A 56,701-nucleotide genomic window follows, 5' to 3' on the forward strand; every position below is an offset into this window, starting at 1 on the left:
GTCGGGTGGTTGCCGCGGCCCGGGGCTGTGGCGGCGGGGGGGGGGGGGGGGGGGGGGGGGGGGGGGGGCCGCCCCCCCCCGCCCCCCCCCGCCACCGACGACGGCCGCGGCGCGCCCTCCGCGGGCAGCCCCCAGACCACCACCCCGGCCGGTCTCGCCACGGGCTTCGCGGTCCGTAAGGACCCTGCGGGTTTCCAGATCGCGGTACGCGAGGACTGGCAGCGCCGGGGGCGGGACGGGCACGACCGGATCCGCTACGTCGGCGGTGACTACGAGCTGATCGTCGTGCCGGGCCGGGACACCGTCGCCGCGTTCGGCGCCGACCCGATGGCCTACCAGCAGGACAAGGAGCCGGAGTTGGCGGCGTACCGCACCGCCTCCTGGGCGTCGGCGTCCGGGCTGCGGCGGATGGACGTCGGGCAGACCGCGATGGCCGAGGGCGGCTTCAGCTGGAAGGACGCCAGCGGCCGCGAGGTGTACGTACGCAACCTCGCGATGATCCACCAGGCCCGTTACCACCTCGTCCAGGTCATCGGCCCGAAGTCCGGCAGCGGCACCGTCGACCGCCTCTACGACCAGGCCACGGGCTCGTACCGGCCCAACTGACCTTCTGGAAAGCCCTCTTCCGCGGCGGCCCTTGATCTCCGGGGGCTGGGCCGCCGGGCCCGCACGCCGTCGCCCAAGCCTTGTCGCCCCCTGTCACCCACGGCTAGCCTTCTTATCTGACGGAGTATCAGATAAGAGAGAAGCAGATACGGCGACGGCATTGGATCCGGCTGGTTCGGGTGAAGGGATTCCGGTGGAACTACCGCGCATCATCAGCGTCGACGACCATGTGATCGAACCCGCGCACCTCTTCGAGACCTGGCTGCCGCGCCGCTACCGCGAGCGTGGCCCCCGGCCGCACACCGCCGGGATCGGTGAGCTGGCGTACGTCGGCGGCAAGTACGTCATCACCATGGACCCCGAAGGACCGCCGACCGACTGGTGGCTCTACGAGGACCTGAAGTTCCCGTACAAGCGGAACATCGCCGCCGTCGGCTTCGACCGCGACGAGATGACGCTGGAGGGCATCACCCGCGAGGAGATGCGGCGCGGCTGCTGGGACCCGAAGGCGCGGCTCGCGGACATGGACCTCAATCACGTCGAGGCGTCGCTCTGCTTCCCGACCTTCCCGCGCTTCTGCGGCCAGACCTTCGCCGAGGCGCGGGACAAGGAGGTCGCGCTCGCCTGCGTCCGCGCGTACAACGACTGGATGGTCGAGGAGTGGTGCGGCGACAGCGGCGGGCGGCTGATCCCGCTCTGTCTGATCCCGCTGTGGGACATCGGCCTCGCCGTCGCCGAGATCCGCCGGAACGCGGCGCGCGGCGTGCGGGCCGTGACGTTCTCCGAGATCCCCACCCATCTGGGGCTGCCGTCGATCCACACCGGCTACTGGGACCCGTTCTTCGCGGTGTGCGAGGAGACCGGGACGGTCGTCTGCATGCACATCGGGTCCAGCTCGCAGATGCCCGCCGCCTCCCCGGACGCGCCGCCCGCCGTGCAGGCGTCGCTCTCCTTCAACAACGCCATGGCGTCGATGACGGACTTCCTGTTCTCCGGCGTCCTGGTGAAGTTCCCGACGCTCAAACTGGCCTACAGCGAGGGCCAGATGGGGTGGATCCCGTACGCCCTGGAGCGCGCCGACGACGTCTGGGAGGAGCACCGCGCCTGGGGCGGCGTCCGCGATCTGATCCCCGAGCCGCCGTCCACGTACTACTACCGGCAGATCTTCTGCTGCTTCTTCCGCGACAAGCACGGCGTCGCGTCGATCGAGACCGTCGGCGTGGACAACGCGACCTTCGAGACCGACTACCCGCACGTCGACTCGACCTTCCCGCACACCAAGGAGGTCGCCCTCGATCATGTGAAGGGCCTCGACGACGCGACGGTGTACAAGTTGATGCGCGGCAACGCCCTCCGCATGCTCGGCCTGGACCTGGACAGGTAGGCCCGGACCGTGGACCTCACGTACACGGACGAGGAGGAGGAGTTCCGGGCCGGGCTGCGCCGCTGGCTCGCCACGGCGCTCCCGGCGCTCCCGCCGCCCCCGGACCCGCACGACTGGCCGGGCCGTCGTGCGCATGACACCGCCTGGCAGCGGATGCTGTACGACGCCGGGTACGCGGGGCTGCACTGGCCCGCCGACGCGGGCGGGCGGGGCGCCACCCCGACCCAGCATCTGATCTTCCTGGAGGAGACCGAGCTGGCCGGCGCGCCGTATGTCGGGGCGAACTTCGTCGGCCTGCTGCACGCCGGGCCGACGCTCGCCGCCGAGGGGACCGCGGAGCAGCGCGCCCGCTGGCTGCCGCCGATCCTGCGCGGCGACGAGATCTGGTGCCAGGGCTTCAGCGAACCGGACGCCGGATCGGACCTCGCGGCCCTACGGACCCGGGCGGTCCGCGACGGCGACGACTACGTCGTGACCGGCAGCAAGATCTGGACCTCGCACGCCGAGGTCGCCGACTGGTGCGAACTCCTGGTCCGCACCGACCCGGATGTGCCACGCCACCGCGGCATCACCTGGCTCGCCATGCCGATGGACGCGCCCGGCGTGACCGTACGGCCGCTGCGCACCCTCGCCGGGTCCACCGAGTTCGCCGAGATGTTCCTCGACGGCGTCCGCATCCCGGCGGCGCACCGGGTCGGGGCGGAGAACGACGGCTGGCGGGTCACGATGGTGACGCTCTCCTTCGAGCGCGGTACCGCCTTCGTCGGCGAGGTCGTCGCCTGCCGCCGGGTGCTGGGCGCGGTGGCCCGCACCGCGCGGGAGAACGGCCGCTGGGATGATGCGGTGCTCCGCCGCCGACTGGGGCGGCTCGCCGCCGAGTTCACCGCGCTGTGGCGGCTCACCCAGTGGAACGTCGGCGCGGCCGAGCGCGGCGGCGGGGTGCCCGGCACCGGCGCCTCCGTCTTCAAGCTCCGCTATTCCCATGCCCGTCAGGAGCTGTACGACGCGGCGGCCGAGGTGCTGGGCGCCGGGGCGCTCGACGCGGACCACGAATGGGTCGCCGCCCGCCTCTCGTCCCTCTCGTACACCATCGCGGCCGGGACCTCGCAGATTCAGCGGAACATCGTCGCCGAGCGGATCCTCGGCCTGCCGAAGGGGCGGTGAGCGCGGCCGTGGACTTCCAGCTCACCAGGGAACAAGGGGAGTTGCGCGACGGTATGCGGGCGCTGCTGGCCGGGCGGTTCGGCCCGGAGCGGCTGCGTGCGGCGGTCGCGGCACCGGCCCCGGACCGCGCGCTGTGGCGGGAGCTGGGCGCCGCCGGACTCTTCGCGCTGCGGCTGCCGGAGGCGGACGGCGGCGTCGGCCTCGGGCTGCCCGAGGCGGTACTCCTCTTCGAGGAGACCGGCCGGGCGCTGCTCCCCGGCCCGCTGATCGCCTGCCATCTGCTGGCCGGACGCCTCGACGGTGTCGCCACCGGGGAGCGGATCGTGGGCCTGACGGAGGTGCCGGGCGGGCCGGGGGTGTGGGAACACCCGGACGCATGCACGGAGTTGGTGGTGCTGCCGGGTGGCGAGGACCGGCCCGTACGGGTGCTCCGCCCGGACGCCGCCGCGGACGCCCCGCGCCCCTCCTCCGTCGATCCGCTGACGCCGCTGGCGCCCGTACCCGCGGGAGCCGGGGAGGCGCTGCCGGGGCCCGCGCCGGACGTGCGCCGGATGCGCCGGGAGGCGGCGCTGCTCACCGCCGCGCAACAGCTCGGCAGTGCGGTACGCACGGTGGAGAAGGCCGTGGCGTACGCCCGCGTCCGCGAGCAGTTCGGGGTGCCCATCGGCGCGTTCCAGGCGGTGAAGCATCTGTGCGCCGGGATGCTGGTACGGGCCGAGACGGCGCGCGCTGCCGTGTACGCGGCGGCGGTCACCGAGAGCGAGGACGAGGCGTACGCGGCGAAGCTGCTCGCCGACGACGCGGCGGTGCGCAACGCCCGTGACTGTCTGCAAGTGCACGGCGGCATGGGATTCACCTGGGAGGCGGAGATCCATCTCCATCTCAAGCGCGCGTGGTGGCGCGCGGAGTGCTGGGGGAGCGCGCGCGAGACGGAGGAACGACTGGCGGCCGGTCTGCTGACCGGATGATGTCCGGAGCAGGCGCAAGGCATGTCAGCTTCTTGCAGCCGATGCGCGAAATATCGGTTCCGGTACGCAGATTCGGTCACGGAGCGTCGATATCGGGTGGCGTCCTGAGCGTGACTCGTCACACGGGGGAGTCGGTGGCCTGCTCGGGTACGCTCGCTCGGGTGCGAGTGGTTCTGTGGCGCAATGATCACGGTGCCGTCGGTGAGACGGCTCCGGGAGACGGAGTGCGCCGCCCTCGCGCTGGTCGCGGAGGTCGGTTTCCGCGTGTTCGACTCCCCGAAAAAGTGCGTCGCACAGTATGCGACACGCATACTCCCTTGCGCTGGAATATGCCCGAAGCGCTTGTTGGGGTGACGGAACGTCAACCATGCTGGGCGTCGATGGGGTCACGCACCGTGACCTCGTGGAGGCGCAAGGCGAAGTTTCCGCCGGTTCGGATGGTGTGAGCGGTGCAGGTGCTTCAGGTGCAGTTGGAGGTACGGCCGGACCCCGCTGAGGTGGGGCGGGCCCGGCGGTGGGCCCGGTCGCGGCTGGCCGGGTCCGGGATAGGCGTCGACGAACCGCTGTCCGAGACGCTGATCCTGTTGATCTCGGAGCTGGTCACCAACGCCGTGGTCCACACGGGCACCGGTGCCGTGCTGCGGATGTGCTTCTCCGGTTCCGGCGCCGTGGTGGGGACGGTACGGGTGGAGGTCGCCGATTCCAGCGCCCGGCCGCCGCGTCCCCGGCACGCCGACGGCGACGACACCCACGGCCGGGGCCTGGAGTTGGTCGACGGGCTCGCCGACCGCTGGGGCTGGCAGCCCGAAGGCGCCGGCAAGCGCATCTGGTGCGAGGTGGACCGCGGCCAGCCGCTGCCGTTCGCTCCGGAGCGGGAGGGCGGGGCGTACGAGCCCGGGTCCCCCGCGGCGTCCGGCGCGTACGAGGCGCGCCGCGTCACGCACCACGCCGTCTGACACCGGGCCGCCCACGGGCCGTGGCCCGGAGGGGCGGCGGTCCGCGTCGTGCGGGGCCGGGAGCCGCGCCGCGTACGGGCACGCCCAGGGGCCGGTCAGAGCAGCGCCACGGGGGCCACGGGGGCGCCCGCGCCGCCCGTGAAGGGTTCGGCGACGGCGGACAGCAGGAAGGCGTGGCGGCCGAGGTCCGCGCAGGTCGCGGAGAGCTCCTCCAGATTCCAGTTCTGGCCCTGGAGCATGCCCATCTCGACGAGGTGCAGCGCGTGCACCGGCATCCACAGCCCCTCGATCTCCGGCGGGAAGATCTCGAACGTCAGGGTGTCGTTGGCGACCGCCGCGACGTCCCGGTCGTGGAACCACCGCGGGGTACGCACCGACAGCCCGGGCGACGGGAACGCGTACGCCGCCCGCTCGCCCGCCAGATAGCGCCGCATCTGCCCGGTGCGGACCAGCACCACATCGCCCGCCCGCACCCGGGTACCCGCCAACTCCTCGGCCGCGTCGAGGTCTTCGGGCGTCACGGCGTGGCCGCCGGGCAGCCGGTCGGTGCCGTGCGCGCGGGCCACGTCCAGCAGGACGCCGCGGGAGACGACCGGCGGGATCTTCTCGATGCCGAGGACGGTGGCCCCGGCGTGGGCGGTGACGGCGTCGGCGGGGCGCCCGTTGTAGAGCCGCCCGGAGTGCGAGACATGGGTCAGGCCGTCCCAGTGGGTGCCCGCCTGGAGCCCCATGGTGACCGCGTCGTCCGAGGTGGCGACGGTGCCGGGGCCGAACAGCTCCTGGTTGACGGCGGTCATGGTGTGCAGCGGGTTGATCCGGCCGGGGATGGCGCCGGTCTGGACGCCGTCGTGGCGCAGCGGCAGCGCGAGCGGGACGCGGTGGCCGCTGCGGACGCAGTCGGCGGCGGCCCGGACCGTCTCCTCGGTGATCAGGTTGAGGGTGCCGATCTCGTCGTCCGGTCCCCAGCGGCCCCAGTTGTTCACCTGGCGGGCGAGGTCGTGGAATTCCTGCGGCAGCGGCACGGGCCCTCCTGGGGCGGGTTCGGCCCGGGGTCTTGTGTTCGTACCGGGACTGCTCAAAAATCTAACGATCCGTCAGAAACTTTGGGAGGGTCGCGGCATGGGCAACTTCTTGGCCGGCAAGGTGATCGCCGTCACGGGGGCGGGGCGCGGCATCGGCCGGGCGGTCGCCCTCGCCTGTGCCGCCCACGGCGCGCGCGTCGTCGTCAACGACTACGGCGTCTCCATCGAGGGCGGCGAGCCGAGCAGCGAGATCGCGGCGGCGGTCGTCGAGGAGATCGCCGCGGCGGGCGGCGAGGCGGTCGCGGTCGCCGACGACGTCGCGACGATGGCCGGCGGGCAGCGGATCGTCGACACCGCGCTGGAGCGCTACGGGCGGCTCGACGGGGTGGTCTGCGTCGCGGGGATCCTGCGGGAGCGGATGCTCTTCAACATGACCGAGGAGGAGTGGGACCCGGTGGTCGCCACCCATCTCAAGGGCACCTTCACCCTCTTCCGCGCCGCCTCCGCCGTCATGCGCAAGCAGGGGTACGGCACACTCGTCGGCTTCACCAGCGGCAACCACCAGGGCAGCGTGGCGCAGGCCAACTACGCCTCGGCGAAGGGCGGCATCATCTCGCTGGTGCGCAGCGCCGCGCTGGGGCTGCACAAGTACGGCGTGACGGCCAACGCGGTCGCGCCCGTCGCGCGCACCCGGATGTCGGCCAACGTGCCCATGGAGCTGACGGAGATCGGCGAGCCCGAGGACGTCGCCGCGTTCGTCGTCTACCTGCTCAGCGACCGGGCCCGGGAACAGAAGATCACCGGGCAGGTCTACACCGTCGCCGGGCCGAAGATCGCCGTCTGGGCCCAGCCCCGCGAGGTGCGCGCCGCCTACAGCGCCGACGGCTGGACCCCGGAGAAACTGGCCGAGTCCCTGCCGGTGACGGTCGGCACGGACCCGATGCCGATGCTGGCGCAACTGGAGGCGATGGCGGCCGCGGCGGCCAAGGGGGAGCGGCCCAACCGCTGAGGCCGGTACGTGGGCGTGGGCGCCCCTCGCGCGCCGTCCCGCCCGTCTCCCGCCCGGGTCCGGGCGGCCGATCCACGGAGGTTGTGATGAGAGGCGTCATCTTCGACGGTGAGAAGCCCCGGGTCGTGGACGACCTGGAGGTGCGTGACCCCGGGCCCGGCGAGGTGCTGGTCGCCGTCCGGGCGGCCGGGCTGTGCCACAGCGACCTCTCGGTCATCGACGGCACGATCCCCTTCCCGGCGCCGGTGGTGCTCGGGCACGAGGGCGCCGGGGTGGTCGAGGCGGTCGGCGCGGGCGTCGGCCATGTCGAGCCGGGGGACCAGGTGGCGCTGTCCACGCTGGCCAACTGCGGGGCCTGCGCGGAGTGCGACCGGGGGCGGCCGACGATGTGCCGGAAGGCGATCGGGATGCCCGGCACGCCGTTCCGGTGGCGGGGCGCGCCGCTGTACCAGTTCGCGTCGAACTCGGCGTTCGCCGAGCGGACCGTCGTCAAGGCGGTCCAGGCGGTGAAGATCTCGCCGCGCATCCCGGCGGCGTCGGCGGCGCTCATCGGCTGCTCCGTGCTGACCGGCGTCGGCGCGGTGCTCAACCGCGCGAAGGTGGACCGCGGCGACTCGGTGGTGGTCATCGGCGCGGGCGGCATCGGCCTGAACGTCCTCCAGGGCGCCCGGCTCGCCGGTGCCTCGGTGATCGTCGCGGTGGACGCCAACCCGGCGAAGGAGGAGAGGGCCCGGCAGTTCGGCGCCACGCACTTCATCGACGCCTCCGCCGTCCCCGACAGCGTCAAGGCGGTGAAGGCGGTGCTGCCGACCGGCGCCGATCACGCCTTCGAGTGCGTGGGCTCCACCCGGCTCATCCGGCAGGCGGTGGACCTGCTCGACCGGCACGGCCAGGCGGTGCTGCTCGGTGTCCCGCCCGCCACCGCCGAGGCGTCGTTCCTGGTGTCGTCGATGTACCTCGACAAGGCGATCCTGGGCTGCCGCTACGGCTCCGCCCGCCCGCAGCGCGACATCGCCCTCTACGCCCGCCTCTACCGCGAGGGGCGGCTGCTCCTCGACGAGCTGGTCAGCGCGGAGTACCCGGTGGAGGACTTCGCCCGGGCGGCGGACGACGCCCACCACGGGCGGGTGGCGCGCGGGGTGCTGGTCTTCCCGGAGTGAGGGGCGCGGCGGGGGCGCGGGCCCGCCCGGTCCGCGCCCCCGGCTCACGCCTCCCGGAGGGTCCCGAAGGCCCCGCAGTGGAAGAGGAGCGGGCCGTCGGCCGCCGCCGTCGCGTCCGTCCCCAGGGCCGCGACCCGGCCGACGACGATGAGGTGGTCGCCGCCGGTGTGCACCGCGTGGACGGTGCAGTCGATCCAGGCCGGCACGCCGTCGAGACGGGGTGCGCCGGTCACCGGCGCGGGCGTGTGCCGCACCCCGGCGAACTTGTCGGCCCCGCTGACCGCGAACGCCCGGCACAGCGCGCCCTGCCCGGCGCCCAGCACATTGACGCAGAAGACCCCGGCGCGCGCGATCCGTGGCCAGGTCGTCGACGTACGGGCGACCATGAACGTCACCAGCGGCGGGTCCAGGGAGAGCGACGCGAAGGACTGGCAGGCGAAACCGGCCGGTCCGGTGGTGCCGTCCGCAGGGGCGGGCGCGGTGATGACCGTGACGCCGCTGGCGAAGTGCCCCAGGGCGGCGCGGAACGCGGCCGGATCGCATGGTGCGCGCTCGCCGTCGCGGACCGCCCGCAGCGGCCGGCGGGGCGCCGTGGCCGGGGCGTCCGCCGCGGTCGTGGCGCCGGTCGAACGCAGATAGCGGACGGCCGCCGCCGCCATTCCCGCATGTCCCATCATGGCTTCATTGAAACTGACGCTACGTCAGATGTGAAGTGTTGCGGGGCACCATGAGGTGTTGAGGAAAAGGGAGTTGACCCTCACGGGTGGTTTACGGGCCGGGGTTGTTGAACGCTGGGCTTTTTCGGACGGCGCCCGACAACGGCCTGATTTGCTGCCCATCGTGCGGGTAGCGTCCACCCCGGCCGCGACCGTCACCGATGAACGGGGGAGGGTTCCGGTACATGGCCGATGTGATGCCGTCGTCTTCCGCGTCCGCCGCGTCACCGACCTTCGACGAAGTCTTCTGCGGGCTGCTGCCGCGCCTCTACCGGCGCGCGGTGATGCTGGCGGGCTCGCGCTACTCCGCCGAGGACGTGGTGCACGAGACCTACCTCAAGCTCGCGCAACGCCCACAGCGCCTCCTCGCCCATCCGGAGCCGTACGCCTATGCGTTCACCACCGCCCTCAACATCGCCCGCGACGCGTACCGCAGAAATGGCCGACAGGTGCTGGTCGACGCCGTCGAGGGCTTCGAGGGGGAAGCCGCCCCGGAGGATCCCGCGGCGTGGGACGGCGGGCTGGAGCGCCGCCACGCCGAGCTGGAGGCGGTACGCATGCTGGGCATGCTCACCCACCGGCAGGCGGGCGTCGTCATCCTCGTCGACCTCGACGGCTACACCCTCGACCAGGCCGCCAAGATCTTGAAGGTGCACCGCGGCACGGCGGCCCGGCACCGGGCCCGCGCCCTGGACAGGCTCCGCGCCCACCTCATTGAATCGGCGCAGGGACGGACGGGGAGGTGAACGGCACGGTGGGCGCGGGACGCCAACACGACAACACGGATGCCGCGGCCGCCCACGGGGGCGGTCCGGGCGGCGCCGGGCCGGGCCACACGGGCGGGCCGGGCGGCGGCGGTGAGGACGCCGTGGCGCTGCTGCGGGAGCGGTTGCGCCGCGCCGACGAGGCGATCGAGACGCCCCCGGGGCTGTGGGCGCGCGTCCGGGAGGCACCGCCCGAGCGCCGCGCCGTCCCCCTCGTGGCGCGCCGTCGCACGGCGTACGCCACGGCGTTCGTGGTCGCCGCGGCGGTGGCGGCGGTCGCGCTGGGCGTGTGGTGGGCGGTGCGCCCCGGTGTCGCGCCGCGTCCGGCCGCGCCCCCGACCGTCCCGGTCGCCGTCTACAACACCGAGTCGGTCTGCCGCGACAGCCACACCCTGGAGTGCGCGCTGCGGCTGGCCAAGGACCCGTACCGGCGCTACGCCGACCGCTCCAACGCCGCCGGGCGGGTCTGGCACGGCGACGTCCTGGCGGCCCGCTGCGTGGTCACCGACGGCGTCATGGTCCGCGACGAGCAGGGCGTGACCTCCACCCGCTGGTACCGCGTCAGCACCGCGCGGGGTGTGGAGGGCTGGCTGCCTGGGGTGCGGACCCGCAACACCCGCGAGGTGCCGGTGTGCACCCCACGCGAGAGCAAGCTGTGACACGGCTCGCCCAGGGCGGTGTCCTACGGATCGGGAGGCCCGGCCGTATCAGGGATGCCGGGTCCGCACTGCACGGGAGAGCAACGATGAAGGTACGCGCCCTGTTCAACGGAGCCGTCGGCGCCGGGGTCCTCACCGTCGGGCTGCTGGGGGCGGCGGGTGCCGTCACGGCGTCGTCGGCGGACGGCGACGGGGCGCCGGCCGGGGTGGACCGGGTCGTACCGGCCCAGCCGGGGCCGCCGGGGGAGGGACCACCGGGTCCCGCAGCGCCGCGGGTCCCGGCCCAGCGCACCCGGTAGGGCGTGTCCGTGAAGTCCCGCCTGGCGTGCGACGCCCGGCCGCTTCAGCGCCCCCGGTAGACGGGGGTGCGGCGGGCCACGAACGCGGCGACGCCCTCCTGGGCGTCCGCCGTGGTCATCGTCAGCTCCTGGGCGGTGGCCTCCGCCGCGAACGCCGCGCTGCGGTCGCCGTCCAGGGAGGCGTTGACCAGCTGTTTGGTGAAGGCGAGCGCCCTGGTGGGGGCGGCGGCCAGCCGGTCGGCCCACTCCCGGGCCCGGTGCGGCAGCTCGTCGTCGGGCACCACACGGTTGACCAGGCCCAGCCGTGCGGCGTCGGCGGCGGGCAGCGCGTCGCCGAAGAACATCAGCTCCTTCGCCCGCTGCGGGCCGATCAGCCTCGGCAGCAGATAGGCGCCGCCGCCGTCCGGCACCAGCCCGCGGCGGACGAACACCTCGATGAACCGCGCCGATTCGGCGGCGAGCACCAGATCGCAGGCGAACGCCAGATGCGCGCCGAGCCCGGCGGCGGTGCCGTTGACGGCCGCGAGCACGGGCTTCTCGCAGTCCAGCACTGCGCCGATGAGCCGCTGCGCACCGCCCCGGATCAGCCGCGCCACGTCCCCGGCCACCCGCTCCCCGGACCCGGCCGCGCGGGGGGCCCGCAGGTCCGCCCCGGCGCAGAATCCCTTGCCCCGCGCGGTGATCAGCACGGCGCGCACCGCCGGGTCGGCGGAGGCTTCGGCGAGCCGGTCGATGAGGCGTTCGCGCTGGTCAGGGGTGAGGGCGTTATGGGCCTCGGGCCGGTTGAGGGTGAGCGTGGCGACGCCGTTGTCAGTGGTGTGCAGTATCAAGGAATCGGACGCGTCGGCTGCCGGCCCCGGGGTGTCTTTCGCCGCCTGGGCGTGGGGCGAACGGGACTTTGGTGTACGGGGGTTGGGGGCACCCGAAGGGGCGGGAGTCCCGGGCGCGGGCGGGCCGGGCGCGTCGGAGGTGCCGGAGGTGTCGGGGGAGAAGGGGGTGGAGGTCATGGGGGCGTGGCTCCTGGTGGGGTGGGTCCGGTGGGTGCTGGGGCTGCTCCGGTGGCGGCCGGGCCCGGCCCCGGGCCGGTACGAGGCAGGTCAGCGGCACACGGCGAGCGCGTCCAAGGCCACCGCCCCCTGCCCCCGGGGCAGCACCACGAGCGGGTTGATGTCCAGCTCCGCGAGGTCGCCGTCGAGTTCGAGGGCCATCCGCTGGACCCGCAGCACCACCTCCACCAGCGCGTCGACGTCCGCCGGTGGCGCTCCCCGGACGCCCTCCAGCAGGGCGTGGCCGCGCAGTGCGCCGAGCATCGCGCGGGCCTGTTCCTCCCCGAAGGGCGGCACCCCCACCGCCACGTCCCGCAAAACCTCCACGAGCACACCGCCGAGCCCGACCGTCACCGTCGGCCCGAAGAGGCTGTCGCGGATGACGCCCACGACCATCTCGACGCCCCGCTCGATCATCTGGCAGACGAGCACCCCGTCCAGCGGCACGTCCTCACAGCGGGCGATCTCGGTCAGCTCGCGATAGGCGTCGCGGACCTGGCTGGCGGAGGTCAACCCCACCTTGACCAGGCCGAGTTCGCTCTTGTGCGCCAGCTGCGGCCCGGACGCCTTCATGACGACGGGGTAGCCGACCAGGCTCGCCGCGCGCACCGCCGCCGCCGCGCTGGTCACCAGCTGCTCGCGCGGTACGCGGATGCCGTAGGCGCGCAGCAGTTGCTTCGCCGCGTGCTCGCTGAGCTGCGCGCCCGGGCGCAGCAGGGCGCGGGCCTTGCGGGCGGACGGCGAGAGGATGCGCGGGGCGTCGTCGAAGGGGGAGCGGTAGCCGTCCGTGAAGCGGTGGTGGCCGAGGTAGGCGCGGACGGCCGTGACGCAGTTGCCGAAGGTGCGGAAGGTCGCCACCCGCGAGGAGCCCAGCAGCGTGCTCCGGTACGCCTCCTCGGTGCCGACGGGCGAGCCCCACACCACGCACACCAGCTTGTCGGTGCGTTCCGCGGCGGCCACGAGGTCCCGGGCGAGCTTGTCGCTCATCGGCGGGAACGGCCCGGTGATCGGGCAGATCAGCACGCCGATGGACGGGTCGTCCAGGATCGCGTCGATGATCTTCGGGCCGCGCCGGTCGCCGACGGGATGGCCGCCGTTGTCGATCGGGTTGGCGACGTTCAGATCGCCGGGTATCCACTGGTGGAGTTCGGCCTGCTTGGCGTCGGAGAGGACGGGCAGCCGCAGCCCGGCGGCGGTCGCCAGGTCCGCGAAGTGGGCGCCGGTGCCCCCGGAGATCGAATAGACCGCGACGCCCTCGGCGAGCGGCTTACGGGCCCGGGCCAGCAGCGCCGCGGTGTCCTGCAGCTCGTCCAGGCCGTCCACCCGGATGACGCCGAATTGTCGCATCGCCGCGTCGATGACGCCGTCCGCGCCGGTGAGCTTGCCGGTGTGGGAGGCGGCGGTGCGGGCGCCGGTCTCCGTACGGCCGACCTTCACGGCGACGACCGGCACGCCCCGGCGGGCGGCGTGGTCGGCGGCGAGGAGGAAGCTGCGGCCGTCCTTGAGCCCTTCCACATACGCGGCGATGGCGCCGACCTCGGGACAGGAGGCGAAGTACGAGAGGAAGTCGGCGGTCTCCAGATCGGCCTCGTTGCCGGTCGGGGCCCAGTGCGAGAGGCGGATGCCCAGTTCCTGGAGGGCGAAGACCGGGCGGCCCTGGTGGCCTGACTGGGTGATCAGGGCGATGGCCGGTCCGTCGAGGTCGTCGCGGAACGTCTCGAAGGCGTTGAGGTTGGTGTTCGGCCCGAGCAGCCGGACGCCGGAGCGCCGGACGGCGTCCGCGAGCCGTTCCTGCGCGGCGGCGCCGTCCGCGCCGGTCTCGGCGAAGCCGGAGGCGAACGCCACCGCGAATCGCACCCCGGCCGCGGGCAGTTGCTCGATGACCGGCACTGGGTCGGCGATCAGCAGCACCGCGAGGTCGACCGGCTCCGGGAGGTCGGCGACGGCCGGGTGGCAGATGCGGCCGAAGACGGTCCGCCGTCCGGGGTTCACCGGGTGCAGCCGGGCGCCGACGCGGTCGGCCCAGGCGATCAGCTGCCGGGTGATACCGGTATGGGGGCGGCCCTCGCTGTCGGACGCGCCGACGACCGCCACCGACGCGGGCCGGAAGAAGCGGTCCAGGTCGGGCACGGCCGCGGACAGCGGACGGCCGCTGACGTCGCGGTCGGCCGCGGGGCCGGGGCGCCCGCCGTCGGCAGGGGCGACCGTGCCGTGTGTGGTGGGGGGTGGTTGCTCCCCGCAGGCCACGACGCGGGCCGGGCGGGAATGAGTGCTGAGGGTGCCGTGAGTCGATCCAAGCATCGCAGTCGCCCGCTCCTCTGTGACGGCGGCTCTCCTTGCTGACGCGCGGTCAGATTACTGGAACTGACGGTCTGTCAGGAATGGGGCTGCACGGGAAAGGTTCCGGAGGAATCTCCATCTCGGCCCGGCCTCTTGCGCGCCCCCTCCTGGATCGGCTGAACTGGCCGGGCCCGTAACTGACGTAGCGTCAGAAGTGCATACGGAGGCAACGCCCGGCAACGCCCGGCAGCGACCGGCGACGGGTGACCGGCGACCGGTGACCGGCGCCGGCCCGGTGCCGGCCGTCAGGCGAAGGGCTCTTCGAAGGAGGACGCGCGCGATGCAGACGATCTGGCTCGGCGGGGCCGAATGGCTCGCCGTGCTCCGTATCGGCCTCGGCCTGTGGTGGCTGGAGAGCTGGCGGCACAAGGACAGGAAGGCGTGGTTCGCGCGCGGCACCGGCATCGCCTGGGCCGCGGACGTCGCGGCCCAGCACCGCTGGCGCGTGGTGCGCCGCGGGTTCGACGCGGTCGTGAGGCCGTACCCGAAGACGATGGCGTACGTCGTCGTGTACGCGGAACTGGCCCTCGGGCTCGGGCTGGTGCTCGGCTTCCTCACCCCGGTCGCCCTGGCCTGCGGGGCGCTGCTGAACCTGCTCTACCTGGCCTTGATGATCCACGACTGGGCGGAGCAGGGGCAGAACGGGATGATGGCGCTGATCTCGCTGGTCGGCCTCTTCGGGATGTGCGGTCAGGTCTGGTCGGTGGACGCGGCGCTGGGACTGTTCCGGTGACGGGCGGGACGGGCGCGGTCCGCTTCGATCTGCCGGAGACCGACACGTTCACCCGCCCGTACTGGGAGGCGGCCGCGGCCGGACGGTTGCTGCTGCGCCGGTGCCGGGCCGAGGGGTGCGGCGCGGCGCATCACTATCCGCGCGAGTTCTGCCCGTACTGCTGGAGCGAGGACGTGGTGTGGGAGCGGGCCGACGGCCGCGCCACGCTCTACACCTGGTCGGTCGTGCACCGTAACGACCTGCCGCCGTTCGGTGAGCACGTCCCGTACGTCGCCGCCGTGGTGGACCTCGCCGAGGGGCCCCGGATGATGACCCGGATCGTCGACTGCCCCGCATCCGCGCTGCGCATCGGGATGCCGCTACGGGTCACGTTCCGGAACATCGGGGCCGGTGCGGGCGAGGACGTGGTGATTCCGGTGTTCGGGCCGGAGGGGGAAGCCGAGAGCTGAGGGGGGCGGGCTCGGCGCGGTGGCGGGCACCCCGGGCCGCCGCTCGCCCCGGTCCGCGGCTCGCCGCGGCCCGCCGCCCGGCCTGCCGCTCGCCGCGGCCAGCCTCGCCGGACGCGCACGCCCACGGGCCGGGGCATGGGGGTGGACAAAGGGGATGCGCTCCGGTTACCCGTTCCGGCAGACTGCCGATATGCCGACCATCGACGTATCGCCCGGAGTCTCCCTCGCCCACGAGTGCTTCGGCGACCCCGGTGACACCCCGGTGCTGCTGGTGATGGGGCTCGGCGCGCAGATGATCGCCTGGCCCGAGGGGTTCTGCCGGGCGCTCGCGGACCGGGGCCGCTATGTGATCCGGTACGACAACCGCGACTGCGGGCGGTCGACCACGTTCGACGAGCACCCCGTCGACACGGCCCGGTTCCTCGCCGCCGTCAAAGCGGGTGACCTCCCCGCCGCCCTCGCGATGGTGCCGTACCGGCTCACCGACATGGCCGACGACGGGTTCGCGCTGCTCACCGCGCTGGGCATCGAACGCGCCCATGTCGTCGGCGCCTCCATGGGCGGCATGATCGCTCAGCGGATGGCGCTGACCCGGCCGGAGCGGGTGCTGAGCCTGACGTCGATGATGTCCACGACCGGCGAACCGGAATACGGCCGTTCCACCCCCGAGGCCCGGGCGGTGCTGTTCGGCCCGCGGCCCGCCGACCGTGACGGGTACATCGCGGCGGCCGAGCGCGAGCTGGTGTGGGCCTCGAAGCGGTACGCCGACGCCGCGGAGCTGCGGCAGCTGGCCGCCGAGAGCTACGACCGCGGCCACCACCCCGGCGGGATCGGGCGGCAGCTCGGCGCGATGGTCCTCGACGGCTCCCGCGCGGACGCGCTCCGCGACCTCCGGGTGCCGACGCTGGTGATCCACGGCCTGGACGACACGCTGATCGACCCCAGCGGCGGACGCCGCACCGCGGAGCTGGTGCCCGGCGCCGAGCTGCTGCTCCTGCCCGACATGGGCCACGACCGGCCGCGCCCCCTCTGGCCCGATCTCATCGACGCGATGGTGCGCCACACCGTCTGAGCGGGGGCGCGGCGCAGGCCGACGCCTTCGCCGGTCAGGCCGGTGACGGCCCCGAGCCCTCGCGCACGGCACCGCGTTGGCCGGCTCGATCGGCGCGCCCCGTGCAGGGTCGGGCAGTCGGGAGGCCGTCCCGGAAGGGTGACGCCACGCGCACGCTTCCGGCTGGACGCCGGGGTGCGGCAGCCCCCTTCCCCCACGGCCTTCGTGCTGGTCATGTGCCTCTTCGGCCGGAGCGCAGGATCAGACGAAGGCCGTGTTCCTCTCCGCGGAATCATCGGGCGAGCGCCCAGGCGCGGGGATCGTCCGAGACCGGCCCGGAAACTACAGGCTCAGCGCATCCACTCCGAGTAGAAGTTGGGGAGACCCTCCAGGGGGTCGCTGACGCAGGTGGCCTCGTGGTACTGGGGGTTCTGCGCCAGGTCGCTCTGCATCTGGTCGTAGCACGCCTGCCAGGAGTTGAACGACTCGCCACCGACCGGCTGCCAGCCGTCACCGGGCGGAGGGCCGGCGGCGAAAGCGGCCGAGGCGGTCAGCGGCACGGTGACCACTGCGGCCCCCACGGCGAGACCGAGAGCGATACGGGTGCGCAAGGACTTCATGAACTCCTCCATCGGGTGTCTTCACGTCTTTCTCGCACAGCTCTCCTGGGGAGACGCCACGGCCTAACGCCGTTGGCTCTGTGCGTTGTTCACCAGGTTTGATGCGCGTACCGGGCCAGAAGTTCACTGTGTGGCGCGTTTTTCGGGCAGATGTTGCCCGGGGCGGGGAGGAGGCGCCCCGGACGCGTGAGCGACGGAGCGGGGTGACTGTGTTCACGTCCCCGGACTTCCCGGACGAGCGGTCACGTTCAGGGAATCGTGCGAGGCAAGTCCGTGGAAAACCGGCTACGGCCACAGCAGTTCCCGCCGCCAACTCCCCTCACTCCTGCGGTAGTTGAGGCGTACGTGACGACGTCGGGCGTCGCCCTGGAAGAACTCGACGGCGTCCGCGCGCAGGGTGTAGCGGGTCCAGTCGGGCACCGGGGCGTCCGGTTCGCGGACCGCGCGGTCCCAGGCGGCGTCGGCGGCGCGGTCCAGTTCGGCGGCCGAGCCGAGGACCTCGCTCTGCCGCCCGACCAGCGCGGCGGCCAGGGAACCGGTGGACCGCTGGTGCAGCGCGGCGGCGCTCTCCTCGGGCCCGGCCTCGGCCACCGTCCCCTCGATCCGGACCTGCCGGCCGACCGCCGCCCAGTAGAAAAGGAGCGCGGCACGCGGCCGGGCCGCCAGTTCGCGTCCCTTGCGGCTGCCCCGGTGGGAGCCGAAATGCCAGCCCCGCTCGTCGGCGTCGTGCAGCATCACAATGCGTACGGAGGGGTCCCCGGCGGCATCGGCGGTGGCCAGGGTCATGGTGTGCGGTTCGGGCTGCCCGGCCTCGGCGGCCTCGCGCAGCCAGCGGCGGAAGAGCGCCAGCGGCTCGTCCGGCGCCTCCGCCGCGTCGAACGGCGGCAGCGGATGGTCCCAGACACGCAGCCCACGCAGCAGGTCGCGGAAGGCGCGGGCGTCGTCGTGCGGGGCGTCGGGGGACGGGGCCGGTGCCTCGGCGGCGTTCCGGTGCGGGGGCGTGGGGTCTTTGGCCATAGCGGGCAGGGTACGGGCGACGGGCGGGCGGCAGTTCGGTCGTGGGACGTCGCGGGGCGGGCAGCGGCCGGCCGGGCGCCCCGCCCGGACACCGGGACCACTGGCGCCGCACCCCCGAAAAACCCTTGGCGCCGCCACCCGTTGGCCCTCTACCGTCCTCACATGCATCTCTTCCAGATCTACGGCTGATCCGGCCGGGCGCCTGTCGCCCGCCCCGCCCCCGGTCCACCGGCCTCGCGCCGGTCCGTACCGCGTCGTTCCCGTGTCCTTCGCACGGCCGGGACCGCGGCCGCCTCGTGGTACCCGGAACCGCAGACGCCTTGTGGCGCTCGGCTCGCGGCCGCCTCGTCGCGCTCGGGGGCGGGCTCCGTTCGCGTGCCGTCACGGCATCCCGTTCGCGGCACCCCCTATTCGTGGATCAAGCAGAGGAAGTGTCATGCCCGACAGCAACCCCCCGCATCCGCACGCCCCTTCCCGCAGGTCGGCCGTGGTGCCGCCGGGGGCCGACGGGTCCGTGCGGCGGCGCGCGCATGTGGCCATGGTGGGGACGCCGATGGTCAGCCATGTACTGCCCGGTCTGGAGATCATCCGTGAGCTGGTGGCGCGCGGGCACCGCGTCACCTACGCCAACTCCGATCACGCCGCGGAGCTGATCCGGCCCACCGGCGCCGAGTTCGTCCGGTGCACCTCGGTGCTGCCGGTGGTCTCCCACGTCTGGCCCGAGGATCCGGTGGGCGCCGCGTCGCTCTTCCTCGACGACGCCGTCGAGGTCCTCCCGCAGCTACGCGCCTTCTACGACGACGACCCCGCGGACCTCTACCTCCACGATGTCGGCGCGTTCGCGGGCCGGGCGCTGGCCGAGGCGCAGGGCCGGGACCTCGTCCAGCTGTCGCCCACCTTCGTCGGCTGGGAGGGCGCGCAGGAGGAGGCCGGCGCCGCGTTCGCCGCGCTGCCGGGCGCCGACGCGTACACGGCGCGGTTCGCGGCGTGGCTGGCGGAGAGCGGCGCGACCACCACGGACGTGGCGGAGTTCAGCGGATGGCCCCGGCGGGCGCTGGTGACGATCCCGCGGGCCATGCAGCCGCACGCCGACCGGACCGACCCCGACCGGGTGACGTTCGTCGGGCCCTGCTCGCGGGAGCGCGCGGACCGTGAGAGCTGGAGCCGTCCGGCCGGCGCCGAGAAGGTGCTGCTGGTCTCGCTGGGCAGCGCGTACACGCGGCAGCCGGAGTTCTACCGGCGGTGCGTCGCGGCGTTCGGGGACCTGCCCGGCTGGCATGTGGTGCTCCAGATCGGCCGGTACGTCGATCCGGCCGAGCTGGGCGAGGTGCCCGGCACCATCGAAGTGCGGTCGTGGGTACCGCAGTTGGCGATCCTGGAGCAGGCGGACGCGTTCGTCACCCATGCCGGGATGGGCAGCTGCGGCGAGGCACTGGCGTGCGGGGTGCCGATGATCGCGGTACCGCAGGGCGCCGAGCAGTTCATGAACGCCGACCGCCTCGTCGAACTGGGCGTCGCCCGTCGCCTCGACACCGCCGATGCGACGGCCGAGGCGCTGCGGACCGCGCTGCGGGAGCTGCTGGCCGACCCCGGGATGGCCTCCCGTGTCGCTCAACTCCGCGCCGACGCCCGCGCGGAGGGCGGCGCCCCGCGCGCCGCCGACCTGATCGAGGAACGGCTGGAGCGGATCATGGCCGCCGAGGGGTGAGGCCCGGGGCGGGCGTCGGGCCCCGGGCTCGGCGCCCGCCCCGCCCAGGGGTGTCGCCCCGGTCGCGTGCCGGTGCCGTTACCCCGCCCCGTGCTGGGGGCGGCTACTCCGCCCCGTGCCGGTGCGGCTACCCCGCCCCCAGCACCACCGTCCCCGACGAACAGAACCACCCCCCGGTACCGGAAACGGCCGCGAGCCGCGGCGGGCGCTCGCCCCCGGTGCCGTCGGGCCGGTGGACCTGGCGGCCCTCACCGGCCGTGCCGCGTAGCTGCCGTACCGCCTCGACCAGCAGGAACAGGCCGCGCATTCCGGGGTGGCAGGCCGCCAGGCCGCCGCCGTCGGTGTTGACGGGCAGCGCCCCGTCCCGCAGCAGCCGCCCCCCTTCGACGAACGCGCCGCCCTCGCCCTTCGCGCAGAAGCCCAGGTCCTCCAGCGTCACCAGGGTCATATAGGTGAAGGCGTCGTAGAGCTGGGCGATCTCGATCTCGTCCGGGCGGACACCGGCGCGTGCGAAGGCGAGGCGGCCGGAGGCCGCGGCGGGGGAGACGGTGAAGTCGTCCCACTCCGACATCGTGGTGTGGGAGACGGCGGTACCGGAACCGAGCACCCACACCGGGGGCGTGGCGAGATCCGGGACGAGGTCCTCGGCGACCAGCAGGACGGCGCAGCCGCCGTCCGAGCGGAGGCAGCAGTGCAGTTTGGTGAACGGGTCGGCGATCACCGGCCCGGCCAGCACCTCGTCGACGGTGACCGGATCCCGGTACAGGGCGTCCGGGTTGGTGGCCGCGTTGGCCCGCGCCTGGACGGCGACCTCGGCCAGTTGTTCCAGTGTGGTGCCGTATTGGTACATGTGGCGGCGGGCGGCCATGGCGTACTTGGCGATCAGGGTGTGCCCGTAGGGGACCTCGAACTGGAGGGGGCCGCGGGAGCCGAACGAGAGGTTGGCGGTCCGGCGCCGGGCCTTGAGGTCGGCGCGGGCGGTGGAACCGTAGACCAGCAGGACCGCGCGGGCGTGGCCCGCGGTGATGGCGTCGGCGGCGTGGGCGGCCATCACCTCCCAGGTGGCGCCGCCCACCGATGTCGAATCCACCCAGGTGGGACGCAGCCCCAGGTACTCCGCGACCTCTACCGGGGCCAGGGTGCCGAGCCCGGCCGAGGCGAAACCGTCGATGGCCGTCCGCGGGAGTCCGCAGTCGGCCAGCGCCCGGCGCGCGGCCTGGGCGTGCAGTGCGTACGGGGTGGCGTCGTCCACGCGTCCGCAGTCGGACAGGGCGACTCCGGCGACGGCGACCTTGCGCTTCCCGTAAGGGATCCCTGACGGCGTCATGAATCTGACGGTACATCAGATATGGAGCCCCGGGCAGGGGCCGATCCGGTCCGCGGAGGTCGGGGAACGTCCCTGGGGTCTGCCGTCGAACTGCCGCCTCCGGGTGGCAACGGGAGTTTGGCGACGGGCCCTAGGAAAGTCCGCACCCCGTCCTTACCATGACGAGCCGTCAGATTCCGCGACGGCCGGCCCGCCGGTGCGCGGTGGCCGCGCCGGGCTGCAGATCCGGGCGCCCGCCGTCGTACGGAGGGGCGTTGCCGCACGGCCGGGAGGAGCCCGCCGATGGACGCCGCGACCACCGAGGAACAGGAAGAGTTCCGCCGCACCCTGCGCGCCCACCTGCGCGGCGGCCCCCACCCGGACGAGGACCCGGGCGAGAACGGCGACGACGGTGCGGTCCCCGGGCCGGACGGGCCCGCACCCGGCGCCGAGTGGCGGCGGCTCGCGCGGCGGACGGGGCTGGCCGGGGCCGCCCTGCCGACCGCGTACGGAGGAGGCGGCGGCGGGCCCGTCGCGCTCGCCGTGGCCTGCGAGGAGACCGGCCGGACGCTGCGGCCGTCGCCGCTGTTCGCCACCGCCGTGCTCACCGCGCCGCTGCTCCTCGCCCTCGGCACCGAGCGGCAACGGGGCGCGCTGCTGCCGCGCTGCGCCGCCGGGGAGCTGACCTGCGCCACGGCCGTCCCCGCAGGCCGGCTGGCCACCGCGCTCGCGCTCACCGGCCCGAACGGCGGCGACTGGGCCGGGGGCGGCCGCGCCGGTGGTCTCCAGGCGCGCAAGGTGCCCGGCGGCCCCGGCCGGCCCCCGGTCGACGGCGGCCGGTGGCTGCTCTACGGCGAGGCGGAGCGGGTCCCCGACGGGCACACCGCCGGGCTGCTGCTGGTCGCCGCCCACACCGGTGGCTTCACCCGCAGCCGCACCCGCCTCTTCCTGGTCCGCGCCCAGGCACCGGGGCTGCGCCGGGTCGCGCTGCCCACGGCGCCCGGGGAGCGGCCCTGCGCCCGCCTCGAACTCCGCCAGGTCGAGGGCGAATTGCTCGGTACGGGGGAGGGCGGGCCGGTCGGTGGGCGGATGCCGGAGACGGCCGCGCTCGCCGCCGTCGGGGCGGCCGCCGCCGCGGCGCTGGCAGCGGAGACGGCCGGTGCGGCCGACGCGGTGCTGTCCCGCGCCGCCGCCCGGGTACGGGACGGGGGCGCCCCGGCGGGCGACGGGGCGCGCGTCGCGGAGCTGCACGCCGCCGTACGGGCCGCCCGCGCCGCCGCGTACAGCGCCGCCGGATCCGCCGAACCGGGTGTGGGCGCGCTGGCGCTGGCCCAGGCGCTCCAGGCGCAGCGGGCGGTCGCGGCCGAGGTCGCGCCGCCCGGGGACGACGGGGCGGCGTACGCCCGGCGGGCGGCCTGCGACGCACTGCTGCTGGGCCCCGTGCACCGGCTCCGCGAGCGGGCCGCCGCGGAGGCGGGGCTGCTCACCATCGGGGAGCCCGCGCGGACCGGGCCGCCCGAAGGGAGCGCGGCGGCCGCGGTGGGTGCCTGGTGAGCGGGCCCAGAGGGCGGCGCCTGGTGGAGCGGATGTCCGCAACCCGGGCGTTCGCGCGCACCGCGCCGTACGTCGTGCCCGTCCTGGACCGCGCGGTGCACCGGCTGACCGGCGGAAAGGTGCTGCTGAGCGCGCGGATGCTGCCCGGGGTGATCCTCACGGCGACCGGCGCCCGCAGCGGGCTGCCCCGGCGTACGCCGCTGGCCTGTATGCCGCAGGAGGACGGCGGCTGGCTGCTGATCGGCAGCAACTTCGGCCGCCCGGGACACCCCTCCTGGACCGGCAATCTGCTGGCGCACCCGGAGGCGGAGATCAACTGGCAGGGGCGGGACATCCCGGTACGGGCCCGGCTGCTGTCCGGCGCGGAGCGGGAGCGGGCCTGGCGGGACGCCCTGGCGTTCTGGCCGCCGTACGCCGCGTATCAGGCACGGATCGGGCGGCAGATCAGGCTGTTCCGGCTGGAGCGGCGCTGACCGGAAGCGACGCGGGGCAAGGGGGAACGGCGCCGGGCGGGGGCCCGGCGGCGGGGACATGGGTGGGGGTGCGGCGGACCCGGGGTGGGGGTGGGTCCGCGAGGGGCGCCACGGGGGCGCGGCGGCCGGTGCGGTACTCCCGGCGGCTACGTCGGCGCCGGGGGCCGTACGGGTGGCCGCGGACGGGCCCGGAGAGCGGGGCCGCCTGTGGGCGGATGCCCGGGTTACTTCGTGGGCTTCTTTCCGGTGACGCCGAAATGCACCAACAGCGCGAGATTCGGCTTCAGTTCAGCCTGTTTGACGCCCCAGCTCTGGAATCCCTTCTGATGCCCCGAGACGGCCGCCAGCATGGCCACGATCGAACCGGCCATGGCCGCCGCGCTCACTTCCTTGTCGACCTTGTTCCGGCTCTGCAGGTCCTCGATGGATTCCGTGAGCGAGTTCGTCACGGCATTGAGGATCTTCATCCGGATCTTGTAGAACCGCTTGTCGCCCTCGGCGGCGCCCAGATCGACGACGCGCAGAATCGCGTCGTTGCGGCGCCAGAACGACAGGAAGCCGTCCACCAGCTCCTCCGCCGCCGCCCAGCCGGACTTTCCGACCCAGGAACGCCCGGCGACGAGATCGGTGAGTTCGGCGCCCTCTTTCGCCATCCCCTCGGCGATTTCGAGGACGGCGCCCTCCACGTCGGGGAAGTACTGATAGAACGTAGCGGGTGAAGTGCCCGCTTTTCGGGCCACGTCAATGACCTTCACATCCCGGTACGGGGATGAACTGAGCATTTCACTGAGGCAGTCGAGAAGCTTCTGCCGCGTCGCCTGCCCGCGGCGGCCGGCAACTCTGCCGTCGACGGTTCGCACTTGTCCTGTCATGCCGTCAGCTTACCGAGGGGTGAACGGAGCGCGATTTGGCTGCCTGCAAATGGGGATGGGGGAGTTCGGGATATTCGGTCCCGGTTGATTCCGCCGAGGCATAGTGCCATGAGTGCGCGGGAGTCGCCATGCCGGAGTGTGGACGGTACCGGCGGTTCCCGGGGCGCGGTGCCGCGGCCCCCGGGTGCGACGATTGGGCCGAACCGGTGAATGATGTTATCAACAGCCTGTGGACAAGTTCGGTGGACAACCGCAGGGCAAGTCCCGTGTTCCGGTGCACCGTTGGGTGGGTCCACCCGCGCCGGTGACGCATACGTTCGAATTTCTGTCGGGCGGTGGCCGTCGAACACCGCTAGCGTGCCCCTATGACGGCGATGACGGCATTCCCGGAGGGCACGCCCTGCTGGGTGGAGGCGATGCTCCCCGATCTCGACGCCGGAAAGCGTTTCTACGGGGAGCTGTTCGGCTGGACCTTCGACGAAGGGGCCGCCGAATTCGGCGGCTATACCCTCGCGTTCCGCGACGGCCGGAAAGCCGCCGGACTCATGCCGCAGACGGACCCGTCGGCGCCCGCCTCCTGGAACATTTTCTTCGCCACCCCCGATATCGCCCGCACCGAGCAGACCCTCACCCGCTCCGGCGGCCGGATCGTCTGCGCCCCGATGCCCGTCGGCGGCCTCGGCACGATGCTGGCCGCCACCGACCCGGGCGGCGCGGTCTTCGGCGCCTGGCAGGCCGGGACGCAGCGCGGCTTCGAGATCTCCGGCGAACCCGGCGGCTACGTCTGGATGGGCCTCAACACCCGCCTCCCGCACACCGCCGACGCCTTCTACGCCAAGGTCTTCGGCTTCACCGGCGTCACCGACAGCCCGATGGCGGGCCCCGGTTTCCTGCCGTGGCGGCTGCCCGGCGCGGACCGCGAGATCGGCTGCCGCGTCACCATCGGCCCCGACCTGCCGGATGACGTGCCCGCCCACTTCACCGTCTGCTTCCTCGCGGACGACATGGACGAGGCGGTGCGCACCGCCACCGCCCTCGGTGGAACCGTGGCGAGCGGACCGCACTCCTCCCCCGGGGGCCCGTTCGCGGTCCTCCGCGACAATCAAGGCGCCACGTTCGGTGTCATGGCTCCGAAAGAGCCCGCGAGACCGCAGAATTGACGAGTACGGCACCGAGTGCGGCGTCGAGTACGGCGTCGAGTACGGCACCGAGTACGGCAGAACAGCACGGCAGAGGGAACGGCAGGGCCGCCCGGCGTGACCGGAGACGGGCCGGGGCGGGCGACGACGGGGAACGCATGACCAGCAGGGATCGGCGGCGCGAGGGCGTCGCGCGGACGGCGCCACGACCGACGGCGCGGCAATCGGCACCGGGCGCGGCCCGGCGGACGGGCGGCGCCGTGCGCCCCCGTGCCCGCCGCCCCGCGCGGGGGGCGTCCCGGGCCCGCCGCCCCGGCGCACGGAGACCGGCGGCCCACCCGGCACGGCGCGTCGTCCCCGTCTGACGGGCGCCCGGCGCGCACCGTCCGGTTTCGGACACCGCGCGCCCCGGCCCCGTACCCGTCGCGTGGGGGCGGGCCGCACCGGGAGGCGCCGCCGGCCCGTAGGGGGCAGGTGGGCTGCGCGGGGTCGGCGGGTGCCCCCTTTGGGTGGACGTATCGGCGCACGTCAGACACGGATTGAGCACGGTGGGTGACGGTGCCGTCGCGTGGTGCGGGGGCGGCCCGGTGCGGCTGCGCGCGGGCCCCGGGTTCGCCACCGTGGCCTTCGCCAGGAAGAATCAGCTCGCATACGGCCGTTCAGGCCAGCGGTGAGACGCTGCACGGGGCAGTGGGTCTCGGCGGCGCGGTGCTTTGGAGAGTCTCTTTTACGCCCCACGGGGAGGTGGCAGGCAAGTGGTGGAGCAGCTGACGCAGCTGACGCAGCACGATCCCCGGCGGATCGGCCCGTTCGAGGTGCTCGGCCGTCTCGGGGCCGGCGGCATGGGACTGGTCTATCTGGCGCGCTCGGCGTCCGGCCGGCGCGTGGCGATCAAGACGGTGCGCACGGAGCTGGCCGAGGACCAGCTGTTCCGGGTCCGCTTCACGCGCGAGGTCGAGGCGGCCCGCGCGGTGTCCGGCTTCTACACCGCGGCGGTGGTCGACGCCGACCCGCGCGCCGCGGTGCCGTGGCTGGCGACCGCGTACGTACCGGCGCCCTCCCTGGAGGAGATCGTCAACGAGTGCGGACCGATGCCCGCCCAGGCGGTGCGCTGGCTGGCGGCGGGCATCGCTGAGGCACTGCAGTCCATCCACGGCGCGGGGCTGGTCCACCGTGACCTGAAGCCCTCCAACGTCCTCGTCGTCGAGGACGGCCCCCGGGTCATCGACTTCGGCATCGCCTCCGGTGTCTCCAGCACCCGCCTGACCATGACCAACGTCGCCGTCGGCACGCCCGCCTACATGTCGCCCGAGCAGGCCCGCGACTCCCGCAGCGTCACCGGCGCCAGCGACGTCTTCTCCCTCGGCTCCACCCTCGTCTTCGCCGCCACCGGGCACGCGCCGTTCCACGGCGCCAACCCCGTCGAGACGGTGTTCATGCTGCTGCGTGAGGGCCCCGATCTCGCCGGGCTGCCGGATGAGCTGCGGCCCCTGATGGACTCCTGTATGCAGATGGAGGCGGCCCGCCGGCCGTCCCCCGCCGACCTCCAGTCCCAGCTCGCCCCGCATCTCTTCGGCTCCGGTACGGACGACAGCGGCACCGCCTCCGCCTGGTTGCCGCCCGGCGCGGTCGCCCTCATCGAGGGGCGCCGCGGCGGCCGCTCCGGGCGCGACCGGGCCCCGGCCCCTCCGCCGGAGCCCCCGCGGCCCCCGCAGGACGCGCCCCCGCGCCCCGTAGGCGCGCCCCCGGCGGCCGCCCCCGCCACCGGCTGGCCGGGCCGGATCGGCGCCGGACCGGACGCCCACCGCGGCGCCGACCCGCGCACCGGCGCCGGACCGCTGCCCCCGTCCGCACCAGGCCCCGTCCCCGTCCGGGCCCGTGTCGCCCCGCCGCTGGACGCCCCGGCCGCGCCCGAGGCGGACGGCCACGGCGGGCCCGTACGCCTGGGCGCGTCGGCCGCACCGATAGGGCCGGGCCCGCGCGCGGCCGACGCCCGGGAGACGCCGCGCGGCCACGCCATGGCGACGGACTGGGTGCGGCCCCCGGGCGGCGCGTCCGGTGTGCCCGCGCAGGCGGGCCGCCCGGCGCTCCCGGCCGCCGCCCCGGCGCGGCCCGAGCAGCCCCCGGCGCCCGCGGAGCCGCCCGGCGCGGAGCAGAACCGCTGGCGCCCCTGGCGCTTCCGTATGTCGAACGACGTCTGGGGCACCCCGGCCGTCGCCGGTGACCTGCTGTACGTCACCTCGTTCGAGGTGCACGCCCTGGATGTGGCCAGCGGGCGGCGGAAGTTCAAGACCCGCGACGTGGCCTGGGCGATGGCGGTCGCCGACGGCCGTATCCACGCCTCCGACGGTCCCACGTTGTACGCGCTGGACGCCGTGGACGGCACCGAGCGCTGGCGGCTGAACACCGACGGCTGGGTGTACGCCCTGTCCGCGGAGCGCGGCACCGTCGTCACCAGTACCCGGGGCGGCGGCGTCCAGGCGTGGGAGGCGGCCACCGGCGAGCTGCGGTGGGAGATCCGCGGCGCGCAGACCGACGTCGAGACCGCCGAGGCGGCCCCGGTGCTCCACGACGGCACGGTCTTCGTCTGCGCCGACGGCCGCCTCAAGGCGCTGGACGCCCGCACCGGCGCCGAACGCTGGTCCTGCCCGGTCGGGGACGCCGCGGCCTGCGGCGGCGTCCCGGTGCGGCTGCTGCCCGCCCCGGATGGCGTGGTGTACGTCGTCGCGGGCGCGCGGGCGCTCGCCGTCGACATCGGCCGCGGCGAGGTGCGCTGGCACTTCGAGGCGCCCGCGGTGTTCGTGAGCCCCCCGGCCTTCGCCCCGGGCCCGGCCGTCACCGGGGGCGGCGTTTACCTGGTCGACTACCTCGGCACGGTCTACGCCCTGGACGCGGCCGACGGCCGGGACCGCTGGCGGATCGCGACCGAGCCCCGGCAGTCCACCGAACCGGTACTGGTCGCCCACGGCGCCGTCCACCTGGGCAGCGGCAAGGCGCTCTACACCCTCGACGCCGTCACCGGCACCCCGCGCTGGCGGTTCCAGGCGGGCGGCGACGTGATCGGCGCACCGGTCGTCGCCGAGGGCCGCGTCCACTTCGGCTCCGCCGACCACTGCCTCTACACGCTCGACGCGATGGGCGGCCAGCTCCGCTGGAAACTGGCGACCGGCGGCGAGATCACCGGTACGCCCGTGGCGTCGGGCGGTGTGGTGTACGCCTGCAGCAAGGACCGCTGCGTGTACGCGCTGGACGCGGCCCGCGGGACGGGGCAGGCACGACGGGCCTGAGGGCGCGGAAGCGAGCGGTGGGCGCCCCGGGGCGGAGGGTTCCGGGGCGCTGCCGCGTTTCTACGCTAAGGGGCGTTGCCGCCGTCGTCCCGGGGGCGGCGCGGGTGGTCCTCCGGGGCGTCGGGCCCGTCGGGTGCCCCGGGCGCAGCGCCCTCGCCGTGCGGGCCGGGCTCACCGTGTGCGTCGGCTTCGCCGTGCGGGCCGGGCTCACCGTGTGCGTCGGGCCCGTCGGGGCAGACGGCGCGCTGTTGCACCGTCTCGTCCAGGGGGCCGGCCGCCCCGTCCGGTGTCCCCGTGGCGCGGCCGTCGGGCCGTACCTGCGGGAACGGGACGGTCGCGTCGGGTGATGCGCCCCAGGCGGGCTCGGGGCCTTCGGCGCGCGGGCCTTCGCCTCCGGCCGGACCGGCGCCGTACCCGGGTGCGCCGCCTTCCGACGCGTGGGCGCCCGTGGAGGCGTGCGGCTCCTCGGCGCCCGCCTGGGGCGTGCCGCCGGGGTGTTGGCGCAGCTCCTCGGCCCACCGCACCGGCGGCGTGGGGCGCTGGGGCTGCCCGCCGCCCTCCGGGGGCGGGCCGGGCGGTGGCGGGGGTGGCCGCCACTCCGGGGCGGGCGGGTGCCCCGGGTCCCACGGGGCGGCACCCGGCGCGAGGCGCGCGCCGTGCGCCCCCGGCTCGTTCCCGTACGCCCGCTCGTCGTAGGACGCGTCGTACCGCGCGGCGGCGCGCCGTTCCCGGGCGTCGCGGTCCTCCCGCTCGTCGTACCGTCCCCTGACGTGGCGGCCACGTGCGGTGTGGCGGCCGCGCATCACCAGGGCGGCGAGGAGCAGCAGGAGGCCGCTGCCGAACGCGACCGCCACCCCGTCGCCCAGTCCGCCCCGGGGACCGGCGGTGAGGCTGCCCGCCGCCTGGCCCTGCCGGACCATCCACAGGATCGTGAAGCCGAGCACCACCAGACCGGCCAGGGCCACCAGCGCGCGGCTGCGCAGCACGACGCCGACCAGCGTCAGCAGGGCGGCGAAGAGCATCGGCAGGAAGACGGAGCCGATCAGTTCCGCGGAGGCGCGGCTGAGGCCGCCGAAGAGGTCCTCGATACGGACGTCGCGGGCGGGACGGCCGTCGTACCAGGGACGGAAGGGGCTCCATACGGCGGCCGTCGCTCCGACGAGGGCGATCAGGGAGCCGCATACGTTGCGCACCACCGGCGTCGCCTCGTTTCCGCGTCGTCCTGATGTCCTCGGTCCCGACGCTACGCCTGCCCATCAGGGGCCGCGCGGCAGATGCGGCGGCCGGGCGGCCGGCCGCCCGCGGACGGCCCCCGTCTGTCACCGCCCACGATGGCGTGTCACCGCCCACGATGGCGACGTACGACCACCGACGGCCGCTCCGACGTGTGCGGCAGCGGCTGCGACTTCTCCAACTCGCTGCACGAGTTCACCTACCGCGTCAGCGTCACCAACACCTCGCTGTCGGACACCTTCTCGTACGACATGGAGGTCGGCTGGATGAAGGCGCGGCCGGCGGACGGGACGAGCTACGGGCGGCACACCCGCAGCATCTCGGTGGCGCCCGGCGCCACCGAGACGTACGCCGCGCGCTACACCGTCAACCAGTCGTCGTTCGCCCGCTTCTGGTTCACCTGCGAGGTGCGGTGGGCGGAGAAGTCCCGGATGTGACGGGGCGCCCCGGGGCGCGCTCGCGGGCCGCGAACAGCTCCGCCTGGCGCTCCGGGGGCAGATTGCCCAGGGCGATCAGGTGCGGGGCCTGGGCCAGCGCCCGCTCCCGGGTCGCCTCGTGGGCGGCCCACAGCGCCCGTACGGTGCCCTGGACGGCGTCGGTGGGCTGTGCGGCCAGCACCGCGGCGCGGCGCAGTGCGGTCGCCGCCGCCTCGCCCGGCGCGGTCAGCTCCGAGACCAGACCGGTGCGGTGGGCGCGGGCGGCGTCGAGCCGTTCCGCGGTGCCCATCAGGCACATCCGGGCGGCCTCCCCGTAGGGCATCCGCTGCGCCATGAGGATCGCCTCGTAGGCGCTGACCATCCCGAAGGTGGTGTGCGGGTCGAAGAAGGTGGAGTTCTCCGAGGCGATGATGAACTCCGCCTCGCCCAGGAGGTAGCAGGCGCCGCCGCAGGCCATCCCGTCGACCGCGGCGATCACCGGTTTCCACAGGTCGTTGGTCTTCGGCCCGATGCGCAGCAGGGGGTCGTCGAGGGAGTACGGCGAGGGCGGCTGCGGGACGGCCACGTCGCGGTCGATACCGGTGCAGAAGGCCCGGCCGCCCGCCCCGGTGACGACTGCGGCGCGTACGGAGGCGTCGAAGCGGAACGCCCGCCAGAGGCCGGCCAGTTCGGCGGCGGCCGCCAGGTCCAGCGCGTTGAGCTTGGCGGGCCGGTCGAGGGTGACCAGCGCGACGCCGTCGCTGATCTCGGCGCGGACGCTCACGGCCGCTCCAGGACCCAGCGGGGCACCGTCACGCCCCCGGGCGGGGTGTGGAAGACGGCCCGTACGGGCGCGCCGATGCGCAGCCGCGCCGGATCGACGGAGTCCAGGCGGGCGTCGGCGTCGGCGACGACGTTGCCGACGAGCCGGATCCGGGGCGCGTCGGCCAGCTCCACGACGACGGCGTTGTACGGCGCCTGCGCTGCGTAGGCGGGCAGCAGCGGCGGATGCGGGACGACGAACGACCAGATGCGGCCGCGGCCCGACGTCGCGCGCCAGTGGCTGTCGAAGGACTGGCAGTGCGGGCAGCAGGGCCGCGGCGGGAAGCGCGGAGCGGTGCACTCCGCGCAGGTCTGGACGCGCAGTTCGCCGCGGGCCGCGTACTCCCAGAACGGCGCGCCGTCCTCGTCGGGAACGGGAAACAGCAGGTCATCGGCGGTGTCGGCCGGATTGTCAGTGGGCTGTGTCACGCTCTGTGACATGACCTTACGTGGCTGCATGTGCCGATCAACTCCTCAGCAGCAGGGCCGAGGTGGGGACGCCCTCGCCCGCGGTGACCAGACAGGTGGCGGCGCCGGGGACCTGCGCGGTGCTGGTGCCGCGCAGCTGCTTGACGCCTTCGGTGATGAGGTTGAAGCCGTGGACGTACGCCTCCGAGAGGCCGCCGCCGCCGGTGTTGAGCGGCAGCCGCCCGCCGGTCTCCAGGGCGCCGCCCTCGGTGAAGGCCGCGCCCTCGCCGCGCCCGCAGAAGCCGTAGCCCTCCAGGGAGAGCGGGATCAGCGGGGTGAAGGCGTCATAGATCTGCGCCACGTCGACGTCTTGCGGGCCGAGGTCGGAGCCCTGCCACAGATGGCGGGCGGCGGTCCAGGCCGGGCCGCTGAGCGGGTCGTCGTTCCAGTAGTTGACCATCCCGTGGTGCTGGGCGGGCAGCCCCTGGGCCGCGGCGTGGACGTACACGGGCCGTCGGCGGCAGTCGCGGGCGCGTGCGGCGGAGACGACGACGCAGGCCAGCGCGCCGTCCGTCTCCAGGCAGTTGTCGAAGAGGCAGAGGGGTTCGCTGATCCAGCGGGCGGTCATGTACATCTCGCGGGTCAGCGGCCGGTCATACATCATCGCGGCCGGGTTCTGGTTGGCGCGGTTGCGGCAGGCGAGGGCGACGTGGAAGAAGTGGTCGCGGGTGGCGCCGTATTCGTGCATGTAGCGGCGGGCCAGCATGCCGATCTCGTCGGCGGGCCGCAGCAGCCCGAAGGGCCGGGTCCACTGTCCCGGGGTGGGCAGTTGGGCCCGGGTGTTCTTCCAGGGGCGGGGGCCCGAGCCGCGTTTGCGGGACCTCCAGGCGACGCCGACGTGCGCCTGCCCGGTGGCGATGGCAGCGGCCAGATGGGCCACGGTCGCGCAGGAGCCGCCGCCGCCGTAGCCGACCTTGGAGAAGTGGGTGACGTCCCCGGCGCCGATGGCCTTGGCGATCTCGACCTCGTCGGTCTCCTCCATCGTGTAGGAGGCGAAGGCGTCCACCTCCGCGGGAGCGATCCCGGCGTCGTCGAGTGCGGCGAGGATCGCCCGGCAGGCCAGGGTCTTCTCGGATTCCTCCAGCCTCTTGGCGAACGGAGTCTGCCCGATGCCGGCTATCGCCGTAGCGTCCTTGAGGGTTGCCCCCATGGCCACCTCCGTGGTCGGTCGTCCGTGCTGACAGCCGAGGAGGCTACCGCTAATCTGACGGGTAGTCAGCTCTTTCGCGGGAGGCGGTTCGATGCGCGATGACCTGGAAACGCGAGCGGATCTGCGGTACGGCTCCCTGCCCCGCCTGGTGCGCGAGGCCGCCGAGCGGTACGGCCCGCGCGACGCCGTGGTCGAGGGCCGCACCCGTCTCACCTACGCCGAGCTGGGCGAACGCGTCGAGCGGGCGGCCGCCGCCTGCCTCGCCGCCGGAGTCGCCCCCGGCGACCGCGTCGCCGTCTGGGCCCCCAACACCCCCGACTGGATCGTCTTCGCGCTCGGCGCCGTCACCGCCGGCGCCGTCCTGGTGCCGGTCAACACCCGCTTCAAGGGCGGCGAGGCCGCCGGCATCCTGCGCCGCACCCGCGCCCGGCTCCTCTTCGTCACCGGCACCTTCCTCGGCACCTCCTACGTCGCCGCGCTGCGCCGCGCCGCCCGGGAGGGGCCCGGCGACGGCCCGCTGCCCGGGCTGCCGGACCTGGAGCGGGTGGTGGTCCTCGCCGACGACGCCCCGGCCGACTTCGACAGCCGTCCGGCCTTCCTCGCCGCCGGTGCCGGGGTCCCGGCCCGCGCGGTCCGCGAGCGCGCCGACGCCGTCCGCCCCGACGACCCCTCCGACATCCTCTTCACCTCCGGTACCACCGGGCGGCCCAAGGGCGCGGTGCTCACCCACGCCCAGACGCTGCGCGCCTACGGCACCTGGAGCGACCTCGCCGGTCTGACGGAGGGCGACCGCTATCTGATCGTCAACCCCTTCTTCCACACCTTCGGCTACAAGGCCGGAATCGTCGCCTGCCTGCTGCGCGGCGCCACAATGGTGCCGCAGCCCGTCTTCGACGCCGAGGCCGCGCTCGCCCGCATCGCCGCCGAGCGGATCTCCGTCCTGCCGGGCCCGCCCACCCTCCATCAGCAGATCCTGGAGCACCCCGCCCGGGCCCGGCACGACCTGTCCGCGCTGCGGCTCGTGGTCACCGGCGCCGCCGTCGTCCCGCTGGAGCTGGTCGAACGCCTCCGCGGCGAGCTGGGCGTCGCCACCGTGCTGACGGCGTACGGCCTGTCGGAGGCGGGCGGCCTCGTCACGATGTGCCGCCGCGGCGATCCGCCCGAGGTGGTCGCCGCGACCAGCGGCCGGGCCGTCCCCGGCACCGAGGTCCGCATCGCCGACACCGCGGACCGCCCCGTACCGCCCGGCACCCCCGGGGAGGTGCAGGTCCGCGGGTACCACGTCATGTCCGGCTACTTCGAGGACCCGGCGGCCACCGCGCGCACCGTCGCCGCCGACGGCTGGCTGCGCACCGGCGACATCGGCGTCCTCGACGCGGACGGCAACCTCCGTATCACCGACCGCCTCAAGGACATGTTCATCGTCGGCGGCTTCAACGCCTACCCGGCCGAGATCGAGCAACTCCTCGGTCGGCACCCGGACATCGCGGAGATAGCCGTCGTCGGGATACCCGACGCCCGGCTCGGCGAGGTCGGCAAGGCGTACGCCGTCCGCCGCTCCGGCGCGAGCCTGACCGCCGACGACCTCATCGCCTGGTCACGCCGCGAGATGGCCAACTACAAGGTGCCCCGACAGGTCGAGTTCGTACCGGAGCTGCCGCGCAACGCGAGTGGGAAGGTGCTGAAGATGCGTCTTCGGGCGGGGGCGGAGGGGGTGTGACCTCGCCGGGAGCTGCGGTGAGCGGGGCCCGCGGCGTGCCTGTGCCGGGGCGTGCCCGTGCCGGGGCGTGCCGGATGCCTGAGCCTGCCGGGCCCCCGAGCCCGCAGGCGCCTGAGTCTGCTGGGCCCCCGAGCCGGGCGCCGCTCGGCCCCGGCCCGCGCTACCCCCGGGGCGGTGTCCAGTCCGGGCGGCGGCCGCTCAGGGCCACGACGCGGTCCAGCAGGGTCGTGTCGTCCGGTACGGGGACGGCCGGGCCGAACATGCCGCCGCGGGCCGGGTCCTCGGCGGCGGGGGCGAGCAGTGCGTACGAAACCCCGAGGCTCGCGGTGTCGGGTGCGTAGGGCAGGCCGGTGGCGCGTGCCAGGTCCCAGCCGTGGAGGACGAGTTCGTTGAGCGCGATCCGCCCGGCGAGGGCGGCGGGCAGGGTGATGCCACCGGCCCGCGTCTCGCCCTCCCAGGCGTCCGGGTGGTGCCAGGCCGCAGCCAGCGCGTCGAGGTTCGCGGCCAGCTCGTCGCGCCACCCGGGCGAGACGTCGGGCAGCGCGCTGCCCGGAGAGGTCGCGGTCGAGGGGCCGAGGTCCTTGGCCGCCGCGTCCCGGAACGCCGAGGTCAGGCCCACGAGATGCCCCAGCAGATTCCGCACCGCGTACTCCGTGCACGGTGTGGGCGCCGCCAGCTGCTCGTCGCGGGTGCGGGCGGCGAGGTGGGCGATCAGTGCGGTCTGCGTGCCGAAGTCGATGGTCTCCGTCATGTCCGGGCCTTCCTTCCGTCGTCACCGGTCCGGCCGTACCACCGGCCCGGCCCTCAGTGAAACGGCCCCGGGGCCCGCGCCTCGGTCGCCACACCGGGCCGACCGCCGGGGAGACGACAGCCACCCGGCCACCGGGACGAGGCCCCGGCTCCGGCTCCGGCTCCGGCCCCTACCGCTCCCCGGCCGTCGCCTCGCCGGACGCACTCCGCCCAGGCGCCGCCGCGCCCGGCACCCCCTGCCCAGGCGCTGCCCTCCCGCCCGGCGCCGCCTCCCCGTACCGCTCCCGCAGCACCGTCTTGAGGACCTTGGACAACGGCCCGCCCCGAGGCAGCGCGTCGGTGATCTCCAGCTGTTCCGGCAGCTTCTGCGTCATCAGCCCCGCCGCTCGCAGGTGTGCGGTCAGTGCGGCCAGAGTGGGCGGCGGGGCCGCGGGGCCGGCGAGGGTGACGACGGCGCACACCCGCTCGCCGCGGGCCCGGTCCGGGAGGCCGATCACCGCCGCCTCGGCGACCCCCGGATACGTCCGCACCAGCTCCTCGACCTCCTGCGCCGAGATGTTCTCGCCCTTGCGGATGATGATGTCCTTGAGGCGCCCGGTGAGGACGAGGTGTCCGTCGGGCCGCAGATGGCCGAGGTCGCCGGTGCGGAAATACCCGTCCGCGTCGAACGCCGCGGCGGTCAGCTCCGGATCGGTGTACCGGCGGAAGACCATCGGCCCCTTGACCGTCACCTCACCGCTCTCACCGGTCGCGGCTTCGGAACCGTCCGGCCGGGCGATCCGTAGCGTCGCGTCCATAACGGGCCGTCCCACCGTCCGCGCCAGCTGCTCGTCCCCGTCGTACGGCGTGCCCATCGTGATCATGGGGCACTCCGTCATGCCGTAGCCGTGCACCAACGCGCAGTCCAGCTCAGCCACGGTCTCGGCGTACAGCTCCGGCGGCAGCGGCGCCCCGCCGCCGGAGAGCAGCCGCAGTGACGGGAGGAGCGGCCCGGCGCCGGGCCGCTCCTCCCGGCGGCGGCGCGACGCGTCGAGAAACGCCTGGTAGAACGCGGTGCTGCCGCCCGCCATGGTCACTCCGTGCCGCCGGTAGACGGCCGCCGCCGCGTCCGGCCGGAAGGCGTCGAGCACGACGGCGGGGAAGCCACCGGCCAGCATCGCGACGAGGTAGTCGGGCCCGGCGATATGGGCGTACGGGAACGCGATCGAGCCGACGTCGTCCGCCGACATCCCCAGCGCCGTGGCCAGCCCGAACCCCCCGGCGATCAGCGACGCATCGGTGTGCTCGACGCCCTTGGGCGCGGCGGTCGTACCGGACGTGTAGGAGATCCAGCTCGTGACGGCCGGGATGCCCGGGAGCGGCGGCGCCGGGGGAGGGGGCAGCACCCGAGGGTCGCCGGCCGGCAGCCCGAAATCCGGGCCGGAGTCACCGGCCGCCAGTCTGCGCTCCCGGCCCGGGCCGTGGTCCGGCACCCAGGAGCTCTCCCCGGCGCGACCGTCGTACTCGTACCCGTCCCCGCCCCCATGCCGCCCCTGGTCCCGGTCCGCGTCGTCCCGTGGCCCGACCGTCAGCACCCGTACGCCCGGCCCGGCCACCCCCCGCGCCATCGCCGTGAAGTCGACGCTCCGCCACACCCCGGGGACGAGAACGAATTCGGCCGCCGATTCGGCCAGGATGAAACCGAGTTCGCGTTCCCGCAGCAGATGGAGCACCGGTATCTGCACCGCCCCGAGCCGGGCCAGCGCGAGGGAGGTGAGCACCGTGCCGATCCGCGTCGGCAGCTGCCAGGCCACCCGCGTACCGGCCCGGACGCCCTGCCCCCACAGCCCGGCGGCCACCCGCAGGGCCGCGTTCCGCGCCTGTACGAAGGTGATCCGCCGCCCCTCGGCGTCGAAGAACATCGGCGCCCCGGGGGAGGCTCCCGCGCGGTACTCGACCAGTTCCCAGAGCGTCTGCACACGACCGGACTCGAACACGGCGCCTCCAGGCCACGAGGGAGCGGTGCGGGGCGCCAAGCGTAGAACTGATGGGCCGTCAGGTCCAGATTCGGGCCCGGAGCCGAGGATGCCCGGGAACGGCCGCGGCTGGCGCCCGCGGGACCCTTACGGGTGCGGGGCCGGCCGCCGGAGGGTTGCCGTAAGGGTTTGGCCCTACGGCACGAGAGGGGTGTGGCTGTCGGCCGTGCTGACCGTGCCGGGCGCAACCGGGATGTGGCTGTCGCTCGCGGTAACGCCGCCGGGCGCGACGGGGATGTGGCTGTCACCCGGGACGAACGGGATGTGGCTGTCGGCAGGGGTGAACGGTATGTGGCTGTCCCGGGTGGCGGGCGGCGCCGGGATGTGGCTGTCGGCCAGGGCGGGGGAGGCCGCGATGCCGAGGGCGGTGGCGCCGAGGGCGGCCGTGACCAGGGTGCGCGTGATGCGGTTCATGCCAGCTCCAAAGTGTGCGGGATCCGTAGGAGAACGTTCCCTTGTGTGAACCGTGCCTGACCAGATGACGGTAGCCCGTTGTCAGCCAGATGTTCGATCAAATCACGGGAAGTTGCCCAAAAAACACGCGGGTTGAAGCCTTCTTGGGGGAGCGGAACGCTCCGCTGCGACCCCTGCTGAGCCGTCATCGCGACCGTTGCACCCGCATCGCCCCACCCGGGCCCGGATCGGCGCCCCGTACCTGTACGGGGCCCCACGGATACGGCCGGTTTCGATGGCTCCCCTGATGACGTCATCGAAACCGGCCGCCACGATCCCCCGATCGTGCCCGGCGCGCGGTGGCGCCGGGTGCCCGGAACGGTCGGCCCCTCCCCAGGTGCCACCCGCCCGGACGTCTTACCCCCCTCGGGCCTCCAGGGCCCCGGACCTCATGGGCCTCGGCCCGGGGGTCCGATCCGTACGGGTGATCCGTACGGGCCGTCCCCCACGGGCGAGCCCTACGGGATGCGAGCCCAACAGGCCCGGGTCCCGCCCCCCTTACTGCCGCACCGCCGGTCCGCAGCGGTGCGGCCCCCCCCGTCAGCGGCAGCCGGACCATCCCCCGGCCTGGCCGCCACCGACGTTCCGGGCCCTCCCCAGAGCCCGGCCCCCCCCTTGGCCCGTTCCGTTGGTGCCCCGATCCCCCCGGGGCCCGTGGGCCGGACCATCCCCCTGATGCCGATACGGCGGTGCGGACGCCCGGTTTTCCCCCGTCCGGGAGTACGCCGTGCCGCCGTACCTGTGGCATCCGCGGGCCGGGTTCCCCTACGGCATCCCGTAAGGAAACCGGTCCTCGGCGGGTGCGCCGTGGGTGTCGCGTCCGGTGGACGGTATGACGCGACACCTACGGCGCCTCACCGTGGCTCAGTGCTTCGGATCGGCGACCGGACGGTTGCTGTCCTTCGTCTCGATGCCGCCGTCGGTTGCCGCCGGACGGTCGGCCACCGCGCCGGAATCGATGATCGGACGGTTGCTGTCCCGGGTGTGGACGGTCCCGGCAGTGTCCGCCGCCTGGATGGGGCGGTTGCTGTCCATGGGCAGGATCGGACGGTTGCTGTCCATCGGGCGAATGGGGCGGTTGCTGTCCATGGGCCGGATGGGGCGGTTGCTGTCCATCGGGCGCACGGTGTCGTGGCCGTCCCCGTGCTGCGGATGCTGGGTGGTCATGGTGGCTCAACTCCTGTGCTGGGCGTTGGTGAACCCACTCGTCCGGCAACTCCCCCGTGGGTTGCCGGACGAGCAGACCAAGGCCGGACACCGTGGTGGTGTGGCCATGGGCACCGAGCCGCTTGCCCCCCGAGGCGGCGGATCGATACCCATGAGAGTGCCGTTCGGCGATGAACGATCGATAAACGCCCGCGGCGACGCCCCTGACCTGCGACTATGCGACGACTACCGAGGAGATCAACGGTTGCCCGGCGCTGTTCCCGGGGATTGCGGGCGGCACCACGCCGTCCATGGGCAGGCCCAGCTGTTCATGGATGGAGACGACCTCCTGCCAGCAGACCTTCGCCCGGCCGGTGTGCCCGATCTGGTCGAGGGCGTGCCCCAGCGTCCGCAGCGCGTCGGCCCGCCAGCGCCCGCCGCCGATCCCGCGCAGCGCGGCCAGCGCCTGCTCGGCGTGGTCGGCGGCGCTGGTCGGACGGTGCGCGGCGAGGTCGGCCTCGGCGAGCCGCAGATACGTCATCGCCTCCCAGAACCGCTGGCGGCTGTCCCGGAAGATGGCCAGCGCGGCGACGAGTTGCTCTGTCGCCTCGTCCAGCCGCTCGGCCAGGGTGAGCGCCATGCCGAGGGCGTACATGCCGTTGGCGAGGCGGCGGGTGGCCCCGGCCTCGCGGTAGCAGTCGATGCCCTGCTGCGCGAGGCGGATGGCGCTGTCGGTGCGCCCGGTGTCCAGGTGGACGCGGGAGAGGTTGCACAGCGCGCTGGCCTCGGACTGCTTGTTCTTGTTCTCCCGGAAGGCGAGCAGCGCCTGGTTGAGATATGCCTCCGCCTCCTCGTGCTGGTGGCGGATGCTGGCGATGATGCCGCGGTCGTTGGGACCGTTGGACGAGGTGAACGGGTCGTCCGCCGCCAGCCCGGACAGCGTGGCCAGCTTGGCGTGTTCATCGGCCTCGGTGAGCCGCCCGAACTGCGTGCAGATCGGCGACAGCGACCAGTGGGCCCGACCTGCGGCGTGCTGGTCCTCAGCCTCCAGCGCGGCGGCCAGCAGGACGTGGTTGGCCTGCTCGTACTGCCGGTTGTTGGCGCCGGACTCGGCCATGTCGCGGGTGAGCAGCAGCAGGTCGACGGCGCGCCGCAGCCCGGCGGGGCCGGTGTTCTGCAGGGCGCACGCGATGATGCAGCGGGTCTCGCCGAACAGCCAGTTCAGCGCCTCGGCGCGGTCGGCGAAGTCGAGGCCCGGGTAGTGCGGCGTCTCCATCTGCGTGACGAGCATGTCGCCGGGCCGCTCCAGGGCGTACATCCGGGCGGCGGTCGCCAGATAGAAGTCGAGCAGCCGGGACAGCGCCGCGTCCCGCTCCTCCGGCGGTTGTTCGTCGCGCTCGGCGCAGGAACGCGCGTAGAGCCGGACCAGATCGTGGAAGCGGTACCGGCCCGGTGCCGCGGATTCCAGCAGGGAGGTGTCGACGAGGGATTCGAGCAGGTCCTCGGCGGTCTCGGTGTCCATGCCGAGCAGGGCGGCGGCCGCGGCGAGCGACAGGTCGGGGCCGTCGGCGAGGCCCAGCAGCCGGAACGCGCGGGCCTGCTGCGGCTCCAGCTGGCCGTAGCCCAGCTCGAAGGTGGCCTTGACCGCGAGGTCCCCGGCGCGCAGCTCGTCCAGGCGGCGGCGCTCGTCGGCGAGCTTGCGGGCGAGGAAGGAGACCGTCCAGGTGCGGCGGGCCGCCAGCCGGGAGGCGGCGATACGGATGGCGAGCGGCAGGAAACCGCAGGCGCCGACGACGTCCATGGACGCCTCGCGTTCGGCGTTGACCCGCTCCTCGCCGACGATCCGGGAAAAGAGGGTGAACGCCTCCTCCGGGCTCATCACGTCCAGGTCGATGAGCTGCGCCCCGGCCAGGTCGATCATGCGGGTGCGGCTGGTGATCAGCGCGGCGCAGCCCTCGGTGCCGGGCAGCAGCGGGCGGACCTGCGCGGCGTCGCGGGCGTTGTCGAGCAGCGCGAGGATGCGGCGCCCGGCGAGCGTGGAGCGGTAGAGCGCGGCGCGTTCGTCGAGACCGTCCGGGATGGACGTCTCCGGGGTGCCCAGGGCGCGCAGGAAGGCACCGAGGACGGCCTCCGGCTCGACGGGGGCGCTCCCGGCGCCCTGGAGGTCGACGTAGAGCTGTCCGTCGGGGAAACGGTGGTGGGCGGCGTGCGCGACGTGCACGGCGAGGGTGGTCTTGCCGACGCCGCCGATCCCGGCCACCGCGGAGACCGCCATGATGTGGCCCTCGGCGGTGGCGAGCTGTTCGCTCAGCTCCGCGACGAAGGCGATGCGGCCGGTGAAGTCCTGGACGGTGGCGGGGAGTTGCTGCGGGCGCAGCAGGACCGGCTCGCCCGTGCCGTGACCGGAGCCGGGCGTCGCGGGCGCGTCCAGGTCCGGGTCGGCGCGCAGGATGCGCTGCTGGAGTTCGGAGAGCGAGGCGCGCGGATCGACGCCCAGCTCCTCGGCGAGGAGGCGGCGGGTGTCGGCGTAGACGGCGAGGGCCTCGGCCTGCCGGCCGCTGCGGTACAGCGCGAGCATCAGCAGCTCCCGCAGGCGTTCGCGGAGCGGGTGCGCGGCGGTCAGGGAGGTCAGTTCGGAGACCACCTCGGTGTGGTGGCCCAGCTCCAGTTCCAGTTCGAGCCGGGACTCCAGCAGCGAGCGGCGCCATTCGTCGAGGCGGGTGCGCTGGTTCTCGGCGTACGGTCCGGCCAGTCCGGCGAGCGGTTCGCCGTCCCACAGGGCCAGCGCGGCGTCGAGGAGTTCCCGGGCGCGGCAGCGGTCGCCCGCGGCCTTGGCCTTCTCCGCTTCGGCGGCGTACTGCTCGGCGCGGTCGTGGTCGAGGTCGAGCGGTTGCCCGTCGGCCGTGCGGATCGCGTAGCCGCCCGACTCGCTGACGAGCAGGTCGGCGTCGTCCCCCAGGGTCTTGCGGATGCGGGAGGCGTAGGTGCGCAGGGCGGCGAGTGCGGCGTGCGGCGGTTCCCCGCCCCAGAGGGCGTCGACGAGTTCGGCTGCGGTGGCGGTGTGTCCGCCGCGCAGCAGCAGCGCGGCGAGCAGCGCCCGTTGTTGCGGTGATCCCACTCCCAGCTTGTGCTCACCGCGCCACGCCCGCACGGGACCGAGCACGGTGAAGCGCAGTCGCTCCCGCCTCTGTCCCGGACCGTCGTCCATGGTGACCCCCTGCCCCTGCCGTCTCTGTACTGTGATGGTGTCGTTCCGCTGTGTGCGCAACGGTCAGTCTGCCTTGTCCCGGCGGTTCGCGTCAGTAGGGGGCCGGACCGTCCACAAACCCTCCTCGGCCACCGGCGTGCGCACCGGACGGGGCGCCGCCGGAGCGGAGCGCCGCACTCCGCCGGGCGCGCCCCTCGCGCGTGGGCGCGCCCGCCGAGCCGCCGTGAGCTGCCCCTCCACCCTCTCTCCGCTTCCGCCCCGCCTCGCCCGATCTGTGCATGCCCATGCCACTTCTTCACCGGTTGTTCGCACGCCGTACGTCACGCCCCGAGGTGCGGGACCGTCACCCTTACGGGATCCGTTCGCGCGACTGCACAACGTAACCCGACGGGCGCCTCGCGCGCACCCGTTGTCGGCGGGGGTTCGCCCCTCCGCACTTACTGACGATCCGTCAGATCGGCGTTACCGTACCCCTCATGGAGACCCACGAGACCCTTCCCCAGATCATCTCGGTGGACGACCACACGGTGGAGCCGCCCGAGGTGTGGCAGGACCGACTCCCCGCGAAGTACCGCGACACCGGGCCGCGGATCGTGCGCGCACCCCTGAAGGAAATGACCTTCGTCGGCGGGAAGTTCGCCCCCAAGATGGGCGCCCCCGGCGACGACGGCCCGCCGGCCGACTGGTGGGTCTACGAGGACCTGCACCGCCCGCTGACACGCCTCGACACCGCCGTCGGCTACTCCCGCGACGAGATACGCCTCGAAGGCATCACCTACGAGCAGATGCGCCCCGGGTCGTTCAGCGTCCCCGAGCGGCTGGCCGACATGGACGTCAACCACGTCCAGTCCGCCCTCTGCTTCCCCACCTTCCCGCGCTTCTGCGGCCAGACGTTCACCGAGGCCAAGGACCGCGAACTGGGTCTGCTGGGGGTGCGCGCGTACAACGACTGGATGGTGGAGGAGTGGTGCGGCCCGCAGTCGCGCGGGCGGCTGATCCCGCTTACCCTCGTGCCCCTCTGGGACCCCGGACTCGCCGCCGCCGAGGTCCGGCGCAACGCCGCCCGCGGCGTCCGCGCCGTCTGCTTCAGCGAGATCCCCCCGCACCTCGGGCTGCCCAGCATCCACACCGACCACTGGGACCCGTTCCTGCGCGCCTGCGACGAGACCGGCACGGTCATCGCCATGCACATCGGCTCCTCCTCGAAGATGCCGTCCACCTCCGCCGACGCCCCGCCCGCCGTCGGCTCCACCATCACCTTCGCCAACTGCTGCTTCTCGATGGTCGACTGGCTGATGAGCGGCACGTTCGACCGCTTCCCGAACCTGCGGATCATGTACGCCGAGGGCCAGATCGGCTGGATCCCGTACATCCTCGAACGCGCCGACATCGTCTGGGAGGAGAACCGCGCCTGGGGCGGCGTGGCCGACAAGGTCCTCCGCCCGCCCTCCGAACTCTTCACCGACCACGTCTACGGCTGCTTCTTCGACGACGCCTTCGGGCTCCGTAACCTCGACGCGATCGGCGTCGGCAACGTCCTCTACGAGACGGACTACCCGCACTCGGACTCGACCTGGCCCCGCTCCCGCCAGGTGGCCGAGGAGCAGATGGGGCATCTGCCGCACGATGTCGTGGAGCGGCTGGTGCGGGGGAATGCGATCGAACTGCTGGGGCTGACGGGGGAGGGGCTTTGGGGGGTGTCGGCGCCTCGGGGGTGACCAGCGGCTGCCGCCTACGGGGCGCGGTCCTCAGCCTGGCGTGAACTCGTACTGCAGCTCGTAGAGGTGGCCCGCCTTGATCATGACGGTCACCTCGACGGGGCGCTCGTCGGTGCTGTAGAGGGTGCGGAGCGTCCGCAGGACGGGAAGACCTCCCGGGAGCTTGAGCGCGTCGTGCTGTTCCTGCGTGGGGATCTTGGTGGCGCCCGCGAGGCGGGTGCCGCGGGCGAGGGCGGCCGGGTAGTAGGAGTTGGTCGGCTCGCAGGGGACGTCGTCGATGTCCGTCGGCCTCTTGCCCGGTGACGCCGGAGCGCACACCATTGCCGCACCGTAGCAATATGACGACTCGTCAGATTTGAGGTGCGGGATGGTGCGGGTGCTGCCCAGTGGGCGGTTGGCGTACGGGATGCAATTGCCGGTGCAGGCGCAGAGCGGGGTGTTCGCGGAGGGGTGGGAGGCGGCGGCGGGGCCGGAGGATCTGGTGGCGGTGGCGCGGGCCGCGGACCGGTGCGGGTTCGCGTATGTCGCCTGCTGTGAGCACGTCGCGATTCCGCGGCGGCTGGCAGGGGCGATGGGGACGGTCTGGTACGACCCGGTGGCCACGCTCGCGCATCTGGCGGCGGTCACCGAGCGGGTGCGGCTGCTGAGTCATGTCGCGGTGGTCGGGCTGCGGCATCCGCTGCTGTCGGCGAAGCAGTTCGCGACGCTCGACCGGCTGTCGGGCGGGCGCCTGATCATCGGGGTGGGCGCCGGGCACGTCCAGGAGGAGTTCGAGGCGCTCGGGGTGGACTTCGCGCGGCGCGGGGCGGTGCTGGACGAGACGGTGGACGCGCTGAAGGCGGCGCTGGGACCCGAGGAGTTCGCCGCGTTCGCGGGGGAGCGGTTCGCGTTCTCGGAGCTGGGGCAGGCGCCGCGCCCGGTGCAGACGCCGCGGCCGCCGGTGTGGGTGGGCGGCTCCTCGCCCGCGGCGGTGCGGCGGGCCGCGGAACGGGGGGACGGGTGGCTGCCGCAGGGTGATCGGAGACCGCAACTGCGGGAAAAAATCGCGGTGTTGAGAGGGCTGCGGGAGGCCGCCGGGGTGGTGGAGCCCGCGGAGATCGGGGCCATCACCGAGCCGTTGTACGTCGGCGAGCCCAGGTGGGACGTCGGGCGCCGGGCGCTGAGCGGGACGCCCGAGCGGATCGCCGCGTCGCTGCGGGAGTACCGGGAGATGGGCGTCGACCAGATCCAGGTGCGGTTCCGGTGCCGGGGGCGGGAGGAGCTGACGGATCAGATGGCGGCGTTCGGGGCGGAGGTGGGGCCGTTGTTGGAGGAGTGAGGCGGGGAGCGTCCCGGGGCGCGGGCTCTCCGGGGCTGCGGTCGAGCACCGAACCAGGTACGAAATCCACGTGAGGGGCTGGGCATGGGCAAGCTGGACGGTCGGGTCGTCGTCATCACCGGTGCGGCGCGCGGGCAGGGCGAGCAGGAGGCGCGGCTGTTCGTCGCCGAGGGGGCGCGGGTGGTGATCGGGGACGTGCTGGACGAGCAGGGGTCGGCGCTCGCGGCCGAGCTGGGGGAGGCCGCCGCGCGGTACGTGCACCTGGACGTGGCGCGGGAGGACGACTGGGCGGCGGCCGTGGCGGCGGCGAAGGATGCCTTCGGGAAGATCGACGGGCTGGTCGCCAACGCCGGGATCCTGCGGTTCAACGCGCTGACCGCCACCCCGCTGGAAGAGTTCCTGAAAGTGATGCAGGTGAACCAGGTCGGCTGCTTCCTCGGGATCCGTACCGTCGCGCCCGAGATCGCCGCGGCGGGCGGCGGCACCATCGTCAACACCGCCTCGTACACAGGGGTGACCGGCATGGCGTACGTCGGTGCCTACGCGGCGAGCAAGCATGCCGTGCTGGGGCTCACCCGGGTTGCCGCGCTGGAGCTGGCGGCCCAGGGGATCCGGGTGAACGCGGTGTGCCCGGGGGCGGTGGACACCCCGATGACGAACCCGGCGGCCCTCGACCCGGAGGCCGACCCGGAGGCTTCGGCGCGATCGGTGGACGCGCTGTACCGCAAGCTGGTGCCGATGGGGCGGATCGGCCGCCCGGAGGAGATCGCCCGGCTGGCACTCTTCCTGACCTGCGACGACTCGTCGTACATCACCGGGCAGCCGTTCGTTGTGGACGGGGGCTGGCTGGCAGGCGTCGGCCTCGGGTGAGCGTGCTCCGGGGCCGCGCCCGAAGCCGCATCTGACGCTTCATCAGCTATTGACGCTTCGCGGTGCCGGTGGAACAGTCTGCGCAGGCTCGTCAATCTGACGGTTCGTCAGAAAAGTGGGAGCCGGCATCACCCACCCGCATCACCCACCCGCACGGCCCGTCACCCAGCGGCGTCCTCGCGAAGCGGCGTCGGAAGAGACGTAAGGACGGTGAACCCCCGTGGAATTCGGGATCTTCGTACAGGGCTACGTCCCCGCCGCGCGCGCCGCGGCCGACCCCGAGGCCGAGCACCACGCACTGATCGAGGAGACGGAGTACGTCATCCAGGCGGACCGCTCCGGCTTCAAATACGCCTGGGCCTCCGAGCACCACTTCCTGGAGGAGTACTCCCACCTCTCCGCCAACGACGTGTTCCTCGGCTACCTCGCCCACGCCACCGAACGCATCCATCTGGGTTCCGGCATATTCAACCCCCTCGCGCCGGTCAACCACCCGGTGAAGGTCGCCGAGAAGGTCGCCATGCTCGACCACCTCTCCGGCGGACGCTTCGAATTCGGCTCCGGGCGCGGCGCGGGCAGCCACGAGATCCTCGGGTTCATGCCGGGCGTCACCGACATGAACCACACCAAGGAGCTGTGGGAGGAGACCATCGCGGAGTTCCCCAAGATGTGGCTCCAGGACGAGTACGAGGGCTTCCGCGGCACACACTGGCAACTCCCGCCCCGCAAGGTCCTCCCCAAGCCGTACGGACCCTCCCACCCCGCCATGTGGTACGCCGCCGGGTCCCCCTCCTCGTACGCGATGGCCGGGCGCAAGGGCCTCGGCGTCCTCGGGTTCAGCGTGCAGAAGGTCGCCGACATGGAGTGGGTGGTCGACTCGTACAAGAGCGCCGTCAAGGACGCCGAACCCGTAGGGGACTTCGTCAACGACAACGTCATGGTCACCTCGACCGCCATCTGCGCCGAGACGCATGAAAAGGCCGTGGAGATCGCCGTCGGCGGCGGGCTCAACTACCTCCAGTCGCTGCTCTTCCGCTACCACGACACCTTCCCGCGGCCCGACGGCATCCCCGCCTGGCCCGAACTGCTCCCCGACTACACCGAGGAGCTGATCGAGCTGCTGATCGCCGAGGAGCTGATGATCTGCGGCGACCCGGACGAGGTCCTCGCGCAGTGCCGCCGCTGGGAGGCGGCCGGAGCCGACCAGCTCTCCTTCGGCCTGCCCATCGGCATCAGCCGGGACGACACCCTCACCTCCATCCGGCTCATCGGCGAGCACGTCATCCCGAAGATCGACACGGACCCGGTGCACCGGACGACGCGCTTCCGGGAAGCGGGCGGCGCCTGACGCCACCGGCCGCGGCGCCCGGCCGGGCGGGCCCGGCTCGCGGCCCGCGGCTCGCGGCCCGCGGCCCGCCGCACCGCCCTGCACTGCCGCGCACCGCACCGCCGTGCACCGCCCTGCACCGCACCGCCGCGCCCCGCGAGACCCCGCCCCGTATGACGAGAAAGGGAACCCGCCATGCTCGACCACCTCATCCAGGGCGCCACCGTCGTGGACGGCACGGGCGCGCCCCGCCACCTCGCCGACGTCGGCATCAAGGACGGCCGCATCGCCACCGTCGCCCCACCGGGCACCGTCACCGAACCGGCCACCACCACCGAGGACGCCACCGGACTCGTCCTCACCCCCGGCTTCGTCGACCCGCACACCCACTACGACGCCCAGCTCTTCTGGGACCCCTACGCCACCCCGTCCCTCAACCACGGCGTCACCACCGTCGCCGGCGGCAACTGCGGCTTCACCCTCGCGCCGCTCCACCCCGACCGGCCCGGCGACGCCGACTACACCCGCCGCATGATGAGCAAGGTCGAGGGCATGTCCCTGGTCGCCCTCGAAGAAGGCGCCCCCTGGGACTGGCACGGCTTCGGCGACTACCTCGACGCCCTCGAAGGCCGTATCGCCGTCAACGCCGGATTCATGGTCGGCCACTGCGCCCTGCGCCGCCACGTCATGGGCCCCGACGCCATCGGCGGCCGTCCCACCCCCGACCAGCTCGACGCCATGGTCGCCCTCCTTCACGACGCCATGGACGCCGGGGCCTGGGGACTGTCCACCACCCAGTCGGCCACCCACTCCGACGGCGACGGCGCCCCCGTCGCCTCCCGCCACGCCGACCGCGACGAACTCCTCGCCCTCTCCCGAGCCGTCGGCGCACACGAAGGGACCCAGATAGAAGCCATCGTCTCCGGCTGCCTCGACCGCTTCGACGACGACGAGATCGACCTCCTCGTCGCCATGACCGGCGCCGCCGGACGCCCCCTCAACTGGAACGTCCTCACCATCGACGCCGCCGTCCCCGACCGCGTCCCCCGCCAGCTCGTCCCCAGCGCCCGCGCCCGCGCCGCCGGCGGCCGCATCGTCGCCCTCACCATGCCGATCCTCACGCCCATGAACATGTCCCTCGGCACGTTCTGCGCCCTCAACCTCATCCCCGGCTGGGGCGACATCCTCGGCCTGCCCCGCCCCGAACGCCTCGCGAAACTCCGCGACCCGGACGTCCGCGCAACCCTGCTCCGCCACGCCCACAGCGAGGAGGCCGGGGTCTTCCGCCGCCTCGCCGACTTCGACCGCTACGTCATCGGCGACACCTACTCCGCCGCCAACGAAGGGCTCAGCGGCCGCGTCGTCCGCGACATCGCCGCCGAACGCGGCCAGGAACCCTTCGACTGCCTCGTCGAGATCTGCGCCCACGACGACCTGCGCACCGTCCTGTGGCCGATGCCCACCGACAACGACCCCGCCAGCTGGGCCCTGCGCCGCGAGACCTGGCGGCACGAGGACGTCCTCCTCGGCGGCTCCGACGCCGGAGCCCACCTCGACCGGATGTGCGGCGCCCCCTACACCACCCGCTTCCTCGGCGACTGCCTGCGCGGCCGGAAACTCGTCGGCCTGGAGGAGGCCGTCCGGATGCTCACCGACGACCCGGCCCGCCTCTTCGGCCTCCGCGACCGCGGCCGCATCGCCGCAGGCCACCACGGAGACCTCGTCCTCCTCGACCCCGAGACCATCGACGCCGGGCCCGCCACCCTCGTCCACGACCTGCCCGGCGACAGCCCCCGCCTCGACTCCCGGGCCCAGGGCATCGTCAGCGTCCGCGTCAACGGCGTCGAGACGATCCGCGACGACACCGTCACCGGCGCCGTCCCCGGCACCGTCCTGCGCTCCGGCCGCCACACCGCGACGGTGAGCACCCGGTGAGCGCCCGCAAGGGCCCTACGGGACGGAGCGCCGATCCGGACCGTACGGAACGGCTCCTCATCGGCGGCGAATGGACCGTGCCCGACGGCGGACACCACGACGTCCTCGACCCGGCCACCGGGGAGACCGTCGGACGGGCACCCGAGGCGAGCACCGCGCAGGTCCGCGCCGCCACCGAGGCCGCCCGCGCGGCCTTCGGCCCGTGGTCGCGCACCACCCCCGAACTCCGCGCCCGCGTCCTCGACCACACCGCCCGGCTGCTCCGCGACCGCCTCGCCCCGTACGCCGAACTCGCCCAGCGGGAGAGCGGCGCCACCACCGCCACCGCCCGCGCCATGCAGGTCGGCGTGGCCGCGGCACGGTTCGCGCGGTACGCCCGCGGCGCGCTGGAACCCGTCGAGACGCCGCTGCCGCCGCAGGTCAACCCGGCCGGACCGATGGGGAAAGCCGCGGTCATCGGCGCGTACGCGGCCCGCCGCCCGGTCGGCGTCGTCGCCTGCATCACCTCGTACAACAACCCCTGGGCCAACCCCGCGGGCAAGATCGCCCCGGCGCTGGCCATGGGCAACACCGTCGTCGTCAAACCCGCCCCGCAGGACCCGCTCTCCGTCTACCGCATGGCCGAGGCGCTCCAGGAGGCGCTGGACGAGGCGGGGGCGCCGCCCGGCGTGGTCAACGTCGTCTCCGGCGCCTCCGCGGAGATCGGCGCGGCGGCGGTGGCGGCGCCGGAGACCGACATGGTCAGCTTCACCGGCTCCACCGCCGTCGGCCGCGCCATCGCCGAGGAGTGCGGCCGGGGCATGAAACGCCAGCTCATGGAGTTGGGCGGGAAGGGCGCCGCGCTGGTCTTCGCCGACCTCGACGACGCCGGACTGGACGCCGCGGTCGCCGGTATCGGCACCACCTTCTCCTTCTACAGCGGCCAGATCTGCACCGCCCCGACCCGCGTCCTCGTCCAACGGCCCCTCCACGACCGGCTGGTCGAACGCCTCACCCACTACGCGCGTCGCCTGCCCCTCGGCGACCCGCGGGCCCGCTCCACCGTGGTCGGCCCGGTCATCTCCGCCGCCCACCGCGACCGCGTCGAGTCCTACCTCGATCTGGGCCGCGCGGAGGGCGCCCGGCTGGTCACCGGCGGGCGGCGCCCGGACGGCCCGGACACGGCGCGCGGTTTCTACGTCGCGCCCGCGCTGTTCGCCGACTGCACGTCCGGGATGCGGATCGTGCGGGAGGAGATCTTCGGCCCGGTCGTGGTGGTGCTGCCGTTCGACGACGAGGAGGAGGCCGTCGCGCTCGCCAACGACAGCGACTACGGGCTGCTGGACTACGTCTGGTCCGGCGATGTGGCACGGGCGTTCCGGGTGGCGGCACGGCTGCGCGCCGGAGGGGTCGGCGTCAACACCGTGGGCCGCAACATGGAGGCACCCTTCGGCGGCTTCAAACAGAGCGGCGTCGGCCGGGACGTGGGCTCGTACGCGCTGCACGCCTACAGCGAGGTGCAGTCGGTGGTGTGGACGGGGTGAGGCCCGCGCTTCCTCCCGGCGTCCGGGAGGCGTCCGGAAGTCGCACGGGAAATTTTCGAAAGGGGCAAAACGGGCATGGCTGCGGTAATCGCACGGCGGGCCGCGCGGCCCGCGAGTCGCGAAGTTGAAGGTTGAGACGGTTTTGATCATTCCATTACGTGACTGAAGCGGGGAATGTGGTTTCGTAATGAAGGCGCTACCGGGCCGCCGATAAGCGGAGTTTGACCCTCTGGATACGGAAACAGCAGCACTTAACGTCCTGTTCATGGTTCAGGTAGACCCCCGGCCCCAGACCGGAGACACGGTAACGAGCGCCGGCGCCACCGGCGGAGAAGCCCGCGGCGACACCCGTGGCAAGGGACTGAGCGGCAACTCCGTCGGCCTGCTCGGCAGCGCGGTCATCGGCGTCTCCACCGTCGCCCCCGTCTACTGCCTCACCTCCACCCTCGGCCCCACCGCCGGTGAGGTCGGCCTGCAGATGCCGGCCATCTTTCTGGCAGGGTTCCTGCCGATGCTGCTCGTCGCCTTCGCCTACCGCGAGCTGAACAAGGCGGTCCCCGACTGCGGCACCTCCTTCACCTGGACCGTCAAGGCGTTCGGTCCGCGCATCGGCTGGATGTGCGGCTGGGGCCTGGTGATCGCGACGATCATCGTGCTCTCCAACCTCGCCGGCGTCGCCACCTCGTTCTTCTACCTGCTGCTCGGCGAACTCACCGGCAGCCAGGCCGTCGCCGACCTCGACGGCAACAAAGCCGCCCACATCCTCACCTGCCTCGCCTTCATCGCCGTCGCCACCGCCATCAGCTACCGCGGCATGACCGCCACCAAAGGCGTGCAATACGCCCTCGTCGGCCTCCAACTCGCCGTGCTCGCCGTCTTCGTCGTGATGGCCGTCGTCAAGGCGCGCTCCGGCGAATTCGCAGGATCCCTGCACTTTTCCTGGACCTGGCTCGACCCCTTCGCCGTCCAGTCCTTCTCCGCCTTCACCGCCGGACTCTCCCTCTCGATCTTCATGTTCTGGGGCTGGGACGCCTGCCTGACCGTCAACGAGGAGACCGCCGGCAGCGCCAAAACCCCCGGCCGCGCCGCCCTCCTCGCGATGCTCGTCCTCATCGGCTCCTACCTGCTGACCGCCATCGCCGCCCAGATGTACTCCGGCGTCGGCGACAAGGGCCCCGGCCTCGGCAACCCGCACACCGCCGACAACGTCTTCGCCGCCCTCGCCGACCCCGTCATGGGCACCGCCCTCGGCGTGCTGCTGTTCGTCGCCGTCCTCGCCTCGGCCGCCGCCAGCCTCCAGACCACGTTCATCCCCGTGGCCCGCACCGTCCTCGCGATGAGCGCCTACGAGGCGCTGCCGCCGTCCTTCGCCCGCATCCACCCGCGCTTCCGGTCACCGGGCCGCGCCACCGTCGCCGCGGGCGTCGCCACCGGCCTCTTCTACGCCGTGATGAGCCTCCTCAGCGAGAACGTCCTCATCGACACGATCTACGCCCTCGGCCTCATGATCTGCTTCTACTACGCGATCACGGCCTTCGCCTGCGCCTGGTACTTCCGCCACGACCTGCGCACCTCCGCCCGCGACCTGTTCTTCAAGGGCGTCTTCCCCACCCTCGGCGGCACCCTGCTGACGGCGGTCTTCACCAAGACCCTTGTCGACATGTGGAACCCGGCTTACGGGTCGGGCAGCTCCGTGTTCGGTGTGGGCTCGGTGTTCGTCATCGGGGTGGGGCTGTTGGTGCTGGGGCTTGTGCTGATGCTGGTGATGCAGCGGCGGAGCCCGGCGTTCTTCCGGGGGGAAGTGCTTACTCGGGGGACGCCGGTGTTGGTGGTGGAGGAGTAGGGGGGCGGGGCCCCTCCCCTCCCCTCCCCCTCCCGCCCCACCTCCACCCCGCCCCACCACCCACCCACGGCAGCATCGGAGACGTGGTCCGGAGTGCCCGTCGCCGGGCCGTGGACCGCGTCGCCGCCACGTCGTGTGTCGCCGCGTGAAAACTGTTCTACGCGGGTGTGACACGGCAGGAAAGGGCTGTGGATAACCCGCGGACGGTGAGGCAACATGCGCTGACCGACACGGCTCACACGGAGGTGCGCGCGGATGCGGATCGCGACCACGATCTTCCTTACCGACGAGACGATCCGGCCCGACCGCCTGGCCAGAGAGCTGGAGCAGCGCGGCTTCCACGGCCTCTACCTTCCCGAGCACACCCACATCCCGGCGAGCCGGGAGACCCCCGCGCCCATGGGGGAGCCGCTGCCCGACGAGTACGGCCGCTGCCTCGACCCGTTCGTCGCGCTCGGCCAGGCGGCCACCGTCACCGAGGGGCTGCGGCTGGGCACCGGCATCACGCTCGTCGCACAGCACGACCCCATCGACCTGGCGAAGCGGATCGCCACCCTCGACTTCCTCTCCGGCGGCCGGTTCACCCTCGGCGTCGGCTTCGGCTGGAACGTCGAGGAGGCCGCCGACCACGGAGTGCGCTGGTCCACCCGGCGGGACCTGGTGCGCGACCGGATGGCGCTGATGCGGGCCCTGTGGGCACCCGAACCCACCGCGTACGAGGGACCGTTCGGCTCCGTGTGCGCCTCGTACGCCCACCCCAAACCGGCCGGTGGCGCGCCCCGCGTCCTGCTCGGCGGCGCCGCGGGGCCCCGGCTGTTCTCGGACCTCACCGCCTACGCCGACGGCTGGCTGCCCATCGGCGGCCACGGTCTCGGGGAGGCACTGCCCGCGCTGCGTACGGCGTGGACGGCCGCCGGGCGCACCGGTGAACCGGCCGTGGTGCCGTTCGCGGTCCGCCCCACACCCGGCAAACTGGCCCACCACCGGGACCTCGGCATCGACGAGGTGGTGCTGCAACTGCCGCCCGCCGGTGAGCCGGAGGTGCTGCGGACCCTCGACGACTACGCGCAGTACCTCTGAGGCGCCGGTACGCCACCACTGAGCCCTCGGGGCGCGGGGCGCGCACCACAGAGGACGCGCCGTGGTCCCCGCCTTCGCCCGGCGCCCGGACCTGCCGCGACGGGCCCGCGGCCCGCTCGTGGTGCCGCCCGTCCTAGGACCACTGCCCGATCCGCCCGCCCCGGGGAGCCCCGACCGTGGACCGATCCGCCGCCGCCCGGCCGGGCGTACCGTCGAAGGCACGGGGTGTTTCCGTGCGGGGCGGGCACGACGGCCGTCCCGTACGGGAGGTGGCCCCGCCCGGTAGTCCGCGGCTCCTAGGAGATGACCATGCCGCAGCTCGACCACACGATCGTCCACAGCACCGACCGCTTCGCCTCCGCCCGTTTCCTCGCGGAGATGCTCGGCACCCCCGAGCCCCGCGCCTACGGACCGTTCGCCGCCGTCAGCCTCGACAACGGCGTCGTCCTCGACTTCGCGGAACACGTCGCACCCGACGGCGACTTCGTGCCGACGCACTACGCGTTTCTGGTGACGGAGGACGAGTTCGACGAGATCTTCCGCCGGATAAAGGACAGGAACCTTCCCTATTGGGCCGATCCCCGCCATAAGAACGCACAGAGCATCAATCACCACGACGGCGGCCGCGGCGTGTACATCGACGACCCCGACGGGCACGCCCTGGAGTTCATAACGCGTAAGTACTCGGAGGCTCTGCTCGCAGGTTTGCAGTGATCGCGTTCCGCTGTCGGTGCGCGCTCGTATGCTCAGAGGATGACTTCCAGCGCGCAGGTACCTGACCAGGGATCACACCGAGCGGACGCGCCGTCGGCGAGCGGTGGCACGGAGCCTTCCGCGCCGCCCGCCGCGAACGCCGTACGGCGCGCGTTGCGCCGGGCCCGGGACGGCGTCGCGTTGGACGCCGGCGAGGCGGCGGTGCTCCTCCAGCTCCGCGGCGACGATCTGAAGGACCTCTGCGCGAGCGCCGCCCGGGTGCGGGACGCCGGTCTGGACGCCGCCGGACGCCCCGGCGTCATCACGTACTCCCGTGGCGTGTTCATCCCGCTCACCCGCCTGTGCCGCGACAAGTGCCACTACTGCACGTTCGTCACCGTCCCCGGCAAGCTGCGCCGCGACGGCCACGGCATGTTCATGTCGCCGGAAGAGGTGCTCGACGTCGCCCGGCGCGGCGCTGAGATGGGCTGCAAGGAGGCCCTGTTCACCCTCGGGGACAAGCCCGAGGACCGCTGGCCCGAGGCCCGTGAGTGGCTGGAGGCGCACGGCTATGACGACACCATCTCCTACCTGCGCGCCATGGCCATCCGGGTCCTGGAGGAGACCGGGCTGCTGCCCCACCTCAACCCCGGCGTGATGTCGTGGACGGACTTCCAGCGCCTCAAGCCGGTCGCGCCCTCCCTGGGCATGATGCTGGAGACGACGGCCGAGCGACTGTGGAGTGAGCCGGGCGGACCGCACCACGGCTCGCCCGACAAGGATCCGGCCGTCCGGCTGCGTGTCCTGGAGGACGCCGGCCGCTCCAACGTTCCCTTCACCACCGGCCTGCTGGTCGGCATCGGTGAGACCTACGAGGAGCGTGCCGAATCACTCTTCGCGCTGCGCCGCATCCAGCGCTCCTACCACGGCATTCAGGAACTCATCATGCAGAACTTCCGCGCCAAGCCGGACACGGCCATGCGCGGGATGCCGGATGCCGAACTGGAGGAGCTGGCCGCGACGATCGCGGTGGCCCGGCTCGTCATGGGTCCCTCGACCCGTATCCAGGCGCCGCCCAACCTTGTCGACGGCGAGTACGAGATGCTCATCGGCGCGGGCATCGACGACTGGGGCGGTGTTTCACCGCTCACCCTCGATCACGTGAACCCCGAGCGTCCCTGGCCCCAGATCGACGAGCTCACCGAGCGCACCGCTACCGCCGGCTTCGCCCTGCGCGAACGGCTGCCCATCTACCCCGAGTTCCTCCGTCGGGGCGAGCCCTGGCTCGACCCGCGGCTGCTGCCGCACGTCCGCGCCCTGGCCGACGACACGGGCCTCGCCGACGAGGACGCTCCCGTCGTGGGCCGCCCCTGGCAGGAGCCCGACGAGGGCTTCTCGCTGGCCCCCTCCGGCCGCACCGACCTGCACCGCACCATCGACACCGAGGGTCGCACCGGCGACCGCCGCGACGACTTCGACAACGTCTACGGCGACTGGGAGGCGCTGCGCGAGGCCGCCGCCCCCGGGATGGTGCCCTCCCGGCTCGACGCCGACGTCCGCGAGGCGCTGTCGCAGGCGGCCGACGACCCGACGCAGCTCACCGACCCCCAGGCCCTGGCGCTGCTGCACGCCGACGGCCCGGCCCTCGACGCCCTGTGCAAGATCGCCGACGAGCTGCGCCGCGACACGGTCGGCGACGACGTCACGTACATCGTCACCAGGAACATCAACTTCACCAACGTCTGCTACACCGGCTGCCGGTTCTGCGCCTTCGCGCAGCGCCGCACCGACGCCGACGCCTACACGCTCTCCCTGGAGCAGGTCGCCGACCGCGCCCAGCAGGCGTGGGACGTCGGCGCGGTGGAGGTGTGCATGCAGGGCGGCATCCACCCCGACCTGCCCGGCACGGCGTACTTCGACATCGCGCGCGCCGTCAAGGAACGCGTCCCGGGGATGCACGTCCACGCCTTCTCCCCCATGGAGGTCGTCAACGGCGCGACGCGGACGGGCCTGTCCATCCGGGACTGGCTGGCCGAGGCGAAGGCCGCCGGGCTCGACACCATCCCCGGCACTGCTGCGGAGATCCTCGACGACGAGGTCCGCTGGGTCCTCACCAAGGGCAAGCTGCCCACCGCCACCTGGGTCGAGGTCATCAAGACCGCCCATGAGCTGGGCATCCGCTCGTCGTCGACGATGATGTACGGCCATGTCGACCAGCCGCGGCACTGGCTGGGCCATCTGCGGCTGCTGGCCGAGATCCAGCAGTCTGCCGCCGCCAAGGGCGTCGAGGGCTTCACGGAGTTCGTCACCCTGCCGTTCATCCACACCAACGCCCCGGTCTACCTCGCGGGCATCTCCCGCCCCGGCCCCACCACCCGCGACAACCGCGCGGTGACGGCCATGGCGCGGCTGCTGCTCCACCCGCACATCACCAACATCCAGACCAGCTGGGTAAAGCTCGGCACGGAGGGCGCCGCCGAGATGCTCCGCTCCGGCGCCAACGACCTGGGCGGCACCCTCATGGAGGAGACCATCTCCCGGATGGCGGGCTCCAGTTACGGCTCCTACCGCTCCATCCAGGGCCTGCTCGCCATCGCCGACGCCGCGGGCCGCCCGGCCCGGGCCCGCAACACGACGTACGGCCCGGTGCCCGAGGAACGTCAGCGCGCCGCGCACGCCTCGGACGGCCACCTGCCGGAGCTGCTGCCGGT

46 protein-coding genes and 2 pseudogenes (1 of these 48 only partly in view) are annotated in these 56,701 nt (G+C 73.5%); 30 read left to right on the forward strand and 18 right to left on the reverse strand.

Annotated elements, in window-relative coordinates:
* From ACFWWQ_RS19945 to ACFWWQ_RS19965, 5 genes and pseudogenes are all read left to right on the forward strand, one after another.
* A pseudogene (locus ACFWWQ_RS19945) lies at positions 1-606 on the forward strand (hypothetical protein); the annotation flags it as partial.
* 187 nt (positions 607-793) lie between these two features.
* Positions 794-1,990, forward strand: a complete 1,197-nt coding sequence (locus ACFWWQ_RS19950; protein WP_384597999.1) for an amidohydrolase family protein — start codon at positions 794-796, stop codon at positions 1,988-1,990.
* Positions 1,991-1,999: 9 nt separating this feature from the next.
* A complete protein-coding gene (locus ACFWWQ_RS19955) occupies positions 2,000-3,154 on the forward strand; it encodes an acyl-CoA dehydrogenase family protein (protein ID WP_384597877.1) in 1,155 nt (384 codons plus the stop codon).
* A gap of 8 nt (positions 3,155-3,162) precedes the next feature.
* On the forward strand, positions 3,163-4,122 hold the full coding sequence (locus ACFWWQ_RS19960) for an acyl-CoA dehydrogenase family protein (RefSeq protein WP_384598001.1): 960 nt from the start codon (positions 3,163-3,165) through the stop codon (positions 4,120-4,122).
* A gap of 449 nt (positions 4,123-4,571) precedes the next feature.
* On the forward strand, positions 4,572-5,078 hold the full coding sequence (locus ACFWWQ_RS19965) for an ATP-binding protein (protein ID WP_384597879.1): 507 nt from the start codon (positions 4,572-4,574) through the stop codon (positions 5,076-5,078).
* Positions 5,079-5,173: 95 nt separating this feature from the next.
* On the opposite strand, the gene ACFWWQ_RS19970 is transcribed toward ACFWWQ_RS19965, so the two are convergent.
* Complete coding sequence (locus ACFWWQ_RS19970) at positions 5,174-6,100, reverse strand: cyclase family protein (protein WP_384597881.1); 927 nt, start codon at positions 6,098-6,100, stop codon at positions 5,174-5,176.
* Positions 6,101-6,197: 97 nt separating this feature from the next.
* Here ACFWWQ_RS19970 and ACFWWQ_RS19975 point away from each other — a divergent pair, with 97 nt between their 5' ends.
* A complete protein-coding gene (locus tag ACFWWQ_RS19975; RefSeq protein WP_384597883.1) occupies positions 6,198-7,109 on the forward strand; it encodes an SDR family oxidoreductase in 912 nt (303 codons plus the stop codon).
* 86 nt (positions 7,110-7,195) lie between these two features.
* Positions 7,196-8,269 carry a Zn-dependent alcohol dehydrogenase gene (locus ACFWWQ_RS19980; protein WP_384597885.1) on the forward strand — a complete coding sequence of 358 codons (1,074 nt, stop codon included), beginning with the start codon at positions 7,196-7,198 and terminating at the stop codon, positions 8,267-8,269.
* A 44-nt stretch (positions 8,270-8,313) separates the two neighbouring features.
* Here ACFWWQ_RS19980 and ACFWWQ_RS19985 read toward each other — a convergent pair whose 3' ends face one another.
* The gene (locus ACFWWQ_RS19985) at positions 8,314-8,943 is read right to left on the reverse strand and encodes a flavin reductase family protein (RefSeq protein WP_384598003.1); all 630 of its coding nucleotides are present in this window, start codon (positions 8,941-8,943) and stop codon (positions 8,314-8,316) included.
* A 227-nt stretch (positions 8,944-9,170) separates the two neighbouring features.
* Here ACFWWQ_RS19985 and ACFWWQ_RS19990 point away from each other — a divergent pair, with 227 nt between their 5' ends.
* The 3 genes from ACFWWQ_RS19990 to ACFWWQ_RS20000 all read left to right on the forward strand — a co-directional run bounded on the left by ACFWWQ_RS19990 (position 9,171) and on the right by ACFWWQ_RS20000 (position 10,707).
* Positions 9,171-9,731, forward strand: a complete 561-nt coding sequence (locus tag ACFWWQ_RS19990; RefSeq protein ID WP_384597887.1) for an RNA polymerase sigma factor — start codon at positions 9,171-9,173, stop codon at positions 9,729-9,731.
* A complete protein-coding gene (locus tag ACFWWQ_RS19995) occupies positions 9,728-10,408 on the forward strand; it encodes a hypothetical protein (protein WP_384597889.1) in 681 nt (226 codons plus the stop codon). Before ACFWWQ_RS19990 ends, ACFWWQ_RS19995 begins: the two co-directional genes overlap by 4 nt.
* Positions 10,409-10,494: 86 nt before the next feature.
* Positions 10,495-10,707, forward strand: coding sequence for a hypothetical protein (locus tag ACFWWQ_RS20000; RefSeq protein ID WP_384597891.1), 213 nt, complete (start codon positions 10,495-10,497; stop codon positions 10,705-10,707).
* A 44-nt stretch (positions 10,708-10,751) separates the two neighbouring features.
* Here ACFWWQ_RS20000 and ACFWWQ_RS20005 read toward each other — a convergent pair whose 3' ends face one another.
* Positions 10,752-11,714 carry an enoyl-CoA hydratase/isomerase family protein gene (locus ACFWWQ_RS20005; RefSeq protein WP_384597893.1) on the reverse strand — a complete coding sequence of 321 codons (963 nt, stop codon included), beginning with the start codon at positions 11,712-11,714 and terminating at the stop codon, positions 10,752-10,754.
* Positions 11,715-11,804: 90 nt separating this feature from the next.
* Entirely contained in the window at positions 11,805-14,054 is a 2,250-nt protein-coding gene (locus ACFWWQ_RS20010) for an acetate--CoA ligase family protein (RefSeq protein WP_384597895.1), read from the reverse strand.
* A 319-nt stretch (positions 14,055-14,373) separates the two neighbouring features.
* On the opposite strand from ACFWWQ_RS20010, the gene ACFWWQ_RS20015 reads away from it, so the two are divergent.
* From ACFWWQ_RS20015 to ACFWWQ_RS20025, 3 genes are all read left to right on the forward strand, one after another.
* A complete protein-coding gene (locus tag ACFWWQ_RS20015; protein WP_384597897.1) occupies positions 14,374-14,826 on the forward strand; it encodes a DoxX family protein in 453 nt (150 codons plus the stop codon).
* A complete protein-coding gene (locus tag ACFWWQ_RS20020; RefSeq protein ID WP_384597899.1) occupies positions 14,823-15,275 on the forward strand; it encodes a Zn-ribbon domain-containing OB-fold protein in 453 nt (150 codons plus the stop codon). The genes ACFWWQ_RS20015 and ACFWWQ_RS20020 overlap by 4 nt, the downstream gene beginning before the upstream one ends.
* A gap of 190 nt (positions 15,276-15,465) precedes the next feature.
* On the forward strand, positions 15,466-16,347 hold the full coding sequence (locus tag ACFWWQ_RS20025) for an alpha/beta fold hydrolase (RefSeq protein WP_384597901.1): 882 nt from the start codon (positions 15,466-15,468) through the stop codon (positions 16,345-16,347).
* A 329-nt stretch (positions 16,348-16,676) separates the two neighbouring features.
* Here ACFWWQ_RS20025 and ACFWWQ_RS20030 read toward each other — a convergent pair whose 3' ends face one another.
* Together ACFWWQ_RS20030 and ACFWWQ_RS20035 are read right to left on the reverse strand one after the other, a co-directional pair.
* Complete coding sequence (locus ACFWWQ_RS20030) at positions 16,677-16,946, reverse strand: hypothetical protein (RefSeq protein WP_384597903.1); 270 nt, start codon at positions 16,944-16,946, stop codon at positions 16,677-16,679.
* Positions 16,947-17,231: 285 nt separating this feature from the next.
* Positions 17,232-17,963 carry a pyridoxal 5'-phosphate synthase gene (locus ACFWWQ_RS20035; protein WP_384597905.1) on the reverse strand — a complete coding sequence of 244 codons (732 nt, stop codon included), beginning with the start codon at positions 17,961-17,963 and terminating at the stop codon, positions 17,232-17,234.
* A gap of 538 nt (positions 17,964-18,501) precedes the next feature.
* On the opposite strand from ACFWWQ_RS20035, the gene ACFWWQ_RS20040 reads away from it, so the two are divergent.
* A complete protein-coding gene (locus ACFWWQ_RS20040; protein ID WP_384598005.1) occupies positions 18,502-19,671 on the forward strand; it encodes a macrolide family glycosyltransferase in 1,170 nt (389 codons plus the stop codon).
* Positions 19,672-19,798: 127 nt separating this feature from the next.
* On the opposite strand, the gene ACFWWQ_RS20045 is transcribed toward ACFWWQ_RS20040, so the two are convergent.
* Positions 19,799-20,998 (reverse strand): acetyl-CoA acetyltransferase, encoded by a 1,200-nt coding sequence (locus tag ACFWWQ_RS20045; protein ID WP_384597907.1) that lies wholly within the window; start codon positions 20,996-20,998, stop codon positions 19,799-19,801.
* Positions 20,999-21,280: 282 nt separating this feature from the next.
* On the opposite strand from ACFWWQ_RS20045, the gene ACFWWQ_RS20050 reads away from it, so the two are divergent.
* Complete coding sequence (locus tag ACFWWQ_RS20050) at positions 21,281-22,531, forward strand: acyl-CoA dehydrogenase family protein (protein ID WP_384597909.1); 1,251 nt, start codon at positions 21,281-21,283, stop codon at positions 22,529-22,531.
* A gap of 32 nt (positions 22,532-22,563) precedes the next feature.
* On the forward strand, positions 22,564-23,004 hold the full coding sequence (locus tag ACFWWQ_RS20055) for a nitroreductase family deazaflavin-dependent oxidoreductase (RefSeq protein ID WP_384597911.1): 441 nt from the start codon (positions 22,564-22,566) through the stop codon (positions 23,002-23,004).
* A 224-nt stretch (positions 23,005-23,228) separates the two neighbouring features.
* Here ACFWWQ_RS20055 and ACFWWQ_RS20060 read toward each other — a convergent pair whose 3' ends face one another.
* Complete coding sequence (locus ACFWWQ_RS20060; RefSeq protein WP_384597913.1) at positions 23,229-23,876, reverse strand: TetR family transcriptional regulator; 648 nt, start codon at positions 23,874-23,876, stop codon at positions 23,229-23,231.
* Between the two features lie 365 nt (positions 23,877-24,241).
* Between ACFWWQ_RS20060 and ACFWWQ_RS20065 the strand changes: the two genes are divergently transcribed.
* Together ACFWWQ_RS20065 and ACFWWQ_RS20070 are read left to right on the forward strand one after the other, a co-directional pair.
* Positions 24,242-25,036, forward strand: coding sequence for a VOC family protein (locus ACFWWQ_RS20065; protein ID WP_384597915.1), 795 nt, complete (start codon positions 24,242-24,244; stop codon positions 25,034-25,036).
* A gap of 734 nt (positions 25,037-25,770) precedes the next feature.
* A complete protein-coding gene (locus ACFWWQ_RS20070) occupies positions 25,771-28,302 on the forward strand; it encodes a PQQ-binding-like beta-propeller repeat protein (protein WP_384597917.1) in 2,532 nt (843 codons plus the stop codon).
* Positions 28,303-28,367: 65 nt separating this feature from the next.
* Here the strand turns inward: ACFWWQ_RS20070 and ACFWWQ_RS20075 are convergent, their stop codons facing one another.
* A complete protein-coding gene (locus ACFWWQ_RS20075; protein ID WP_384597919.1) occupies positions 28,368-29,498 on the reverse strand; it encodes a hypothetical protein in 1,131 nt (376 codons plus the stop codon).
* A 135-nt stretch (positions 29,499-29,633) separates the two neighbouring features.
* Between ACFWWQ_RS20075 and ACFWWQ_RS20080 the strand changes: the two genes are divergently transcribed.
* Complete coding sequence (locus ACFWWQ_RS20080; protein WP_384597921.1) at positions 29,634-29,972, forward strand: hypothetical protein; 339 nt, start codon at positions 29,634-29,636, stop codon at positions 29,970-29,972.
* Here the strand turns inward: ACFWWQ_RS20080 and ACFWWQ_RS20085 are convergent.
* Genes ACFWWQ_RS20085 through ACFWWQ_RS20095 form a run of 3 tightly spaced genes read right to left on the reverse strand, consistent with a single transcriptional unit; the run spans position 29,932 to position 32,391 of the window.
* Complete coding sequence (locus ACFWWQ_RS20085; protein WP_384597923.1) at positions 29,932-30,735, reverse strand: enoyl-CoA hydratase/isomerase family protein; 804 nt, start codon at positions 30,733-30,735, stop codon at positions 29,932-29,934. The two genes, ACFWWQ_RS20080 and ACFWWQ_RS20085, sit on opposite strands and share 41 nt — an antisense overlap.
* Positions 30,732-31,214, reverse strand: coding sequence for a Zn-ribbon domain-containing OB-fold protein (locus ACFWWQ_RS20090; RefSeq protein WP_384598007.1), 483 nt, complete (start codon positions 31,212-31,214; stop codon positions 30,732-30,734). Before ACFWWQ_RS20090 ends, ACFWWQ_RS20085 begins: the two co-directional genes overlap by 4 nt.
* Before the next feature lie 25 nt (positions 31,215-31,239).
* Positions 31,240-32,391: a lipid-transfer protein gene (locus ACFWWQ_RS20095; protein WP_384597925.1), complete on the reverse strand. Its 1,152-nt coding sequence runs from the start codon at positions 32,389-32,391 to the stop codon at positions 31,240-31,242.
* 91 nt (positions 32,392-32,482) lie between these two features.
* Here ACFWWQ_RS20095 and ACFWWQ_RS20100 point away from each other — a divergent pair, with 91 nt between their 5' ends.
* Positions 32,483-34,111 (forward strand): FadD3 family acyl-CoA ligase, encoded by a 1,629-nt coding sequence (locus tag ACFWWQ_RS20100; protein WP_384597927.1) that lies wholly within the window; start codon positions 32,483-32,485, stop codon positions 34,109-34,111.
* A 160-nt stretch (positions 34,112-34,271) separates the two neighbouring features.
* Here the strand turns inward: ACFWWQ_RS20100 and ACFWWQ_RS20105 are convergent, their stop codons facing one another.
* The 5 genes from ACFWWQ_RS20105 to ACFWWQ_RS20125 form a co-directional block, all read right to left on the reverse strand.
* On the reverse strand, positions 34,272-34,862 hold the full coding sequence (locus ACFWWQ_RS20105) for a TIGR03086 family metal-binding protein (RefSeq protein ID WP_384597929.1): 591 nt from the start codon (positions 34,860-34,862) through the stop codon (positions 34,272-34,274).
* Positions 34,863-35,031: 169 nt separating this feature from the next.
* Positions 35,032-36,837: a class I adenylate-forming enzyme family protein gene (locus ACFWWQ_RS20110; protein ID WP_384597931.1), complete on the reverse strand. Its 1,806-nt coding sequence runs from the start codon at positions 36,835-36,837 to the stop codon at positions 35,032-35,034.
* 174 nt (positions 36,838-37,011) lie between these two features.
* Positions 37,012-37,290 (reverse strand): hypothetical protein, encoded by a 279-nt coding sequence (locus tag ACFWWQ_RS20115; RefSeq protein WP_384597933.1) that lies wholly within the window; start codon positions 37,288-37,290, stop codon positions 37,012-37,014.
* Positions 37,291-38,193: 903 nt separating this feature from the next.
* Complete coding sequence (locus tag ACFWWQ_RS20120; protein WP_384597935.1) at positions 38,194-38,496, reverse strand: laminin G; 303 nt, start codon at positions 38,494-38,496, stop codon at positions 38,194-38,196.
* A 214-nt stretch (positions 38,497-38,710) separates the two neighbouring features.
* Positions 38,711-41,683 carry a BTAD domain-containing putative transcriptional regulator gene (locus ACFWWQ_RS20125; protein WP_384597937.1) on the reverse strand — a complete coding sequence of 991 codons (2,973 nt, stop codon included), beginning with the start codon at positions 41,681-41,683 and terminating at the stop codon, positions 38,711-38,713.
* Between the two features lie 476 nt (positions 41,684-42,159).
* Here ACFWWQ_RS20125 and ACFWWQ_RS20130 point away from each other — a divergent pair, with 476 nt between their 5' ends.
* Complete coding sequence (locus ACFWWQ_RS20130) at positions 42,160-43,401, forward strand: amidohydrolase family protein (protein WP_384597939.1); 1,242 nt, start codon at positions 42,160-42,162, stop codon at positions 43,399-43,401.
* Between the two features lie 30 nt (positions 43,402-43,431).
* Here ACFWWQ_RS20130 and ACFWWQ_RS20135 read toward each other — a convergent pair.
* A pseudogene (locus ACFWWQ_RS20135) lies at positions 43,432-43,680 on the reverse strand (GntR family transcriptional regulator); the annotation flags it as partial.
* Between the two features lie 88 nt (positions 43,681-43,768).
* Between ACFWWQ_RS20135 and ACFWWQ_RS20140 the strand changes: the two are divergent.
* From ACFWWQ_RS20140 to ACFWWQ_RS20180, 9 genes are all read left to right on the forward strand, one after another.
* Positions 43,769-44,719: a TIGR03619 family F420-dependent LLM class oxidoreductase gene (locus ACFWWQ_RS20140; RefSeq protein ID WP_384597941.1), complete on the forward strand. Its 951-nt coding sequence runs from the start codon at positions 43,769-43,771 to the stop codon at positions 44,717-44,719.
* 84 nt (positions 44,720-44,803) lie between these two features.
* Positions 44,804-45,589 (forward strand): SDR family NAD(P)-dependent oxidoreductase, encoded by a 786-nt coding sequence (locus ACFWWQ_RS20145; protein ID WP_384597943.1) that lies wholly within the window; start codon positions 44,804-44,806, stop codon positions 45,587-45,589.
* Between the two features lie 220 nt (positions 45,590-45,809).
* Positions 45,810-46,937 carry an LLM class flavin-dependent oxidoreductase gene (locus ACFWWQ_RS20150; RefSeq protein ID WP_384597945.1) on the forward strand — a complete coding sequence of 376 codons (1,128 nt, stop codon included), beginning with the start codon at positions 45,810-45,812 and terminating at the stop codon, positions 46,935-46,937.
* A 174-nt stretch (positions 46,938-47,111) separates the two neighbouring features.
* Positions 47,112-48,851 (forward strand): amidohydrolase family protein, encoded by a 1,740-nt coding sequence (locus ACFWWQ_RS20155; protein WP_384597947.1) that lies wholly within the window; start codon positions 47,112-47,114, stop codon positions 48,849-48,851.
* Positions 48,848-50,374: an aldehyde dehydrogenase family protein gene (locus ACFWWQ_RS20160; protein WP_384597949.1), complete on the forward strand. Its 1,527-nt coding sequence runs from the start codon at positions 48,848-48,850 to the stop codon at positions 50,372-50,374. Before ACFWWQ_RS20155 ends, ACFWWQ_RS20160 begins: the two co-directional genes overlap by 4 nt.
* A gap of 265 nt (positions 50,375-50,639) precedes the next feature.
* On the forward strand, positions 50,640-52,217 hold the full coding sequence (locus tag ACFWWQ_RS20165) for an APC family permease (protein WP_384597951.1): 1,578 nt from the start codon (positions 50,640-50,642) through the stop codon (positions 52,215-52,217).
* A gap of 255 nt (positions 52,218-52,472) precedes the next feature.
* On the forward strand, positions 52,473-53,297 hold the full coding sequence (locus ACFWWQ_RS20170; RefSeq protein ID WP_384597953.1) for a TIGR03619 family F420-dependent LLM class oxidoreductase: 825 nt from the start codon (positions 52,473-52,475) through the stop codon (positions 53,295-53,297).
* A 309-nt stretch (positions 53,298-53,606) separates the two neighbouring features.
* Positions 53,607-54,011 (forward strand): VOC family protein, encoded by a 405-nt coding sequence (locus tag ACFWWQ_RS20175; protein ID WP_384597955.1) that lies wholly within the window; start codon positions 53,607-53,609, stop codon positions 54,009-54,011.
* A 39-nt stretch (positions 54,012-54,050) separates the two neighbouring features.
* Positions 54,051-56,701 carry the 5' portion of a bifunctional FO biosynthesis protein CofGH gene (locus tag ACFWWQ_RS20180; protein ID WP_384597957.1) on the forward strand. Its footprint extends 10 nt past the window's final position, so 2,651 of the gene's 2,661 nt are visible here — the first part of the coding sequence; it begins with the start codon at positions 54,051-54,053; its stop codon lies beyond the right edge, outside the window.

Source organism: Streptomyces sp. NPDC059080, assembly GCF_042739975.1.
GTDB lineage: Bacteria > Actinomycetota > Actinomycetes > Streptomycetales > Streptomycetaceae > Streptomyces > Streptomyces benahoarensis.

Bases quoted from the DNA above. Each gene is read 5' to 3' on its own strand.
- ACFWWQ_RS20030 (WP_384597903.1), bottom strand. From the start codon at position 16,946: ATGAAGTCCTTGCGCACCCGTATCGCTCTCGGTCTCGCCGTGGGGGCC.
- ACFWWQ_RS20175 (WP_384597955.1), top strand. From the start codon at position 53,607: ATGCCGCAGCTCGACCACACGATCGTCCACAGCACCGACCGCTTCGCC.
- ACFWWQ_RS20165 (WP_384597951.1), top strand. From the start codon at position 50,640: ATGGTTCAGGTAGACCCCCGGCCCCAGACCGGAGACACGGTAACGAGC.
- ACFWWQ_RS19990 (WP_384597887.1), top strand. From the start codon at position 9,171: ATGGCCGATGTGATGCCGTCGTCTTCCGCGTCCGCCGCGTCACCGACC.
- ACFWWQ_RS20125 (WP_384597937.1), bottom strand. From the start codon at position 41,683: ATGGACGACGGTCCGGGACAGAGGCGGGAGCGACTGCGCTTCACCGTG.
- ACFWWQ_RS20005 (WP_384597893.1), bottom strand. From the start codon at position 11,714: ATGACCTCCACCCCCTTCTCCCCCGACACCTCCGGCACCTCCGACGCG.
- ACFWWQ_RS20100 (WP_384597927.1), top strand. From the start codon at position 32,483: ATGCGCGATGACCTGGAAACGCGAGCGGATCTGCGGTACGGCTCCCTG.
- ACFWWQ_RS19985 (WP_384598003.1), bottom strand. From the start codon at position 8,943: ATGGGACATGCGGGAATGGCGGCGGCGGCCGTCCGCTATCTGCGTTCG.
- ACFWWQ_RS20130 (WP_384597939.1), top strand. From the start codon at position 42,160: ATGGAGACCCACGAGACCCTTCCCCAGATCATCTCGGTGGACGACCAC.
- ACFWWQ_RS20095 (WP_384597925.1), bottom strand. From the start codon at position 32,391: ATGGGGGCAACCCTCAAGGACGCTACGGCGATAGCCGGCATCGGGCAG.
- ACFWWQ_RS20155 (WP_384597947.1), top strand. From the start codon at position 47,112: ATGCTCGACCACCTCATCCAGGGCGCCACCGTCGTGGACGGCACGGGC.
- ACFWWQ_RS20035 (WP_384597905.1), bottom strand. From the start codon at position 17,963: ATGGCCAAAGACCCCACGCCCCCGCACCGGAACGCCGCCGAGGCACCG.
- ACFWWQ_RS20040 (WP_384598005.1), top strand. From the start codon at position 18,502: ATGGTGGGGACGCCGATGGTCAGCCATGTACTGCCCGGTCTGGAGATC.
- ACFWWQ_RS20105 (WP_384597929.1), bottom strand. From the start codon at position 34,862: ATGACGGAGACCATCGACTTCGGCACGCAGACCGCACTGATCGCCCAC.
- ACFWWQ_RS20090 (WP_384598007.1), bottom strand. From the start codon at position 31,214: ATGTCACAGAGCGTGACACAGCCCACTGACAATCCGGCCGACACCGCC.
- ACFWWQ_RS20170 (WP_384597953.1), top strand. From the start codon at position 52,473: ATGCGGATCGCGACCACGATCTTCCTTACCGACGAGACGATCCGGCCC.
- ACFWWQ_RS20015 (WP_384597897.1), top strand. From the start codon at position 14,374: ATGCAGACGATCTGGCTCGGCGGGGCCGAATGGCTCGCCGTGCTCCGT.
- ACFWWQ_RS20000 (WP_384597891.1), top strand. From the start codon at position 10,495: ATGAAGGTACGCGCCCTGTTCAACGGAGCCGTCGGCGCCGGGGTCCTC.
- ACFWWQ_RS20115 (WP_384597933.1), bottom strand. From the start codon at position 37,290: ATGAACCGCATCACGCGCACCCTGGTCACGGCCGCCCTCGGCGCCACC.
- ACFWWQ_RS20050 (WP_384597909.1), top strand. From the start codon at position 21,281: ATGGACGCCGCGACCACCGAGGAACAGGAAGAGTTCCGCCGCACCCTG.
- ACFWWQ_RS20045 (WP_384597907.1), bottom strand. From the start codon at position 20,998: ATGACGCCGTCAGGGATCCCTTACGGGAAGCGCAAGGTCGCCGTCGCC.
- ACFWWQ_RS20055 (WP_384597911.1), top strand. From the start codon at position 22,564: ATGTCCGCAACCCGGGCGTTCGCGCGCACCGCGCCGTACGTCGTGCCC.
- ACFWWQ_RS20145 (WP_384597943.1), top strand. From the start codon at position 44,804: ATGGGCAAGCTGGACGGTCGGGTCGTCGTCATCACCGGTGCGGCGCGC.
- ACFWWQ_RS19975 (WP_384597883.1), top strand. From the start codon at position 6,198: ATGGGCAACTTCTTGGCCGGCAAGGTGATCGCCGTCACGGGGGCGGGG.
- ACFWWQ_RS20080 (WP_384597921.1), top strand. From the start codon at position 29,634: ATGGCGTGTCACCGCCCACGATGGCGACGTACGACCACCGACGGCCGC.
- ACFWWQ_RS20140 (WP_384597941.1), top strand. From the start codon at position 43,769: ATGGTGCGGGTGCTGCCCAGTGGGCGGTTGGCGTACGGGATGCAATTG.
- ACFWWQ_RS20060 (WP_384597913.1), bottom strand. From the start codon at position 23,876: ATGACAGGACAAGTGCGAACCGTCGACGGCAGAGTTGCCGGCCGCCGC.
- ACFWWQ_RS20025 (WP_384597901.1), top strand. From the start codon at position 15,466: ATGCCGACCATCGACGTATCGCCCGGAGTCTCCCTCGCCCACGAGTGC.
- ACFWWQ_RS20120 (WP_384597935.1), bottom strand. From the start codon at position 38,496: ATGACCACCCAGCATCCGCAGCACGGGGACGGCCACGACACCGTGCGC.
- ACFWWQ_RS20065 (WP_384597915.1), top strand. From the start codon at position 24,242: ATGACGGCGATGACGGCATTCCCGGAGGGCACGCCCTGCTGGGTGGAG.
- ACFWWQ_RS20010 (WP_384597895.1), bottom strand. From the start codon at position 14,054: ATGCTTGGATCGACTCACGGCACCCTCAGCACTCATTCCCGCCCGGCC.
- ACFWWQ_RS19980 (WP_384597885.1), top strand. From the start codon at position 7,196: ATGAGAGGCGTCATCTTCGACGGTGAGAAGCCCCGGGTCGTGGACGAC.